The organism is Treponema porcinum (assembly GCF_900167145.1).
GTDB lineage: Bacteria > Spirochaetota > Spirochaetia > Treponematales > Treponemataceae > Treponema_D > Treponema_D porcinum.
This window is the reverse complement of sequence record NZ_FUWG01000017.1, coordinates 1-57671: the sequence shown is the minus strand read 5'-3', so window position 1 is coordinate 57671 and position 57671 is coordinate 1. Positions and strand designations below refer to the sequence as shown.

The following is a 57671-nucleotide window of genomic DNA, read 5'->3' as shown; positions in this document are numbered from 1 at the left end:
AACAGGAGGATTTTCCACGATTATTTCATCGTCGGTAATTTCATCAGGAAGATCAAAATCAGGTTCTTCCTCAAGAATAACGTCTTCCGCAGAAAACTTTTCTTCCGGAAGGTCAAACTGCGTGTCGTCTTCCGTAATTTCCGGTTCAGTACCTCCGCCTACAACTTCGTAATTCGTAGGCTCAAGGCGTTCTTCCATCGTCCTTGAAACAAGCGTTACGTCTGCCGTACTTGAAGCACCAGTTTCCGGGTCATTCATAGAAGCAGAAAGCTTATTGTTCTCATCAAGACCGATATTCAGCGAAAGTTCCACGCTTCCGTTAGGATGCTGAACAAGATTATCAATCTGCAAGGAATCTATATACTCGGCATCTTCCATAGTGCCGGTTTTAGACCGGTACAAATCAACAAGAACGCGGGTCTGATTGTCTTTTACCGTTGTAAGAACCAGTTTTTTATTGCAGGGAGTTCCGTCTTCCATAATCGGATAGAACGAACCGTCCGCCAGTTTTATTCCAATCTCTTTCATAATACCCTCAGTTTCTTAAAAGAATCAGATGCCTGTGTCATAAATTATCAGTATTCGTAGGCAAATTCCGACATATCGACCATTTCGTTGACCGTCGTACCGAATTTACGTGCAACGTTGTACACGGTGATTTTTGCAAGATTTCCTTTTGCATCATATTTTGCAATCGTACGGCAAATAACCTTATTGTCTGCATTATATTCAGTTACTTCCGTCAAAGTTGACTTGTCGTCATAACGGAACACTTCTTTTGAAGTAAGTGCACCTGTTTGGTCAAAATAAGTAATAGAGTCAATTTTTCCTGCCGGTGTATATGCATACTGCATTTCACTGTCAAGCGAACCGTCTGCAAAATAACCGTCTACTGTTTCAAGCTGATTTGTGCTGTTGTATTTTGAAACATTTTTCCACATAATTGCGCCGTCGCCGTCATAGTAGCTTTCGTCCGTAAGATTATCGCCTGTATAGGAATAAATTGTACGTCCTTTAAGAACACCGCCTTTTGCGTATTCAGAACTGTCTGCTTTCTTACCGTTCTTGTACGTAATTACCGTATTCCAGATCTGAACGTTATCTGAATCAAAACACGTTTCAGCCGTAAGATTTCCATCCGCATCATAAGTATTGATTATTTTATTTACAAGTCCGTCGCGCGAATTCAATTCAGAGGATTCAATTACCTGTCCTGCTCCGTTGAATTTATACAAAGTTTTTGCACCCGGAGTCCTGAAATATTCCCCGAACTTTGAAACGATTGCAAAATCCGTTCTTGTAACGCTCTTTACGCCGCCTTTAAGTTCCGCAGCCGCTGCAATATCATACGCAAAAAGAGAAGCACCGAGCAAAACTGCCGCTACAGTCAATATCATTTTTTTCATAATTAAATGCCTCCTGAAAAACTGCAAATCAAATCTTACCTTAATTATAAAGGTACATTGTTTGATTTGTCAAAATACATCAGATTATGTTACTATTATCGGCAGAAACGCTATGAATTTTTATGAATTAAAAGCATTTATTTCACTTTCAGAGCAGCTTCATTTTGCAAAAACAGCGGCGGAAACAAATATGAGCCCGTCCGCGCTGAGCAGGATAATTACGCGCCTTGAAGAAGAAACCGGTACGATTCTCATAAACCGCTCCAACAGGCAGGTGGAACTTACACAGAACGGAAAACTGTTTGCAGACTTTGCGCGGGAAACGCTTGAAAAGAAGAACGAACTTCAGGAACTGTTCTCCGGAGAAAAAAACGCTGTTTCCGGCACGCTTCACGTATACGCATCCGTTACGGCGTGCTACACAATTCTTCCCCATTTCATAAAAAAACTTACGGAAAAATATCCGGGAATTCAGCTTTCCGTAGAAACAGGCGATCCGGCAGGTGCAATTCAGGCAGTCCGCGAAGGAAGGGCATCTCTTGCAGTAGCCGCAATCCCGGAAGACGGACTTTCCTATATGGAAACAATAAACTGCAAGTGCACGCCTCTTATATACGCTGCCTCATCAAGCGGACCTTTTACAACCGTAAGCGGCTCTCCGCAGGACATAATTTCTTCCGTGCCGCTCATCCTTCCAAAAACAGGACTTGCGCGAAGGCGCTTTGACCAGTGGACAAAATCACGGAACGTAAAGCCGATAATTGCCGCAGAAACAGAAGGAAACGAGGCAATCCTTGCGCTTGCACAGCTGGGACTTGGAATCGGACTGGTTCCGCAGATTGTCCTTGAAACAGGACCTTATAAAAACGGATTTGTAATCCATACGGCAGGAAACACGCTTGGCTATTACGAAATCGGCTTTATCCGCCGGTCAGAAATATACGGCACGCAGACAAGCCGGAAAATACAGCAGGCGGTGAACGACATTCTGCATTCAAACGACTGGCAGAAAGAAATCTAAGGGTTTAAAACAAACCCTTAAAACGGCTGAGTCAAGACCTTGAATGAGCCGAAAGGCGAATGTGCCTTGACCAGACGTATTCAAGGTTAACACTGAAAAATCCTCAATAGGATTTATTCAGTGTTAACCCTAAGAAAATTTAATGGTTTATGGAAAACGTATGACAGAAACTCAATGGAATTCATTTTGCACTTTCAGGGACTCATTCAGAAAAAAGGTTGAAGAATGGAGCGCATTCTCCCAGACGCTTATGCCTCTTCAAAAAGCCGCCGCTCAGGACAAGACGCCGCCGTATCCGATTGAAACGCCCATAGTATACAACCGCGCACTTGACGAAATAACGCAGGACGATGACATAAAGCTCATTGTCATCGGCGACAATCCGGGCAAGGACGAGCAGCTTTTGAAAAATAACAAGTATCTTGTGGGGCAGGCAGGAAAAATTGCGGCGGGATTTTTTGCGCGCAATCCTGAGTTTAGCGTTGACTTCAGGAAAAACGCAATTATATTGAACAAAACGCCGGTTCATTCTGCAAAAACGGCGCAGCTTAAATACATTCAGAAAAATGGTGGCGAAGAAATCCGTATGCTGATTGAAGAAAGCCAGATATGGATGGCAGAAAAAACAGCCGCGCTCTTAAAATCGCTTGAAACGACTGAACTGTGGCTCGTAGGATATTCAGAACTCAAGGAAAAAGGTCTTTTCACCCTTTACAAAAACGCTCTTGAAGCCGCCTGCCGGAATGACCGCGCCTGGAACCGCATTTTCGTATTCCAGCATTTTTCAATGAACCGCTTTTCCATCGACCTTGCAGGCTTTCAGAAAAACCACGCGGATTTTTCCCTTCAGCAGGCAGTCCACGCGCTGGGAACGCTTCACAAGGCGGAAATCTTCACCCAAAACTAGTCGTTCGGGCGGCGGAAAAATTTTCCGTACAAGTCTTTCGTGCTAAGGACATTGATGAATGCGCTTTCGTCAACTGTATGAATACGGCGGCAGAGTTTACGCGCTTCCTCCGCAGATACAACGGTATAAAGCATTTTCCGCTCTGCGCCCTTGTAGCAGCCTTTTCCGGTAAAAAGCGTGGCATCGTGGTTCGTAAGTTCCTTTATCTGTTCGTAAACTTCGTCGGTTTTCTCCGTAACAATCAGAAGTGTTGTTTTTCCGTACCGTTTGTACAGCGTATTTAAAATCTGCGTAGAAACAAACTGAAAGATAATCGAATAAAGCGCCTTATCCCAGCCAAAAAGAATCCCGGCAGAAGCAAGGACAAGACAGTTTCCGGCAAAAATATAGTTCCAGACGCTTCGCCCTGTTTTTTCTGCGGCATAAATTGCAATGAAATCGGTGCCGCCGCTTGTTGCGTCTGCAAAAAGGCAAAGACTTACTGCACAGCCGTTTACAATTCCGCCGAACACGGAGCAAAGCAGAACGTCGTTCGTAACGTCAAGCCCCGGAATAACGTCAGTCAGAATGCCGGAAAGAACGACCATTACGCACGAATAGACGGTAAATTTTCTTCCGACGACTTTATAGCATACGGCGGCAGGAACAAGATTGAATATAAGGTAGAAAACGCTGAAAGGAACTTTGATTCCTGCATAAGTATCAATGATTTCCTGAAGAAGAAGCGTTACGCCAGTAAAGCCGCCGGGAAGAAGCCCTGCCATGTGGACGAACGTATTTATGTTCACCGACATAAGAACTGCCCCGGAAACAACAAGAAGAATTCTCTTTATGTCGCGCAGAATGCCGTTTTTAATCTGTTTCATAGCGCAATGTCATTCCCTCGGAAGATCAAGAGGTTCTATATCTGCAAGAATTGAACGAGAAATATTCAGGACGGAACGGATTTCCGCCATTTTGTCGCGAAATTCACGGTTCTCCCTGCCCTTTATTGTCATAAGATTTTGGAGCGACTCATAATCGCCTGTCTTCCCGTCATCAAGAATTCCGTGAAAGATCTTCTCAATCGTTCTTGTTGCAGAGCAGAACAGCTGTCCGCAAAAACGAACGGAAGATTCCGAATTGATGATAATTGAATCTACGTTCTGCTGTCCTTTCAGCGTACGGACATGTTCGTTTATAAGTTTTTCAAATACGCTGCCGATTGAGCCGTTTTCTGAAAGAGAATCTGCAAGCGAAAGAATCTGCTGGTTTGCATCAACAAAATCATTTACCGCCTCGGAAAGTTCAGTCCTGTTTTCCTTATTCAAGAATACGCCCTCAAGGACAATCGTATTTAAAACATACATCGCGTCGTTGAATTTATTTGCCGCAAACCACCACAAGAAACCTGCCGTCATCTCGCAGTTAAACGGAAGTCCGCCCCACAGCCTTGTCCACGGACGGTCAGGAAGTTCCGGGAACGAGTCAATACCGAACGTCCGCTGAAGCACTGCGGCAAGCTGACTTTTCTTTCTGTCGCGAAGCCAGCTGTTCCACCGGGAATCAAAAATACACTTCCATTCTTCCTTATATTTTACAAACCAGTCCTCGCCGCCGCCCTGAGAATCGCACTGCCAGTCATAATCACCGAAAACAACTTTTCCAAGCGCGTAAAACGGCACTGTCGTAATGAACATCTGAATCATTGAAATGCAGGACGCAGATTTTATTGAAAATTCATTAAGCGCTTTTTCAGATTCAGTATCAAGTCCGCCGGAGCGAAGGCTGTTCCTGTGCGGATACAAAAACATTGCCTGAAGTGCCTCTTTTGAAATTGACGATGCGCTTTGAAGAACTTTTGCAAACGCCGGAAAATCAGGCTGTGCATTTAAATACGGACAGGTATAGCTGTTGGAAATAAGCGAAGTAAACTGCGCAATAAAATGAAGGTACGGAAGTTCTGAAAACTGCCGGAGCCATTCAATGCTGCGCACTGCGGCATAAAGTTTTGCGCGTGAATTCTGTCCGATGTTTTTTAAAATGCCGTCAAGCCGTTTTAAAAGCGACGTGCGCAACTCGGAAGTTGCCTCACGCTCAAACGGAATGGTATACGGATCTGCATCTTTTGCAATCTGTTCCGAAATTTCCGGTGCAATAAATGAACTTAAAAAGACGTAGAATTTTCCGGAATTTTCATTTACAGCAGTAAAATACGGCTTGAAAAAATCCGCACAGTTTTTCAGTTCTTTCAGTTTTTCATAGAAAAGCGAAAGAATAAGGTTATTCCTGTGGTCTATAAGTCCTGGATGATTTTTATTTATTTTCCGCGCAAGGTCTGCAACAAGATCCACATTATACAAATCATTGACATTTTTTTTCGTGATGAGCGAACGAATCCACAGAAACAGTTTGTACAGCAAAGGCTCTGTCTTATATTTTGCATCAAGATAGCCGGCATCTTCAATTTCGCGCGAACTTTGCAGAATAAGAATATCTTGTTCCTTGCTTTTATTTATCTTTGCAAGAAGAAAATTTCTCTCCTCCGCGCTTATGCCTGAAACAAGCTCATCAAATGTAGTTTTATTCTGCGTGCTATCCATACTCAACTCGATTATATTCTATACAATATGTTTTTGGCAATCAAGACAAATCGATGCAAATGAAATCACCTGACAGAGAAAGCTGACTGTGCAGACTTTATTCTGCCGGAACAAAACCGTTCTTCCAGTGCCATACAGGTTTGGCAAGCCTGTTACTGAACGGCTGAGGACGCGTAAAATCCGGAAGCCAGCTTGTGTCGTCAGAAAGTTCCTGATAGAAAAGACAGTCAAAATCGTATGCTTCTATTAAATCCCTCAAATCAACATCTTCTTCGCGCGACACAAGCCTGTTTTCAATTACAGAAAGCGATTTTTGCCGTGCCTCAAGCCGCTCTTTCTTTTCGAAAAAAGGTACCGGCGTATACTGATTCATAAGCGAAATATATGCTTTTCCGTCCGCATGTTCCTTAAGCCACGCAAGAGTTTCTGCCGTTTCTTCAAAGCGGCCGGGTAAAAAAAGATGCCGGATAATAACACCTTCAACCATCTTGTCCTTGCATTCGCCGGCACGATACGCATTTCCGTCTGCGGAAACGTAATCTGCCTTTGCACGCTCCGGCACTATTTTCATCGGAAAATTATCCAGCATCCACAGAACGGCTTTTTCTGCCACGAATGGATAATCTTCTGCAGCGAACAGTTTCTTTGAAAGAGGCGCGCTCAAAGTCTTTAAATCAGGAAGCCAGATTTTGACAAGCGGCTTTAAAAGTTCAAGGCTTTCCACAGACTCATACGCAGAACTGTTCCAGCAGAACGGAACGGAACAGCCGGCAGCCTGTGCCATAGAAATGTATTCTGCAAGGCGCGGGATAAAATGACTTCCGGTAACGAGATTGATGTTTTCTGCACCGGCATCTTGAAGCCGAAGGCACATTTCGACAAATTCCTTCGCAGAAACGGCACGTCCTGTTCCGCCCTGAGAAATCTGATAGTTCTGGCAAAAGGCACATCGCAGCGTACAGCCGGTAAAAAAAATCGTGCCGCTTCCGCTATGTACCGTAACAAGAGGTTCTTCGCCAAAGTGAAGGCACGCAAGCGCAATGCGGATTTCGTCCGTCTCGCCGCAAAAGCCTGTTTTCCCGGAAGAACGGTCTGTTCCGCACCGGCGCGGACACTGGGTGCAGGCAGCGTAATCTCCAGACGTACAGCGGTTCATCAAAGCGCGCCTTTCTGCACGATAACGCCCATAAGCGCCTGCAAAATATCAAGAGGCAGATCTTCTGCCTCATAGTTCACCAGTTCACCGAGCATCCGCCAGTCATCATCCGTAAGCAGTTCTTCGTCCTCGCCGCTGTTTTCCAGAAACGAAAGGATTGCTCCCAGCCGGTCAACATTTTCCGCAGTCGGCTCATTCTCCGGCGAAGCAGATTCGTCTATATAAGTGCGCTTCCAGTATTCTGCGCAGGATTGCGGCAACGCACCGGGAACAGTCGTTTCCCTCAAAAAAAGCTCAATTATGTCGTTACAAGTTTTTTCCGCATTATATCTGCCGTTGTTATCCGCACGGTTATGCTTTACAAGGCGCTGAACGTCAGCCCTGAATTTCTGAATGTCTGTCATAGAAAAAATTATACCACAAACCGGCAGGGATTTAAATGCACGGAACAGAAGGAAACTAAAGAAATTCCTTGCCTTATCTTACCGGTCGGTATATAATGCACCTATGGAACAGGATTCTACAAAGCAGACGATTTTGCAGACGGCGGAGCGGCTTTTTGCGTATAAAGGCTACGATGCCGTAGGCGTGCAGGAAATTGTAACTGACGCCGGAATCACCAAGCCTACGCTCTACTACTACTTTAGAAGCAAGCGCGGACTTCTGGAAGCCCTTGTCAGCACAAAAGGTCAGAAACTTACAGATACAATTGCGCAGGCTGCCACGTACAACGGCGATTTTTTCAATTCGTTATCCTGCACTCTAAAGGCGTTCATTCAGTTTGCGCTTGAAAACCCGGATTTTTTCCGCCTTCACTGCACTCTGCTGAAAGCCCCCAAGGAATCCGAGCCGTTCTGCATATACAAACCGGTGCAGGAACAGCTGTCCAAAATCATTTTAAATCTTTTTATCGAGGCAACAACCATTTTTGGAAATATGAAAGGAAAGGAGGAACTTTATAGTACGCTCTTTCACAACAACGCAACGTCAATCGCAATGTCATCCGTGGCAAACGGCACTGCGGAAGTAGACGACAAAACTATCTATATAATAACACATTCTTTTATTTACGGATTTGCAGACTAGAATTGATTTTTACGTCTGCTCCGCAAGTAAAAAAAGAATGTGCTGTTGTATGAATTTTGGCGACATTTAGAAAAACCGTGCTATAATAACTGCTATGAAAAACACAAAGACTGTTGAATCAAAGAACCGGCTTTCACCGGAACGGACTACGGGAATTTCAATCCCGCTCGGTGCGCTCTGCACCAAAAAAAATACTGTTATCGGAGAATACACTGTTCTTCCGGAACTTGCAAAATTCTGCAAGAAAGCCGGAATAGGTCTTATACAGCTTCTTCCTGTCAATGACACGGGAACGCAGTCTTCACCATACAGCGGACTTTCCGCATTTGCGCTTCATCCGATTTACATTGACCTTACCGCACTGCCGGAATTCGAGGCGCTCTATGCCGAAGACAAAAAATTTAAAAAGGACTATGACGCATTCGTAAAGGATAATCCATACGACGGAAAAAAACGCTACAACTACAGCGCAATCCTTAACAAAAAGGACGAACTTCTGCGCGCACTCTACCAGACGACTGACATTGCAAAAACAGAAAAACCGTCTGACGAACTTACAAAATGGATAAAAAACAATCCCTGGATTGTAAACTACGCAGTTTATAAAAACTTGAAATTCAAATATATGCAGGCTTCCTGGAAAGAATGGAAAAAGGAAGATCAGAATCCCGGCGAAAAAGACATTGAAAAACGCTGGACAGACAGCAAAAACCAGAAGGAAAATCTTTTCTACGCCTGGACGCAGATGCGCGCAAACCAGCAGTTTAAGACAGCCTGCGATGCCGTAAAAAAAGCCGGCATTATCATAAAAGGTGATATGCCTATACTTATGAATGAAGATTCCTGCGATGCGTGGGCACTGCCTGGAATTTTCAACCAAAACCTGCGCGCCGGCTCTCCGGTAGACAACGAAAATCCTAGCGGACAGAACTGGGGCTTCCCTACATACAACTGGAAATACCTTAAGGAACACGACTACAACTGGTGGAAAGACCGTCTTAAAAATGCAGAACAGTACTACGGTGCATACCGCCTTGACCATATACTCGGTTTTTTCCGCATCTGGGCAATTCCTACGCGTGATACAACGGCAATTCTTGGACACACAGACCCGTACGTATCAATTTCACGCAGTACGCTGAACAATGCCGGTTTTGACAATGCGCGCATACGATGGCTGAGCCAGCCGCACGTTCCGACTGGCGCAATTGAAGACATTACCTGGAATCACGAGTCTGCCGTAAAAATACTTGAACAGTTTGCAAACCGTCTTGGAAACGAAGAACTCTGGCTTTTCAAGAATACGGTTCAGGGAGACAAGGATTTCTACGAAGCAGATTTAAGCGCATTGTGCGGACAGGAAGCACAGCCGCGCGTAAAAAACGTACTCAGCAAATGGTGGAACGACCGCTGCCTTATTGAAATTGAGCCGGATCAGTTCGTTCCTGTATGGACGTACAGTCACACTACAAGCTGGAAATCCCTGAACGGCGGCGAACAGAATACACTTCGCGGACTTTTCAATAATGCAGAAAACGAGCAGAACAGGCTGTGGGAAACACAGTCAGACGAAATTCTTTCTGCACTTACAAATTCCGTAAATATGATTCCGTGCGGTGAAGATCTCGGTGCAAACCTTCCGTGCCTTCCGGGCGTAATGTCGAAAAACGGCATTCTTTCCCTGCGCGTATACCGCTGGTGCAGAAACTGGGACAACCAGCCTGTTCAGCCATTCATTCCGTTCCAGAACCTGCCGGAACTTTCCGTTGCAACAACGTCCGTCCACGACTCTACGACGCTCCGCCAGTGGTGGAACGAAGACAAAGGTGCAGTTCGCCTTTTCGTACATACATATCCGCAGTTCTTCGGCGTTGAAAGCTGGGACAATAACCGTGCAGAAAGCATTGCAAATGCACCGTACTCGCCGGAAGCCGGAAACGGCTATATGAAAGCGCTTGCTACGGCAAACAGCCTGTGGTGCATTCATCCGCTGCAGGATTTCCTTTCTCTTGAAACAAAATACTGGCTTGAAAATCCGGACGAAGAACGAATCAACATTCCGGGAACGGTAACGGATTTCAACTGGACGTACCGTCTGCCGGTAACGCTTGAAGTCCTTTCAAAAGATGACGCGTTAATAGAAAAAATAAAATCAATAGTCGCAGTGCATAATGGAGGCACAAAATGAACGTTTCGTACAACGAATTTCACGTCGGAAGAAAAATAAGGGATTTATGTAACTTTGACCAGCAGCTGTACGCTTCCAGCGGCAATGTTGTTCTTGCAAATATCCAGAGCGTAAGAAAATTTGCAGAAAAAATGAACAAACTGTTCGACCAGCGCAATCAGAAGGACAAGCGTATTTCCGCCGGTTCTTTGAACGCAATGGGACTTATCGATGAAATTTTCCATTATGTATGTATGCTTTACCGCCGCGACAAGCTTGCGGACGCTTTCAAGAACGTTCTTTCAGAACTTGACGAACATCTGGGCGCAAAGAACGTAGACAAGCTGCTTCTGGAATTTTCAGAGGCATTTCCGCCGGTAGAAGTCTATCAGGGAAAAATAACGGCGGAACAGTATCTTGCAAAAACTGCGCTTGATGCCGGAACAGGAAAAATGCGCTCGAACAGGGAGCAGACGCTAGAAGAACTGATTTTGCTCCGTCTTGCAAACGAAAACCCTGCATTCAAGCCGTTTGCCATTCTGTTTGACGATACGGAACTTTCCGAAAACCCTGATTACAGCAAAATGTGGGCAGCAATTCAAAAATCATTCCAGGAAATGCCGGTATTCGGTCCGTTCAACCACGATTTGATTACGATGCTGCGCGAACCAGTTGTATTCAGTCCGACAAGCCTTAAAGGTCAGCTTGACTATATCCGCCAGTACTGGATGGATCTGCTCGGTGACTTCCTGCGCCGCCTGCTTTCCGGAATGGACACGCTTTCTGAAGAAGAAAAAATGTTCTGGCATCCGACAAACGGCGGTGACGTGAATATGGAGCCGTACAACTACGACGGACTTATGAAAGAATACGAACGGTTCAGTCCTGACCGCGAATGGATGCCGTGCGTCATTCTTATGGCAAAAACCGTACTTGTCTGGCTTGACCAGCTTACAAAAAAATACAACCGCCCGATTACGCGCCTTGACCAGATTCCTGACGAAGAACTTGATGCGCTCCGTGACGAAGGATTTACCGGTCTCTGGCTTATCGGTTTGTGGGAACGTTCAACTGCATCCAGACGGATTAAGCAAATCTGCGGAAATCCAGAAGCTGCCGCCAGCGCGTACAGTCTGTATGATTACAATATCGCCGGAAACATTGGCGGCTGGGATGCGCTTGCAAACCTGAGGACACGCTTGTGGCAGCGCGGAATACGCCTTGCCTCAGATATGGTTCCTAATCACACAGGAATGGACTCAAGCTGGGTAGTAAACCGGCCAGACTTATTCGTCCAGCGAAGAGATTGTCCTTCTCCGTCATACACGTTTAACGGAGAAAACCTAAGTCCTGACCCGCGCGTAGGTGTCTATCTGGAAGACCACTATTACTCAAAAAGCGACTGTTCAGTTGTTTTCAAGCGCGTTGACAACCAGACTGGCGATACGCGCTACATCTACCACGGAAACGACGGAACAGGAATGCCGTGGAACGATACTGCGCAGATAGACTTCCTGAACCCGGAAGCGCGCGAAGCTGTTATGCAGGACATTCTGCACGTTGCGCGGAACTTCCCAATTATTCGCTTTGATGCGGCAATGGTTCTTGCAAAAAAATCAATCCGCCGCCTGTGGTATCCGCAGCCGGGTCACGGAGGAGACATTTATTCCCGTTCTGAGTATGCACTTTCTGACCAGGAATTCGAAGCGAAAATTCCAAACGAATTCTGGCGCGAAGTCGTTGACCGGGTAGCAAAAGAAGTTCCGGACACTCTGCTTCTGGCAGAAGCATTCTGGATGATGGAAGGCTACTTCGTCCGCACGTTAGGAATGCACCGCGTTTACAACTCTGCGTTTATGAATATGCTCAAAAAAGAGGAAAACCAGAAATACCGTGATTCCGTAAAGAACACGATTAAATTTGATCCGCAGATTCTCAAACGCTACGTAAACTTTATGAACAATCCTGACGAAGACACTGCCGTTGCGCAGTTCGGCAAGGACGACAAATACTTCGGCGTCTGTACGCTTATGGTTACAATGCCTGGACTTCCGATGTTCGGTCACGGACAGATTGAAGGCTTTACCGAAAAATACGGTATGGAATTCACCAAGGCGTATAAAAACGAAACTCCTGACCAGAACCTCATAAACAGGCACTGGCACGACATATTCCCGCTGATGAAAAAGCGCTATATCTTTGCAAACGTAGAAAATTTCCTTTTCTACGATGTGTGGGATAACGGCAGCGTGAACGAAAACATCTTTGCCTACTCAAATTCCTGCGGCAACGAATATTCAGTTGTCTTCTACAATAACAAATACGACCGCGCACAGGGATGGATAAAGCAGTCCTGTGAATATGCCGTAAAAGCAGGTGAAGGAGAAAACCAGCACGTTGAAATGCGTTCAAAATCCATCGCTGAAGGTCTTGGACTTACTGCAGGAAATGACAAATACTGTCTTTTCCGCGAACACAGAACCGGCTTGTGGTATGTACGCCGCAGCAGGGAAATCTGCGAACGCGGTATGTTCATCGGACTGAACGGTTTTGAATACCAGGTTTATATGGACATTCACGAAGTTGCTGACCTTCCTGACCATCGCTACCAGATTTTGTGCGATTCTTTGCAGGGACGCGGCTGCTACGACCTTGAAACGGAATGGCAGGAAATCTGCTACCACGACTTGTACAAATCATTTGCAGCGTTTGCAAATGCAGTCATTCCTGAACTTCACCTGATTTTCAATCCGGCAACGGCAGAAAAACAGACGGAAGCAAAACTCAAGAAACAGATTAAGGCGCTGTTTGAATCAGCAAAGGCTGCAGGAACTGCATTCTATGAAACGGCAAACAGGTTTGCAGGAAACGAATACAAGCTTTCCGCACCAGAAAAACAGTTCGCTTCGTTTGTAAAAACAGCAGAGCACATTGCACTGATTTCAGCTGCTAAGAAAGGGAAGAAATCAGAAAACCTCACGACAGCCCTTAAAAAGGCAAAATCAGCCGGTTCGTTCCTTGAAACTGCATTCGCAAACAGCGAAAATCTTGCAGAACTGCTTTGCGCATATGCAATGGTAAAAGAATATGCGCAGAACGGACTTGCGGAACGATGGGCGCTTGCACGAAAACTGTATGAATATTTCCAGAGCGCAGGTGCCTGCACCTTTGATATAAAGCAGGAACTGCACAAGCTGTTTGCGCTTTCCCGCGTATCTTCACCTAAAGACATTGCAAAAGACGCAAAAAAAGCGGCATATCTGCTTGTAAGCCTTATGACGCAGGGTGAATACGCAGCATCATTGTCAGGAGTAAACGTATTCAACGGAATTGCCTGGTTCAATAAGGAACTTTCTGATGCAAGCCTTATAAACGCAACGCTGGCTGCGCTTATCGAAGACAAGGAAGAAGAGGCTGTTCTTGCACAATACGCCGCGCTTCTTTCTGCAAAAGAAAAGGCTGAATATAGATGCCAGGAATTCATAAAGCCGTTTGCACCTAAAGCTGAAAAACCGAAAGCAAAGGCAAAATCCTCTGCAAAATCATCGGCAAAAACTGCAAAAACAGCAAAAACTCCGGAAAAAGAAAAACCGGCTGAAAAGGGCAAAAAAGCAAAAACTAAAAAATAGCAGGGCAAACAGCCCCGGCGCCGGCATCGGGGTTATTTGCAGGGCGGAGAAGTAAAAAACTCCGCACAAATAAAAACTTACGAAAAAAAATTCCCCTGAAAAACAAATTGCTTTTCAGGGGGATTTTTTTAAAGCGTTTCTATTATGCGTTTCAATTCTTCCGGCGAAGAAACGCATTCACGGTTCAAATCAACGGCTTTAAGCGAATTGCGGACGCTTTCCCGCATTTCAGGAACTTCTCCTACGGTGTGGCGCACAAATTCCTCCGAAAGTGACGGAGAATCCCTTGCAACAAGCACAGTTGCATACGGTTCACCGCTATTTGCTTTTCCGTGAAGAACAGACGCAGCATAGGCACGAGCCGTATGTCTGTCCGCATATACTTTATATTTCAAAAATAGTTCTTTCGCCGCATCATTTACATCATCATCGCTTATTGCGTATGGATAAAGAAAATGCTTCATCATCAGGCTGTTTGCGCTGAAAATATCTTCAAGTCGTTCTATATTCGACGGCTCTGACGGATCGGCTGCAATCCGCTTTGCAAGCGGAACAACAGAATCAAGCAGGATCGGATTTCCAACAGGGTCAATGGTAAGAGAATCCGTTGCAGGAAGAATAAATCCGTTCAAAGGAAGCGCAAACTGCCAGGCGTACAATCCGGCCGCCACATTACTGTAGTTTCCTGGTGCAAGCGCATAGAAAATTGATGAATTTACCTTATTCTTAATCCTGGAGAACGCAAACGGATAGAAAAAAGCCTGCGGCAAAAGCCGTCCGATGTTCGCCGTATTCGCAACTGTCAGCGCATTTTTCAGAACAAACTGCTTTTCCGCAAAAACAGCCCTTACAATATCGTGGCATTCCTTCTCCGTACCATCCACTTCCACCGGATATATATTTCCGCCGTTCCAGTAAAAATCCTCGTCAGAAAGACCCGTAACCGTTCCCTTAGGATACACCAGAACCGCACGGATATTCTTTTTTCCGCGCAGTGCATACGCAAGGCTTGCCCCCAATTCGCCAGTAGAAACATCAAGGAAAGTCGCCTTTTCTCCTTTTAATTGAAGTATTGTTTCCAGACAGGAAACTAAAAACGAAATGCCGAAATCCCGGTGAATTCCCGTAGGTCCGTGGAACAGTTCAAGCAGAAAAAGATTTTCGTCAAGCTGCTTTATTTCCGGAGAAAAAGGAAATGCCCGCGTTGCAATCGTTTCGCAGATAATCGGACTGAATTCATCTTTTATAAATGCCGAAGTCAAAGAGCCTGCCAGCGAAGAAAATGACGTATTCTCATCCGTATACAAAATCCAGCGGCGTAAATCTTCCGTTTCAAAAGGAACGTAAAGCCCTCCGTCATCAGGCATACAATTCAAAACAGCCTGTGAAAATCCCACGGACAAAGATTTGTTTCGTGTGCTCGTAAATTTCATATTAAAAGTATACCATATTCACAAAAGCGTATCAATTTTAAGATACAGACAAAAAAACCGCCCGCGCATTTTTTTGCGGAGCGGTCTTACTGCTGAATGCCGTTTCAAAAACGGCAGACATTTCTATTCATTGTGCCATTTTTTGAAAATCAATGACGTATTTATTCCGGCAAACGCAAAATTATTGGACATAACGTATTCCGCATCAATTTTGCGTCCTTCACCCTTGATGTAGTCCAAATCACCGCATTCCGGGTCAATATTGTTCAGATTAAGAGTCGGATGGAACCATCCCTCGTTCATCATATTGATTGTAAGCCACGCCTCAACGGCACCGCAAGCACCGAGCGTATGACCGATATACGATTTTGTAGAAGAAATCGGAACGCGTCTTCCAAAAACACGCGCAGTTGCCGTTGTTTCAGCAATATCTCCGTGATGAGTAGACGTTCCGTGTGCATTTACATACGCAATTTCACTTCCGTTCAGACCGGCACTGTCAAGTGCAAGCTGCATACAAATTCCCATCGTTTCGCTGTTCGGCGAAGTAATGTGAGTACCGTCAGTGTTCGTTCCAAATCCAACGATTTCTGCGTATATTTTTGCGCCGCGTTTTATAGCGTGTTCCAAATCCTCAAGGATGAGCGTCCCGGCGCCTTCACCAATAACAAGACCATCGCGGTCTTTGTCAAACGGACTCGGCGCATTTTCCGGGTGGTCATTGCGGATGGAAGTAGAACCAAGCTGGTCAAAAATTGCTGCATCAGGAGGACAAAGTTCCTCAGCTCCGCCTGCAATCATCATATCCTGAAGTCCGTTTTCTATCGTTTCATACGCATAGCCGATTGACTGGCTGCCGGAAGTACATGCCTCAGACGTTACTATCATACGACCTTTCAGCTGATATGTAACTTCGATATTTGCAGCGCACGTATGCGGCATACATTTTATGTAGGTAGAAGAATTGACTTTTGCAGTACAGCGGTCTTCCATAACGCTGGTCAGTTCCTGAATGGAATCAAACGAACCCATTGAAGAACCGTATGCAACGCCGGTACGTCCGTTCTTGCATTCATCAACAATGTCTTTTGTTTCAGGATTTAAAAGTCCTGCCATTTCAAGTGCCATCTGCGACGTATGATAAGAAAGAAGTGCAACGCGTCCCATTCCGCGGATAAGCTTGCGCGGATATTTTGGAATATCACCCTTTGCAGGGCAGGCAAGATGCGTATTCATTCCCTGAATGTCGTGCCATTCTTCCATATCTTTTATGCAGTTTTTATATGACTTAAGCTGAGTATATGCTTCGTCCCAGCTCTGTCCCAGACCGCTCATCATTCCTGCGCCCGTAATAACGACGCGGCGCTTTCCGTTTGGTTTTGTAAAATTCATTATTGCATACCGCCATTAACTGTAATGACCTGCCGCGTAATATATCCGGCAGCCTCGCTCAGAAGGAACACAGCCAGCGCTCCAATCTCCTCAGGCTTTCCTGCGCGTTTCATAGGAATTGTTCCCATAATCATATCATAAATCTGCGGATCAATCGCCTTTGTCATATCAGTTTCGATAACGCCAGGCGCAATGCAGTTTACCGTAATGTTACGTCCTGCAAGTTCTACTGCAAGAGCCTTTGTAGCACCGATGATGCCCGCTTTTGAAGCAGAATAGTTTGTCTGACCACGGTTACCGTACAGTCCGCTTACGGAAGCCATCGTAATGATACGTCCGCCGCGCTTGTTCTTGCGGCTTGCCATTCCCATAACAAGAGGACTAAGAACGTTGTAGAAACTGTCAAGGTTTGTGTGAATGACAGCATCCCAATCATCGCCTGTAAGTCCTACGAATGTATTATCGCGCGTAATTCCGGCGTTGTTTATTATTCCCCACAAGACACCGTGCTTTGCAGTCATTTCGTCAAGTTTTACCTTGCAATCTTCTCTGTCTGAAATATTAAACTGAATGAGCTCGCCTTTTCCGCCGGCAGCTTCAATTTGGGCAAGAGTTTCTTCAGCCTTGCCTTTGCTTCCGTTATAATGGCAGATTACATAGTAGCCCGCTTTTGCAGCTTCTACAGCGCACGCACGTCCGATTCCGCCAGAAGCACCTGTAACCAAAACTTTTTTGTCTTCATTCATATAAAGATTCCCCATTTTGAAATTTTTATAAAAACTGTTAATTCATTTTAAACGCTATAAAGGTGAATGTCAATGTCAGAAGAAAATCACGCACAATGACAGGAAAAACAGAAATTTTCCTGCTTATTTACTGAACATTCCTTTCATATCTTCCGTTTCCATTACCGTAATTTTTGCAGTTGCAGCCGGTTCCTTATCTCCCGGTGCGGCATACAGTTCGCAAAGATAGCGGTAAGTGTACGTTTCTTCGTCGCGGAAGTCTTCTGCAATTTTCATCTGAACGGTTGTTCTGTCCTTTAAAAATCCTACAGATGCTTTAAAATCAACTACGCTCAAAATCATTCCCGGAAGAGGCTCGCGTCCCTTGATTTTGTTTGTAATTCCGGTAAGCGCAGAGATTCCCTGTGCCATAAGCTCAAATCCTGCCCATGTAGGAACTCCGCCGAATTCTTCCTCGTAAAAAATGCAGTTTTTGGTAATATCGTACTCGCTTGTAATCGTATGCAGATTTACGTCGTGCTGGGTCACCCTGCTCAAAAGGAACATTTTTCCCTTGTGAGGAAGATAATCAATCAGCTCGTCATGGTCAATAAACTGCCCGACAGCTTTTGGTTCTACAGCCATAAAAACACCTCGTTTCTTAGTTTCTTTCTTTATATATACTGCTTCTGCCGTTTTTTTGCTAAAGCCCTAAAATCAGGCTGGAATTCGCGCCGCCGAACGCAAACGAGTTCGACATACAGACGCGCACTTTTCCGGCGGCACAGTTTTTGCCTTTGCTTACGATATTCAGAAAAGGAAGTTGCTCGTCCTGAACACCGTCCCACACCTGCACCGGAAGCTTAATCTCCCCTGCCGCTTTTCCGATGTTATTTACAATGGAAAGAAAGCACACCGCCGCTTCAAGCGCACCTGCCGCACCAAGCGTATGCCCGGTAAGCGGCTTTGTCGTACTGCACAAAACAGGAGTTTCCCTCGCACCGAACAGCGCATCTACCGCCTTTGCTTCCATAGAATCGTTGAATTTTGTGCCGGTACCGTGAAGATTTATATAGTCAACGTCAGCTGCATTCAGACCGGCACTTGCAAGCGCACTTTTCATTGCACGAAACGCACCGTCGCCGCCCGGTTCAGGCGACGTCATATGATACGCATCTGCGCTTTCACCCCAGCCCAAAAGCCTTGCAAAAGGAGCGTTTCCTTCCGGCATATCACGCGTCATCACAAAAAATGCGGCGGCTTCCCCCAACGTAATTCCGTGACGGTTTTTGCTGAACGGATTTGTTATTTCACTGGAAACGGCTTCAAGCGAATCAAATCCCATAAGAACTGTGTCGCTTGCAATATCAACGCCGCCTGCAATAACTGCATCGCAAATGCCGCTTTTCAAAAGTTCCGCCGCCTTTACAATAGCACCGGCACTTGAAGAACACGCCGTACTGAACGTAAGGCACGGACCTGAAAGCAAATATTTTTCGCGGATAAACGCAGCAACATAGTCTGCACCCTGAATTTCAAGAGAATAATCAGAAGGGAAAGAGCCGCTTTTAAAATAAGTGCGGTGTCCGGCAAGGGAAAATTCCGTACCATTATCGCACGAACCGACGCATACGCCGATTTTTTCTGCTCCGTACAGAGTTTTTACGCGCTCAATATCAGATTCAATCTGGCGCAGGCACAATTCTTCAATGCGCATAATCCGCATATCGTAACGCGCAGAAGACGGCTTGCAGAGAACGTCATCGGCTATTCTCCCTGCAAAAAACGTTTTTCCGTTCAGCGCAGTAACTTTCCGTATTCCGTCCTGTTTTCCGTCCGTTACGGAATTCCAAAGTTCGTCTGCGTTACTGCCGGCGGCGCATAAAACGCCAGGTTTTGAAAGATACACAGAAGCGCCCATTATTCAGCCGCCTCCTGCAGATTGTAGCGGTAGCCGCGCAAAAAATTTTCAATGTCAACAACGCCGTCAGACTTTGAAATCTGCTCAATACATTTTGTTCCGTTCATAATGCGGCGGATTTCCTTACCGTCCTCATTCGTCAGGGTAAAAACAAGATTAAGTTCGGAAAGGCTTTTTTTAATCGCAGACGGCTTGTAATAGGCAAACTGAAGGTCGGAAGCAATATATTCCGGCTTCAGGCTTTTAGGAAAAACAGCGGAATCAAAGGTGATTTTTGTGCCGTCATACACCAGATTTCCCATTCCCGTTCCAAAATCGTTAAGGAGGGAAAGAAAAAAGCCGTTTTCGTCTGCCTGCAAAAATGCCTGAAGCACGAACGAACTGTCCCCGAACGAGCCTGTTAAAAGCTGAAGGCTGTCTACCGGCTTTTCAATGTTATCCGGCGAAAGGAGATAGAATTTTTTGGTGTTAGTAATGTACACCGGCGATATATCAGCACCGATTTCGTTTTTGGTAGAGGCACAGCTTAAAAAAAACTGCATACACAGAACGAAAAGCGGCACTGTTATTACAGCAAAAAACGGCGAATGACAATTTTTCATAATATGAAGATATTGTAAATTTTATATGAAACCTTGTCAAACGCCGGAAAACGCTGCGATTTTCTGCCGGCTAGAATTCCGCACGCGTATAGAAGAACGTACTTACGTACGCCACCGCAAGTCCGATGAAAATCGAAAGTCCTATCATATGAACAGGGATGAACTTACTGAGCGCAAGCGAACCGAACGAAACAGCCGTTGTAACAAAAGAAAGTGCAATGGCAAACGGTTCAAGCTTTGCGTTTTCAGACTCATCCTTACGCTTTTCGTTTTCCATCATATAGATGACGTAATCAAGTCCCAGACCGAACACCAAAATCATTCCAACAATAGAGAAGAATTCCAGATGAATGTTCGCAAGGGAGAAAATTGCAACTATAAACAGCACGATAAGAAGCGGCACGGAAATAATCTTGAAAGACTGTTTCCAGGTATAGAAAAAACGCAGAACGACAAAAATCACAATGTACACGATGACAAACAGTGTAAGAATCATTTTTGAAAGGCGATCCAAATCACTGTTCATATTGCGCACTTTGCTTATAAAAAACACATCGTCTGACTCATCGGCTATTTTCACATAGGCATCATAGTCCGTAACTGACGTAGGAAGAACGACGGAATAATATTTTCCGTCAATTTCGCCTATCCAGGCAGAAGAAACGGCTCTTTCAAGATACTCAGGAACATTTTTTCCCATCTGAATAAAATCGTCTTTTCCGGCATAGAATTCTTTACGGAGTGACGATGCAAGCGACGCGTCATAGCCAAGATATTCATACTGTTCTGCCGCAAGAGGCAAAAGCCGTTCCGACGCCGCCCGCGATTCCTGCTGCTTTTTTATGGAAGGAATAAACGCAGACGTACAGATATAGCCGCCTTTTGCCTTTCCTTCGTTCACGACTTTAAGTTTTGCAGTAACGGCTTCTTCATTCTGAAGCACATCTTCAACAGTCCTGCCGCTTACGATAAACCATCCGCTCGGACTGTAATTCAAAACCTGAGATGCCTCTGTCTCGTCCTGAAATTCCCTGCCTTCCATTTTGTAAAGCGAAGCAACGTTGTTTTCTATCTTGAAATTCTTGTGGCAGACAAGCAGCGTTCCGATTGAAACAACGAACATCAACGTAACTACGACGCGTCCCACAAACTTTTTGTTGTACCAGGACGGCGTTTTCATAAGTTTGATAAGATAAACGTCCTTGCCAGTTTCCGGCACAGGAATGTACGGATAAATTGCAATCGCAGTAAGGAACGTACTTACAATTCCTGCCATAGAAAAGACCGACATCTGCTTTAAAAGATTGAACGGCGCAAACACAAGCACAAAATAGCACAGGACAGTTGAGATAAGTGAAAGCCCCAGACCTTTTAAAAGATGGGCACGAATTTCGCTTCCCGAATGAAAGTCCGTATTCGCTTTCCAGGAAATAAAATAATGAAGGCTGTAGTCAATGCACGAACCAATAAGCGACGTTCCGAATACAAGCGTAAGAATGTGCATTTTTCCGAACAGTGCAAACGTAGCCGCCATCGCCGTAACAGTTGAAATGAAAATAGAAAGCAGTGAAAAAACAATCGGATGCGGACGCTTAAAAATAAGCAGCAATATAGTAAGAACCACAAGCATAGAAACAGTTGTGATTATAGAAATTTCCTTTGTTGCATTGGAAGAACTTTTATAGCTGTGAAAAGGCGTTCCCGAATACACAAAATGAGTTCCGTCCTTTTCAAGGGGGTCGCAGACTTCGTGAATTTGTACGACGGCGTTTTCCTTGCTTGCAAGAGCCGCTCCCTGCTTGCTTAAAACGGCGCGTATCATCACATACCATTTATCTTTCACGAACGAAGCCATCACTCCGTCCTTAAGCGACATAGAAGTTCCTGCGTTCTGAAGGTAAGAAAGATAATTCTGAAGGTTATGCTCGCCCAAAAGGAAAGGGTCTGTTTCAAGATTTTCAAGCGACGTCATCGTAAACGCACCGTATGCCGAAGCAAGGGCGTTCTGCGCAAAAATTTCTGCACCGCCGGGCGCATTCAGTTCAGCGCAAGTCTTTTCATCAAGAAGATTCCAGCGGAAATCCTGAATAAACTCAAGAACTCCGCCAAAATTCGACGTATCCTGATACAATGAAATCGACTTAAAGCGCGGACTTCCTTTCAGTTGTGCATACACCGTTTCTGCGGCTGCCTTCGCCTCGGCAAAAGACTCATTTGAAACAAGAATAAAAACGTTCTGCCCAGTCATCTCTGTAAGTTTTTCATCTGCAGAACTGAGCGCCTTTTCCATAACAGGTTTAGGAAGCATATTGAATAAATCTGCATCAACCTTTACCGCTCCGTGCTTTGCAAAAAGCATAAACACAAACGCAGCAGCAACCAGCAGATGATATGCAATCCAGATGCGAAGATATGTTTTATTTTGCAGTGAAGCAAGCTTTCTCATCAGCAGTCAACTCCTTTGGATATTTCTGATCCGTGAATGAATAGGTAATCGTATCTCCTGAAGCTTCCGTCATAACTATTGAATCAAGTTCCGCAAAAGAAGCCGTTGCAGTTCCAGAAACAGAAAGAGAAGTAAGGACTGCGGCAACCACGCTGTCTTTAGGAGTAAGAACCGCCGTCCACAAATTTCCGGAAGAAGAAAAAGACACGTTGAAGTTTTCGGAAAGACCTTCTGCATTTCCGCTGAACATTGAACTTAACGTCGTCGAAATGCTCGTAAAAATCTGGTTTGACGAAGCGTCAATCACCGTCTGAGTACCGTCCGCCTTTGTCTGAATGACGGTCGTCATTCCTACTGCCAGCGAGGACGGAAACGGCTTTTCCGTCTTCCACATAATTCCTTCAAGGCTGAATATAAAAGTTCCGTTCGACTTGAGCGAGCGGTTGACCGCCTTTATTGTTTTTACCTGCGTAAAATTTCCGGTCATATTCGGATGTTTTGCAAGATTTTCACACACCAAATCAAACGTAACAGACTGAGCAGCTGCATACACTGCCATAAAAACCGCACACACTCCGACAAAAAACTTCCGTTTCATCAATTTTCCCCCAGCAAAAAACCAGAACTGCCCGGCAGTCCTAGCGTGCTTTATTTCCTATAGTTTCTTCTACTCTCTGAACAAACAGTTCAGGACTCTCAAACTGAGTTTCTTTTGTGTTCCAGTCAACCGCAATCTGGACAGTTTCTCCTTTTGTCGCAACCATTCCGGCAGAATTGAGCACTTCATATTTTATCCGCAGCCTGTCCTTGTATTCCAGAAGATATGCCTTTATGACAGCATTTTCACCGAAAACAAGCGACCGCACATATTTTAAATTAATAGTAATAACAGGAAAAGCAAAGCCTTCCTTCATCATTTCTGAATAGCCGTAGCCGATTTTATCAAGCAGGACGCAGCGCACTGCCTCCATATACTTTATGTAATTTCCGTGCCAGACAACGCCCATCGTATCTACATCGTAGAATTCCACTTTGAACGGCATTTCCGCTTCAAGAAGCACTTTTTCCATAGTTACGCCCCTTTATTGTCTGACAGAAGCCAGAAATTATAGAAATTGTACCACTGGTAAGGGAACTCCCGACAGTATTTTTCAAGTTTTTCAACGAATTCGCGGCAAAGGCTGCGTATGCATCCGTCACGCTCGCTTCTTGTGCAGGAAAGAGAAGTCCGGGCACGTTCTACAAAAATATTATAGCGCGGATTTAAGGTAGAAGTTTTTGTACGGAGCGCAAACACAAAATACGTAGGAGCATTCAACAGGACTGTAAGAAGAAACACGCCGTACGGAAAATCAGCTTCTTTTCCCAAAAAAGGCAGGCGGACGGAGCGAGTCCGGACATTTGCGCTTGTCCTGTCAGCAGTAAAGACTACAAGACCGCCGTTTTTCACCTGTTCGTCAAGCGCAATCATCGTATCAGGCCCGATGGACTTAGGGTCAATTACATTAAATCCTGCTTTAGGATTTACTTCCCTGATAGTTTTGTTGAACTGCTCGGTAGACTTAAGTTCCATAATCACCGAAATCGGAACTTCCCTGCTTACGCCCGTCCGGTTAAAACTGAACAGACTGCGCAAAAGTTCTATGTTCCCAAGGTGCGACCCGATAAGAACCGCACCCTGCTTTTTTTCCAGCATCTGAATAAGCTCCTGTAAATCGTCATCGTGGCAGACAAGCTTGTCATACGTAACTTTACCGAGCCATCCTACAATTTTTTCAAGCACGCAAAGGGAAAACGAAAGAATTTGAAGGAACGGACTGATTACACGCGGACTTTTTCCGTGCGTAAATTCCTTAAGCTGCTTCTGGTAAAGCCGCGCTTCAGTACGCGCCCTTTTTGAACATATAAGATAGAAAAAACTTACCGGGTATATCAAAAGCAGCACAAGGCACGTAGGAACGTGCACCAGCAGAAGCAGGAGAAATTTTACCGGTCTGTTACTGGAGATTACTTCTTTTTCATCAGCCCAATGAAGGAACTTTTCTTCATTCTTCATCGCCGTCTGCCCCGGATATTCCTGAAAATCAGTTTCGGCAGACGGAAAATCATACCGATGCAAAGGCGCGTATACACAAGCGAAATGCGTATATTGTCGCGCACAAGATGAAAATTTGAAATGCCGTCAGCCGGGTAGTTGATTTTTACCGATTCGGAAACAACCGGCACTCCTGCCCAGAAAAGCCGGACAAGCACTTCAATATCGCAGCCCATACGCCCGTCAATAAAAGCGTGACGCCGTATAAGCGCATAATACGGTTCAACTGGATAAATCCTGAAGCCAATCATTCCGTCCTTAATGTCGTCGGAAAGCGTCACTATATGAATCCACTTGTTTGCAATGTTCCTTCCCTTTACGCGGCTTAACGGGGCATCTTCCTCATATTCAGGAAAACCGCATATCACCGCGTCAGGATTTTTCCGGGACATTTCAAGAAAATGAGAAATCCGTTCTGTATCGTGCTGACCGTCGGAATCAATCTGAAAAATATGAGTAAGTCCCAGTTCATACGCTTTTTTTACGCCGTCACGAAGCGCCTTTCCCTTTCCGCCGTTTTTACGCCGCGTTACAAGCACCACCTGAGGATAAGCAGCGGCAACGGCAGAAATATACGCACGGTTCTCGCTGTCATTACCGTCATCAACGACAATAACCGGAAAACCGTACGGAACAAGCTGCCGCACGACAAAATCAAGAGTAGAACCGTGATTATAGACTGGAACAATAAACCCGTATGTCATAATTTATTCATCAATCACGCAGAAAGAACCCGAAGAATAGACTTTTTCAGAGATGTCAAAATCAGCCATCGTAAAGGAAACAGTACCTTTTTCCACATTATGCGTCAAATCAAGGCGGATTACTGAATCAGGTCTTATCGGCGCGGAAAATTTTATCCTTTTTATAGAAGGAACATAACGCTGCGTTCCAAAATATTTTCTGGAAAAACGCGTAATTATCTCAAACTGCGCAACGGCAGGAAGCAGCTTGAACTCCGGAAAATGACCGTCAAAAAAGTCACTTGACGACGGAATTACAAATTTCAGCGAAACTTTATTATCTGCTTTTTCAAGCACCGTTTCATTCACTATATCGTGCAAATTTTCTGGCATATACACCTCTATAAAAATAACTCCGGGAAACTTGAAGGACTCCCTGCAATTTCCCGATTTCCGTGCTACTGTTTTTCGAACAGCGCCTCTATTTCAAGCTTATGCTTTTTTCCCTGCGCGTCAACCGGCAGAGCATCAAGAAAACGCCATTTTTTTGGCAGAACGACATTTTCAAAATACTGCATAAGAAAGTCGTGAAAATACCGGTTTACAAGATATTTCTCGGTATTCTCAAACTGCTTTTTTCCCTTGTCATTAAGGACGACTGCCGCCGCAAGATACTGCCGGACGTCATTCTGAAGCGCAACAACCTTTACGTCAGAAACAAGCCCTGTCTGCATAATGCGGTTTTCAACTTCCGTCATAGAAATCCGCTTTTCTTCAATCTTTACGATTGAATCAGAACGTCCTTTCAGAATGAACCTTCCGTCGTCAAAAATTTCTGCCAAATCTGCGGTAGCAAATCCCTGCGGATCTTTTATGTACGGAGAAACAATGCGGAGGCATCCGTCATCGCCAAGCCAGATTTTTGCATTGTCAAACGGAGTGAACTTAAGACCGTCTTTATTCTGCTGGCGGTAAGCAATGCCGCTGGTTTCCGTACTTCCGTAAACTTCAAGCGGACAGAAACCGAACACTTTTTCCGTAGATAACGCAAGTTCTGCAGAACAGGCGCCGCCGCTTGTAAAAATAAACGGATTTTTTAGCGGAAGTTTCTCCTCAATTTCAACCGTCCTCTTAAGGAACGCAGGAGTTGCAATAATCATATATTCAGTATCATAAAGTTTTTCAAATTCTTCCGGGAAAGTAATACGAGTCCGGCGGAACGAAACTCCAAGCGTAAACGGAAGGGATGAACCGAACAGAAATCCGTAGATATGATGCTGGCTTACCGTAGTAACAAGTTTTCTGGAAGTAAATTCCTTTGCCCATTTTGAAATTATAAACGCGTTGTCAAGTTCAAACTCAGTCATCCTCTGCGGAACAGCCTTAGGCTTTCCCGTAGAGCCGGAAGTAAACATCAGAATGCGCGTTTTGTCAGAATCAACCTGCGGAACGCTGCGGATATACTGTTCGTCCGGCAAGTCACTTTTTTCTATTATATCTTGAATTGATGCAGAACCGGCGGCGTTCTGGTCAGTAAGGAATTCCACGCCGGGCTTTTTTACTTCATCAATGAACGCCTCAGAAATGTTCTGGGTAAGGAGAATGCGTTTTCCGCACTGCAAAAGAGCCGTAAACGTACAGAGAAAGTACCAGTAATCCTCGCAGTGCAAAATCCAGTCGTCCGCCGGATTTTGTGAGATAAATGCACGCATTTTTGCGGAATCAGTCAGAAAATCCTTCCAGGTCTTATATACACCGTCAGACCAGCTGCCTTCAAAACAGACAATATGACCGTCCGGGCGAGAATCAGCATTGAATTTGGTAAACGAAAATGCCTTTATCATTTTTTTATCCACCATTTTACGAACAAGCAGCTCCACAGAAAACAGCAGCCCCATAAGAATATAAGAAATGCCGCCGTTATAAACAGACCAGATTTTATTATTCAAATCTTCAGAGCCAAAATCGTGCAATGCAGTATACGCCGCAATACTACCGTTTATTATAAAAAAGCAGCACCACACAACAGTAACTTTCCTGCAATAGGCGCACACCTGCGCTTCGTATGAAGAACCGGCAATCGACTTATCCGACATCACAGCAAAACGAAAGCATATATTCGGCTCAAAAAACAACGTAGAACCAAACACGCTAAGCAAAACAACACTTATGACAACGGAATACAGCTTTAAGAAAACCGACTGGTTTGTAACAAAGCAGACAATACCCGCAATTAAAAAAAGCGCAGAACTGACCATAGGCCGCCAATCCAGCGCTTTTTTTTCTTTTTTTACGTCAGTTCTGTTCCTGCCGGTAAAACCAAGGAAGAAAGAACAGGCAAGAACCATAACGCACAGCGACAGAATCCGTACAGGCAGCTTCAAGACGACAAGAAGCGTAAATACAACCACCGGATATACCGCCGCCATAACATAAAAAAGAACCGTAAGAAATTTTTTCATCAGCCCATATACGGAACAAGCGCGTCAACAACATCCTGAACTGTTTTTACAGTCTTGAAAATTGCAGGATCGAACTTTGTACCGGCAGGCATAAATTCCTTCATCTTCTGAATAAGATCAATAGAGTCAATGGAATCAAGATCCAAATCATCAAAAAGCGTTGCATCCGGAGTGATGGAATCTTCTTCAATCTCAAATTCAGAAACAAGGATGTCCTTTAATTTTGTAAAAATTTCGTCTTTTGACATAAAACTAACCTCTCGTTTGAGAAATATATTCAGCTAAAGCATCTACTGATGCAAAATGCTTCTTGTTATCAGCACTCTCTGATGAAAACTTAACGCCGAACTTCTTTTTAAGACCGACACCAAGTTCAAGAGCGTCTATAGAATCAAGCCCAAGTCCTTCACCAAAAAGCGGCTCAGAATCGACGATGTTTTCTGGAGTAATGTCTTCTAATTGCAAAGTAGAAATAATAGTCTCTTTGATTTCTTTTTTCAATTCATCCAAATTTTCCATACCGATTCCTTTTTATCAATAAGTTTATCTATTCTATTGTAGACAGAAAAAAAAATCAACAACCTGTCAAAAATAACGGCAAATTCCATAAGATTAAGTAAAAAACCACCTTGTTTTTTGCATAAATCACCTTGACTTTTAATAATACTTTCTATATCATAACAGGAAATACGACGCGGGGTAGAGCAGTTGGCAGCTCGTCGGGCTCATAACCCGGAGGCCGCAGGTTCGAGTCCTGCCCCCGCTATAGCAGACCACTCAAAAATGAGTGGTTTTTTGTTTTTAACTGAAGCTTACTGAACCTAAATAGACAAATAAGACCAAAAATAGTGGTATTCAGCCCTTGGATACCTACAAAATAACACTAGATTTTAAAATTAGCAATTCAATTAAATCCATCTGAATTCACTGAAATTCAACTTTTACTTATATGATAAAATGGAATCAGGAGTAAACGCTGGTAGTGGTATACCGTGCTCCTATCCGAGGTCGTGGGGAATGCCCCCACGCCTCATTATGGCGTACGGCGGTCGGCTTTGATTAATCTTAAACCCGAAGTAAGCGGCTGCCATTCACGCAGTGGCTTCTTCACCAGTAGTTAGAACCTTCCGCCGGCTCTCTGATTCCGTCAAACCAGAGTACCACTTTTTCCCAGCCTTTTATATCATGCCATCTTAAACTCCTTACTTTAAGTTCGTAGGCGGTAGGTTTTTGGCCTACGGCCTACTTTTTAAAACTAATTTTTGAATAAATAAAAAATGCGTTATACTTCGGCGATAAGTGTCAAAAAATAGGAGTTATAGCCGAAGTATACAGTATCTTTCTATACAACTAAAGTAAAATGATATTTACATTGAAACTGATACTTCAATATATGTTGGAGAAGCTAAGCGTACAGAACCTTCTTTAACAACTTCTACAGAATGGTTAAATCCTCGAGATCAATTAATTCGACACGTTGATAGTATTATCGATAACACTAAACAAGTTTTTTTCTTTTATGTTTTTGCAGAAGACAAAATAAAGGATTATGAATTAACTTGCTATGAAGATATTCTCTATTACAAGAAAAACTTGCCACACAGAAAGGATATAAATGAAATTCAAAAGTTTAAGGATTCTTATTGTGGCTTTACTACATGGGAAAGAATTTCAGAATTATTGGGGATAACGTTTCCAGATACAGTTGCTGATGTAGGTTTGTAAATATTTCATTTTCAGTTCCTATAATATAAATAAGAGGTGCATATGACTTTTGATGAAAGAATACAAAAATCAATTTTGGAAACAAAGAAAGATTGCCATTATAATCCAACCGCTTTTATAAAAATGATTGAAGATTGTGGCGGTGCTGAGAATGCAGTTAAGAAATTATTGGTTTCCAAAAATAAGATAACTGACGGTTTAACAAAACTCTACATGGCTGGCAGACTTGATTTATGTTTTGAGCGTATTATTTTTGAGCCGGAATGGCATGATATGTTCTCCAAAGAAGAACTGACAGAAGCTAAAAAACGCTTAAAAGATTTGAATTATGATGTATCTAATCTAAGTGTAGAGCCATTCAATAATTCAAGCATCGAGAACAAAGAGGCAAAATTAACTTATTGGCTTTTACCTTGTAACGAGAAAAATTATGATGTTGAAAAAGCTTTCTTGAAATATCACACAATTGATTGGAATCAAACAAATTCGTTAATAAAAGTAAACGATGTGGTTTATATTTACGAAACAAAGCCAAAACAAATTGTACGTTTTAGATGCCTTGTAAAAGCGGTAAATAAAAAAACGACAAACAAGAAAGACAGAGATCCGAAAAAAGTCGGAATGTAATGAGTCATGATGATGTCTGGCTTTTGGGAAACCACGTAATCCAGCTTTTTCATTTGTGAAGCAAGAATATCCTTATGAACATTTCCCATATATTCCCAGTGTCGGTAATCAAACCAGTCTCTCCAATAACAGAAAAACTTTGCCATGTTTCCGTCTGGCTCAGGATCAATTTCATAAGCCCAGCTAAAATCATTAAAAGCCATCGTTCCACCAAACTTCACACCTTCAAACTCTTCGACTGTCCCATCAAGAATCGAAACATTTCCGAACCTTGAAACTTCTGCTTTCAGAAAGTCCAGTTTTGCCTGTGTTTCAGTAAAGAGATTGTTTCGAAAGTATGATTCGTTATGCACAGTTAAATCATGATTTCCAAAGACTACAAAAATCTTTTTGTAACGGGGTGAAACTACCTTGTAAAATTCCACAAAAAGATGCGGATCATCGCAGGTGTCTCCTGCCACGCAAAGGACATCCGCTGGTTTGAGTGCATTGTTTATGTAGTTTTCTAGACTTACACGATGATTTATGTAATGGTCAACGTGCAGGTCGCTTGTCATATAGATTGTCATTTTTATTTCTCCAAAGTTTTTCTGATGATTTAGCAAACTAAATATGTTAAAATGCAAGTATAGGATTCGATATGTATACAAAAGATGGAATCTGTTATGCAGGTGAATTAGTTCCTGATATTGAAGTCTCTTCTATAAAAATTCTCGATGATGGAATGCTCCTTGTAGAATTTTCTACTGGTGAAACCCGTCTTTTTGACGTAACTTCATTACTTGATAAAGGTTCTGCTTTTGCTCCCTTGAGTAAAGAAGAAAATCGCAGAACTGCTAAAGTCATACATAGTTTTGTATCATGGCTCGATGGAGAAATTGATATTGCTCCTGAAACTCTATATTCGGAAAGTTATAAATATTCCAAAGAAGACTACGCGTTTTGAACTCTGGAAGTTAGTGGTGAACATTTTGAAAAAAATCCACCACTAAAATAATCTCCTTTAATTACTTCCCATAATTCAACTTTTTCCAGACTTGAATAAGCCATTTCTGATTTTCCTTAAACCAGAAAACCAGTTCTTTACAAGTCAGGAACTGTTTTTTAGGTAAGTTCTTTGAAACAATCATATCAACAAAATCATAAGAATAATGCGGTTTATTCTTGATTGCTGACTGATAACGCTGCCAGATATTTTGAGGTTCATGTCTCCAGTTACTTTCCAATCCAAAGACTTCTGAATTGAATTTAGTTCGCAAACTAGATTCTGTTTCCATCAAAAAACTTCCACCATCACTAGCCCATGACCATTTATCAGCATATCTACAAGAGTAATCTACTCCTGCCACAATTTTATCTGTTGGTAAATCATCTATAGTTTGATATGGACAATAAACCCAATCACCAGAACACAGTTCTTCGATGTAAAGCATGCATTCTAAACAAAAATTGGATTGTCTTTCGAAAATCTGTTTTATCTCATACTTTTTACAAAGTTCGTAACAATACTTCTTGTCTGATCGTCTTTTGCTTCGATGATAAACAGATCGAGAATACTTATCAGAACCTCCACAGTAAGAACCGCCCATGTGCTTTTTGTAACTTCTACTCATTTAATCCTCCACGCAGATTAGTTATCTACATGAAGTCAAATAAGAATCTTTCGTAATCCATTTTTTATTCTCCATATTTATATAAATCAGCTGTCCGAAAAAATCGGACAGCTGATTTTCTTTTATTTCTGCTTCAAAAGGTAATCGTTATTGATAACCTTCATAGAAAGCGGACCTTCAAGGATTTTGCTGTAAACCGGCTCAATCGGCCTGATAACAATTCCTTCCTTGTGATTTCCGCTTGCATACTTTCCTTTTGCCCTTTCAATAAATTCCTCCACAGTCTTATATGGAAGCTGGTCTCCGGTTTCTTCTACAGGAACCATGTTCAAACCGGCAGCTTCGCAGAAAGTCTGCATCTTTTGAAGACCCAGTCTCTTTCCCTGATCCATATCCCGCAGAGTAAACACGTACCATTCGGCAGTCACAAGCTTAAGCGGATTTTTCTGAATTCCTTCTCCACAGAACTCGCCCTGAACCACAACGTTCTTCAACCCAAGAGCCTCAGCGCCCTTTTTGATTTTTTCCTGAACATTGTGCTTGTGAACGAACTTCCAGGCAGGACTTGTTTCGTCATCGCCAATTTCGTAATTCCTTGAGCAGACTCCAAATTCACCGTCAATCAGATACATAGTCACACTGGTTCCATCCATCTTGGTTGAGATGTAATAAGGAAGTCCCTTAAACTCATCAATCAAGCCAGGTTCTGCCTGAACTCGGATCTCATCTGTCTTTGGAATGCCGTGTGGAAAATCCCCGATAACCCGTCCGCTTCCGGTAGCGATTTCTGCAACTTCCCATTTCTTTACGCCAAGCTGCTCGCTAACAATATCACCTGTTTTCCATGCAACTCCATCAAGCGGCTCGATTCCATCCAGAATTGAAAGCGGCAAAACAAGTCCCTGTGAAACCTGTCCTCGAAAATTTCTTGTTTTCATCAAAAAGCCTTCGCCATTCAAGTCGTTGCTTCTGTAACATCCGTCTCGCAGAAACTCAAACTCTGGCTTTACCGGCAAAAATGCATCTACTTCAAAATAAACGCATAAATCGTATTTCTTAAATTCGCCCTTTTTGACAACGCATTTCCATCCCAAAACGGAAACGACTTCTATCCTGTCAGCCCCTTCTATCGGCTGCACGTCCCAGATAGTCTGAACACTTGCTAATTTTCTCATGATATTTTCCTCTGATTACAATAAGGGCGTAACGGAACCCTTTCTATTTGGTAGCGATGATTTAATTGTATGATTGGAAGTTCAGTCTGTCTGTAAACCATTAATTTAAAACTTTGGCTTACAGACAGAAAAAGACTAGGCACTCAGGCGCAATTTGCAATCGTTACAATTCTTGTTGCAGAGCTTTTCAATCTTGTTTGAAACGCATGAAACTTCGACTTCAATCATGCGCTGAATTACAATCTCTTCGACTGCTGCATCAAACAAGTGAGCAAGCACCAGCAAGTTGTCGATTGTTGGAATTGACTTTCCACTTTCCCAGGCATAAACAGCCTGCGGATATTCAAAACCGAATACAGCCTGAATATCGTGGACAGTGTATCCACTTTTGATTCTGAGTGATTTGATTTGTGCACCGGTTGCTTTCAGATCAACAACCGGCCTTTGAATAGTTACGGTCCTCATATGATTTTTCTCCATTAACAAAAACTCCATTATCTTTTATGCCTGTACGAAGCAAGCCATAAATCCAAGGTGTGCGTAGAATTGTCGAATAGCATCTCTTTTTGCAAATCATCGCAGCAGATAATTTTGTAATGTCAAATGTGTCTGTGCTCATTACGCACTCCTTTCATAAAAGATATTTTTACGCCAACGGCGCAGCGGGTTTTTGTCTCAGGCCTGTAAAACCAATGAGACACGGCGCTCGGCTTCTTATGGCCAGCGACTTTAATTTGTGATTTGTAGATTCAGTGTAATATATTGTCAAATAAAATTCATTAAACTGTTAGTTTAAAAAGAAAGATTTATAAGAAGATGATAAAGCTCTTTTCAGAGCTCTTTCTTATTCGGGGTTTATATTGGTATAAACACCTCATATTTGTAAGATTCCTACAAATATGGCAATTTCAGACGGATAAAATTCTGTAAAAGTTGTCAATTATCCTGTTTTCGGAAAATTTTTAACACCTGTTAACACCAAACTAAAAGTGGTAAATTGCATATTTTAATCTTATCAAATAATTATTACTGTATTTTAATAAACTTCACTACCTAATAAGGAAACAGAGAAGCAAAGTGAAGTTTACTTTGAAGTGACTTTGAACTAGACTTTGAAGTACTTCAAAGTCTCATTGAAGTACTCTGAAGTTGACAAATAATTGAATACGATTCGATGGATTTATAAGAACTCTGGATAATCCTCTTTCGCTATTTCGAATTCTCTTTCTCCAAACAGCACCAGCGTAATTTCATCAAAATCATTCTGATGCAATTTCATTGTCTCAATAGCAACTTTTATTGCATCGCTCTGCGGATATCCGTATACGCCGGCAGATATCAGAGGAAAAGCTATAGTCTTAAGCCCCTTTTCTTTTGCAAGATTCAAAGAGTTTTCATAGCAGGAAGTAAGAAGTGCTTCAGCGTCGGATGGAGTATGTTCAAAATAAACAGGTCCGACAGTGTGAATCACAAACCGAGACGGCAGATTATAGCTCTTTGTGATTTTAGTCTGGCCAGTTCTGCAGCCGCCAAGCGTTCGGCACTCGGCAAGAAGCAAAGGTCCGGCCCCTCTGTGAATCGCACCATCAACACCACCGCCTCCAAGAAGCGAAGAATTAGCCGCATTTACAATTGCATCGCAGCTCAGCTTTGTTATGTCACCTTTGATAATTTTGATTTTTCCCATATTGGAGCTGATGGGACTTGAACCCACTACCTCTACAATGCCATTGTAGCGCTCTAGCCAGGTGAGCTACAGCCCCGATTCTTTTATTATATCACTAAAAATCCCATAAATCTCCATAAGAAATTCTTGTCTTAATATTATTAGCATAATGCCACATAGCAAAGTCTCTATTTTTTATTTCTTTACATTGTTGTAACCAGTCCTTTTGCCATTTTCGTTCTTTCTTTTTTGTCCAGTCATTACCGGAAATTTCCTTCCTAAAACAATCTTTACAATATGGACAAATCCAACCTGTAGTTCTCCAAATAATATGTTGGCCTTTAGAATTCTTAGGTTGTTTTCCACATCTAATACAAGTCCATTCAGAAATCATTTCAAGTTTATTTTCTAATTCAAATATCTTTTCATTCCCAAAACTAGTATAACATCTAAAGGAACCGAACTTTTCTTTTGTATCTAATATCATAAAATCTTGTTTTGCTTTTTCATTTAATTTGTCATATTCAATAAATAGATAAGTAAGATAACGTTTCCATATGTGTTCCCACCCAGAACCATCCCAAGAAGTCCATTGATTATATTCTATATCTTCATCTAAAGTATCATGACTCTTTTCACCAGAAAAAACGTTTCTATATACAAGAAATGGATATTTTTTTAACAAGTCTATCATTTCTTCTCTAGATAAAGAATATTTTATTTCTTTTGTATTTCCATTCATAAAACCTCCAAGAGTATTACTCTAATTCTAGTAATCCCAATTACACATCAAAACTTACCAATCACTGAAGTCAATTTCGTAATCCCATTTCTTTCGTAGTTCAGACAATTTTTTTTCTTTTTCTTCATACGAATACTTGGGTGATTTTAGTCTAAGAACTTCTTCCATAGTTATAGTTGTGTATGGCTTAGATTCCTCATCATATTTTTCCTTACATGATTTACAAAAGCAATTTTTTATCATCCCTAACGAAGTTCCTAAAAGAGTATATTCAAATCTTTCAACACCTACTGCTCCTTGATATGTTTCTCCTTCTGGATGATTTTTTGCTCTATGTTGTTTTTGCCATTTTTTTATTTTTGTCATTTCTTCTACTGTAAATGAATGGCCTGGATCATATTCTGTTTCTTTTTCTGCTTTTATAATTGGAACAAACGAAAGATTATCCTGTAAGTCAGAAATGAAATCTTTCATATAAATTTCTTCACCACTTTTTTTGTCTTCATACAGTTGCTTCTTAGCCTTTTCAATATCTTCAAAATATAAATCATTTGAAATTGAAATTTCAGGTACACTGAAGTCTTTAAAGGCTTCTTTGAAAGATTTTGTATTCTTGAAATGATTCTTATAAGCAATTTTCAGTTGTGATTTAAATTCTTTTATATTGTTTTCTGCTATTTCAAAAAATTGTATTACCATACTATTCACCTAAGTTTCAAGAATACAAAAGGTTTACACAAAAATCATTAAACTAATAATTTAAAAAATGTCCCCACCGTGGCGACCACTAAACAAACAAAGTTTGTTATAGTTCAGACAACACAGCGGGTTGGAGCACTGGTTGTGGCTCACGAGCCTCATACGTCGCTTCGCTCCGTTTGCATGAGAGGAAATTATTTTACCCGCCGCTCTCGCGGCTTTCGCATAAGCTCGACGTCGGGGAAGTTCGATTCTTCCACCCGCTTTAGATTTTTTTATTTCAAAATGATACTTTCATTTTCATAAGGAGATTAGGTATTCACAAATTGCATCATCTCAACCCAAAGAAATCTTATTGATAACTATCCTTCATTACAAAGCCTTCTGACAAGAAAAAAAGAAACTTTCCAGGAACGGCTTATGCATTTAATCTGGGGCAAGGGCTTTTCTGAAATCCAGATTTACAAAACTGCAAACATCGACCGCAGATTATTTTCCAAAATCCGTTCCGATGCTGATTATCATCCTCAAAAACAGACTATTCTGTCTTTGATTATTGCATTGCATCTTAATATGGAAGAGTCTTCAGATTTGCTTGCAAGAGCAGGCTTTGCACTTTCACCAGTAAATCCCATAGATACCATTTATCAATTCTGTATAGAAAATGCTATCTACGATTTTGGAATAATCGATGAACTGATTTACGAACAAACCGAAACAATTAATCCTTATAAAGCTGATACTTCTTACTGATGCTATGTGCCACGTCATCCTGTAATGGCTTGAACCAGATTCCAACTGTGCAGCGACCTTCACCATTTTCATCCACCCATTCTGGAGTAAGCTCTGTAAGACAGGCATCGTTTATCATGCCAAAATCCTGATTTTCGACTAATCCAAGTTCCAAAGCCATATCGCGTGCTTGCAGCAGTTTATTCAGATTTTTCGCTTCACAGATTGTTTTGGTAATTCTTCCATTCAAATAGTCGTCATAGATTTCCCGATCAAGGTCAAAAGATGCGTGAACACGACCATTTTCTTCTGTAAGATTTTTGCGAATCAACCAGATCCAGTATCCTTCAGCGCAATGAGCAACCATTGCACCAAGCTTTCCTGCAGAGAGATGTAAATCTTTTCTGATAATAAATAATCTTCGCATTCCCATAGTTATATTGTAATATCTTTTTCCAATCAGATTAAGATTTTAGATGTTATAAAAAGAATTAATTCATTTGTAAATCTGTAAGACTTTTTAGCAAATATGAATCAAGTATTTCTGAACTTGGCAGCCCTATTTCTTCAACCTCTTTTCCAAGTAAATCTGGAATTACATATTCTATTCTTATCTGTTTTTTATTTATGATAAACATCATTCCAATAGCATCATTTTCATGTGCATATTTATCTTGAGTATTATAAAAAATTATTTGCTCTTTAAACTTTTCAAGTTCTGTCAGATTCAGTTTCTTACGACAAATCTTTAATAAAATAAGCCTTCTTGTTGGAATATGATAATAAATCTGGTCTATTATAAAATAGGAATTTTGGTAATAAACTCGCTTTGCTTCATTGCAAAATCCGAATTGTAATCCAGTACCTAAAATGAAATTTCTTACAGGCCTATAAAGTTCACTTTTCTTAATTTTTCTTTGGTCTAAGAAATAATCTTTTGCATTTAAAGGAGAAATAACACTTTTCCCTAACTCTTTTTCAAGGCTCCGTCTGGCAACAGCAGCTACGCTGCCTCCATCCTGAGCACACTGCACATTTTCTTCATAAGTCTGAGGATTTTTTGACTCTGTAATGCTTGATGCTGAGATTTCTGCCAACATATTCAATACTATCTCTATATTTGTCATATTGTCTTGTAATGATTCCTTTTTTAAGCCTTTAAACTTTTTGTATTCCTTTACACTTTTTCCAGACCAGGTTTTACAAATAACATCTAGAAGGTCTGCGTGTTGAAAAGAACTTTCGACTTTATGTAATTTCCATTGATCAGTAAGCTCATTTTTTATTTCTATCGACTTTAACCGCATGTTAATCCAGTCTTCTGAATATCCAAGACGAAGATAGTCTTGTAACCCCTGCTTTATAGATAATTCAGGATTCTGTATTTGATTAAATCTTTCTGCCCCCAATTCAGCTAATTTTTTTTTTAATGGTTCTGCTTTTTTCGACGGAATCGATTGAATTATACGAAACAAGCCATATATATTTACTGTTTGAATTTCTTGCTTCTTTCCATCTGCCCCTGTCATTAAAACCGACACACCATTTGAATCCCATATAGATTTTAGGCTTTCATCATTAGCAATTAGTTCGCTTATATAAACATCAGGATTAGTACAATCAGTAAAAATAGAAATTAAATCGATAACGGAAAAATACCAGTCTTCTTTTTCATCATCCCAAACATATCGTATATTTTTGAGATCAAAAAAAGTAATCGGATTACTATTATTCAAATTATTCTCCTCGCCAATTTTCATAATAAAACAAAAAGAGAATAAAAGAAGTTAACTGTTAGTTTAAACTCCAAGCTCTTCCCGAATCTCTTTCATTGCCTTTTCAAAATCCTGTACTCGGCCTTCTTCAATATCTGCAAGACCTTCAAGCAGGCGATTAACAAGAGTTCTGTAAGTTCCATATTCGGGGGTATTTTCGCGCACCTGCAAATCTGACAAATCAACCTGCTTCAAAACATACAAATCTTCAACATGACAATTATAAAGTTTAGATAAAATATCAAAGTTTTCGATGCACGGGATATTCTTGCACTTTTCATTTTCCCAGGCATAAATAGCAACAGGTGTCTCAAATCCGAAAATCTCCTGCAGCTGTTTTACGCTAAATCCATTTTTATTGCGCAAATCTTTTAAGAGTCGTGATGTTGCCGGTATATCAACAACAGTCCTTTTTGCCGTTTGAAGTGAATATGAATATCCCATAACTTGATTATAATGGAATCTGCAGAAAGAAACAGTAAACTGTTAGTTTAAAAACATTATCTTTCCTAACTGTCAGAAAACCCGGAGGCCACATTTTTTTTGACCTCCGGGTTATCACTCGGAGGAAAAACTATTGCAGAGAGACTGTCAGAAAAACGGATTTTTTTTTCTGTAAAAAACTGAAGCAAACCGATGTTGACAGAAGGAATTTTACGCTATAAACTGCAAAAAGTAACGAAAATGGCTCATTTTATGAGTTTTTTGAAGTTAACCGAATGTGTTTGATAGAAACTGCTATACAGATGTACTGCTCATAACCCGGAGGCCGCAGGGGTTCAAGTTCTGCCCCCGCTATAACAGAAAAACTTCAGCATTGACGCTGAAGTTTTCTTATTTTAAACAAATTGTATTTTAGACAACGCAGGACTCGAAGCGGAGCGAACGCCGACCGAATAGGGAGGAAAAGGCGGCAAGGAGGTCGCCGTCAGTGAACGTAGACGCCGTGGAAGGAGCAGACAGGACGGCTGCGACTGTAACGACGAGTCCTGCCCCCCCCGCTAAAAAAAATCACTTCAGTAATGAAGTGATTTTTTTTGTACAAATGATGTTTGTAAACAATTAGGAAAGTGCTGATTAACACTTGAAGCGATTACTCAGCACTTCCCGTCAAATTGACGTAAGTCATTCACTTACGGACAATTAGCTACATTCAAGGTTAACACTGAAAAATCCTCAATAGGATTTATTCAGTGTTAACCTTGAATGCTATCCGTATTTAGCATAAACAAACTTCCGTGTTTATCTTAGACAAACTTTCGCGTCTAGTTTAAACAGACTTCCGTGTATAATTTAGACAGCCTTTTGTGTTTTACCTAGACACGCAACTGTGTTCTAGCCTGTGTTACTAGGAGTGGATTACAGGGAAACGGAAAATTATTCTTCTCCACGCATAAGTTCTTCTGCCTGTTCGCGCGTAAGGGGTTCGTTTCTGGCATAGGCGCGTTCGTTTTCCCGTATTTCATCTAGCGTCCAAAGCCTTCCCTTGTTCATTCCGGGACACTCTTTTGCACAGTCATCCCAGGTGTGCCTGTCTTTAATCATCCACGTCCAGAAAGGATAGGTAGAACACTGTACCGGGCGCGCCTGATAGGCGGAACATCCGTTTTTCCATAATATACAGTCGTAATTTTTCTGTTCTTTTAGTGCAAGAACCTGCGTTCCGTAGTAATAATCTGCCCAGCGGCAGTATTTTTGTATGAATTCGCCGGCTGAAAGGTTAAAAAATGCGCAGAGGCTGTCAAGGTCGGCGCGGGAAAGATACACGAATCCCGGAGAATGTCCGCAGCAGAAAGAACAGCGCTGGCAGGAAAAATGCACGCCGTCTTCGTAAAAGGGTTTGTTTTCCATAGGTGAAAGTATAGCACGGTATAAAAAATAACAAAAGCAGTTACATTCAAGGTTATCACTGTAAAAAGAAGAAACGGAATGGTTGTAAAAACTGCGCCTTTCTGCTACTGGAAAAAGTGAAATTTAAGGGCAACACCGGCTTTAACGCCACTTACTATGTACTTGTCAAAGTTATCCCAGACGGATTCGCTTTCGTCTGTAAAAATATGCTTGTATCCGCAGAAAATGTCGGTACTCAGCCATTTACAGATGCGCAGTTTGTAGCCGGCAAGCGGATAAATTGAAAGATAAGTTGATTTTGTATCTTCAGTAATTCCGTCGGAATCAGGAAGTTCTATAAAGTCAAAATAGCCGCCGAATGCAATGTACAGTCCGTCAAGTCCTTTCTGAAACGGATAACATTCTGCAAACATTCCGAACGACACTGTAGGACACCAGTCGCCGTCTATGCAGAATGTTGAATGTCCAAAGCAGATTTTTGAAGCAAGATGATTCCAGATATACTGTTCGTAGTAAATGCCAAGTCCCCATCCGCTGTTTTTTAGTCCCATAAACAGATAGTCAAGATCAACGGAAATTATACGCGTGCGGATTTCATCTTTTGAACTAAAGTAAAGCCTTTTCTTTTTTTCTTGCTGTTCGTTTTCAACCGAAATATCAGCCTGTTCTTGCGGCGGTTCTTCCGCTTGAACTTCCAAAGAAGGTGCGTTTTTGCCGTCTGCTTCCTGTGAGTAACAGGAAAGAGTAAAAAGCAGGGCGGCAAAAACAAAAGACACCAATTTTTTATTCATAGGGCGAATTATATCATTAAAGAAGCCTGATTCTCAATGATTAAAATAAATACACTTCTTTACAAAACATCATTTTTTCAGAAAAAAGGCGGATTGTAACAAAGGAATATGCTTTACTTTGCAAAAACTGTTTTTATAAGGCTGCGGATGTCTTTTACACAGGTGATGCCCGCGCCGTTTTCTGGTGCAAGAATATTCGTAAAGCCAAGACCTTCTGCCGTTTTTGCACGCTGTTTTATTTTCGGAACGGTGCGGATTTCTCCGGCAAGGCTAAGTTCACCAAACAAAGCCGTTCCCACAGGAACAGGAACGTCTGTCCGTGCAGAATACATTGCGGCGGCAAGGGCTGCATCTACGGCACTTTCGCTAAGCCGGATTCCGCCGGCAACGTTTATGTAAATGTCTTCATCTAAAAAACGAATGCCTGCGCGTTTTTCAAGGATGGCTGCAATCCGGCTTACCCGTGCAGAATCAATTTTATCGCTGTATACGCGTGAAACTGCCGCTTTTGCCGGTGCTGTAAGTGCCTGTATTTCTACAAGAAAAACGCGGTTTCCTTCAAAAACAGCGGCGCAGGCTACTCCTGCCGGCTGAACATCCCTTCGTTCAGAAAGAAACATTGTTGCCGGATTAAGTACAGGCTCAAGTCCGTTTTCTGTCATCGTAAAAATACCAAGTTCATCTACTGAACCAAAACGGTTTTTCTGCGCATGCAAAAAGCGTACGTCATCGTTATTCCTTTCAAACGAAATGACTGTATCAACCAGATGTTCAAGCGTTTTAGGACCTGCAATTGCGCCGTCCTTCGTAACGTGCGCCGTCATCACAAGAACGCTGTCTCGTTCCTTTACCCAGCCCACAAGCTCATTTGCGCAGTATTTAAGCTGGTTCACAGTGCCGGGAACAATTCCGGCTTCGGCAGAATACACCGTCTGGATAGAGTCTATTATTGTAAAAACAGGATTAAGAGAATCAAGTGCATCAAGAATATCCTCAAGGCGCATAGTGCAAAGAACTTCTATTCCGTGTGAAGAAAGGTGCAGACGTTCGGCGCGTTCCTTTATCTGCGCCGCGGACTCTTCTCCAGAAACGTACAGAATGCGCTGTGAAGAACCGCTTTTTTTTACGGAAAATGCAAGGCTTGCTGCCGTTTGCACAAGAAGCGTTGATTTTCCGATTCCAGGCTCACCGCCGATTAAAATAGCAGAACGTTTTTCAGCACCTCCGCCAAGAACGCGGTCAAATTCATCTATGCCGGTAAGAATTCGGGAAGTATCTTTTGCTTCCACAGAAGAAAGCGGAACAGGCTTTACTTTTACGGAAACATCTGAGCCGCGCCCTGCAGGACTTACAGCATTTGAATCTACAATACATTCTTCAAATGTGTTCCATTCTCCGCATTCAGGGCATCTTCCAAGCCAGCGCGGCTGTGAATATCCGCAGCCGGAACATTTATAGACAACAGAACCGTTTTTTTTCGCCATTTTTTCTCCCTTAAAAAGTCAAGAAAATAAGTTTTTCAAAATGCCTTATCTTTTTTCTGCATTCCGCCTTATTTTTTCCAATACGACGGAAAAAAGAAGAAAAGCATTGTGTAAAGTTCAAGACGGCCGGCAAGCATTGCAAAGCTGTACCACCATTTTAATGCTGCCGGAAGAAAGCTGTAGTTGAACGAAGGTCCTAATTTTCCGAACGCAGGACCTATATTTCCGACCATTGAAAGGGATGCGGAAAATGACGTAAAAACATCAAGGTTTGCAGCGCATCCGGCAAGGGTCGTTGCAAAAACAAGCGCAAGATACACGGTGATAAAAGCTGCTACATTGAATACGATATCATTCCGCCCCGGACGGTTGTTCAGCCGGATATTAAAAATTCCGTGCGGATGAAGCATTCTTTTTGTTTCGTTGTTCACCTGTTTGAAAAGCACTACCCAGCGGATTATTTTTATTCCGCCGCCCGTAGAACCGGAACACGCACCTGTAAAGAACAAAAGAAAAATAATAAGCTGAGCCGCCGAGGGCCACAGCGTATAGTCCGCAGTTGCAAATCCGGTTGTCGTTATAATGGAAACTACCTGAAACGCCGCATAACGCAGTGCCGTTCCAAAAGAATGGTACACAGGAATAAGGAAAAGCGTAACTGATGCAATGCTTACTCCAACAACAGCAGAATATGCCTTAAGTTCAGAATTCTCCCTTATTTCCGCAAGTTTTCCGGTTACTGCAAAATAGAACAGGCTGAAGTTTATTCCGGCAAGGAACATAAACACCGTGCATATAATATCCACCGGAACGGAGTCATAGCTTCCTATACTTGCATTTCTGGTAGAAAAACCGCCTGTTCCAAGGGTTGCAAATGCGTGGCACAGTGCATCAATAAAATCCATTCCGCAGAGCATAAGAAGTATTGTCTGCAAAACTGTAAGTACAAAGTAAATGAGCCACAGCACTTTTGCCGTAGTAGTAATTTTTGACGTAATCTTACTTTTTTCAGGACCAGTCGTTTCCGCCTTTATAAGTTGAAATCCGCCCACGCCCAAAAGCGGAAGAAGCGCAACTGTAAGCGCAACAATTCCCATTCCGCCAAGCCAGTGCGTCATGCACCGCCACAAATTCATACTGCGCGGCAATATTTCTATTTCAGAAAGAATTGTTGCTCCTGTTGTGGTAAAGCCGGAAACGCTTTCAAAAAATGCGTTTGTAAAAGAAGGAATGCAGCCGCTTATGCAAAACGGTACTGCGCCAAAAAGGCTTGTAAAAAACCATGATGATGCAACAATGACGAACGTTGAACGTATTGAAAGATTGATTTTCTTTTTGCGGAAAAATACGAGGTTTACAAGAACGTATAAAATTCCGCTTGCCACCATAGGAATTAAAAATGAAGGAATTACGCTGTATTCCGAACAGGCAATAGCCGTAATAACAGGAACGACAAGCGTTGAACCTACAATGCCCAAAAGCGCCGTAACAATCTGAAACAAACCGGAAGCCATTATTTTTCCCTGCCGCTTTCAAACAGCTCAAGAACACGGCGCGTTTCGTCTGCCTGCGCAATAAGCACAAGATGGTCGCCTGTAGACACGCACGTTTCACCGTTTGCAATTTCGTATTCATCAGTTCCCGGATGCTTGTCCAAAAGCACAAGATATTTTCCAGGTTCTGCCAGTTCCTTTACCTTTTTACCGCTGACTTTTGAGTCCGCCGGTAAAATACATTCTATAATTTCAAGATTGCCGTTTGTAATCGTGTGGACTTCTTTTACTGCTTTTCCGCGCATGTGGCTCATAATTGAATCAACTACTACGTCGCGCAGGGAAACGGTTACATCAACTCCCAGTTTCTGCGCAATTGTGGCAAACGCGGCGCTTGTAACAAGACTTACAGTCTGCTTTACGCCAAGCGATTCAAGATATGCAGAAAGAACCATATTCAGTTCGTGGTTGTGCGTTGCGCAGATAGCCAGATCGAACGACGGAATTCCCTCTTCCGCAAGGAAACTTTCGTCAGTTGCATCGCCGCGGCATACAGAAGCTTCCGGAAAACGTTCTGCGGCGGCTTTTGCAAGCTGTTCGTCTGAATCAATTATTACGATTTTCTGCGAAGACTTTCTGGATTTTTCTGCAAACATTTTTATAAAAGAGCTTTTTTTAGGCTCAACGATTTTGCTTGCAACAAGCGTTCCTATTCTTCCTGCACCGATAATTGCAATTTTTTTCAAATCCTGCTGGCGGGAGCCGCACAGTTCAAGGACTTTGCTCAAGTCGTTTTTGGAAACAAGGACTCCAAGACTGCATCCGGGTTCCATTACGGTGTTTCCGTTAGGCAAAGTCGTATTTCCGTCAATTTCAACGTATGCAACAAGAAGCGGAACCGGACAAAGCGTACGCATTTCCATAAGCTTGTGACCGGCAAAAACGCTTCCGGCACAAACAGAAACGCATGAAATCTGCATTTCTGAATTATCAAACGAAACTACGCTGCTTAATGCACCGTTTTCCACAGCCTGAACAATTGCTTCTGCCGCCTCTACGTCCGGGTGAACCATATAGTCAATTCCGTATAGCGGACGGTGCTTGCCCGTAAAGGTTGTTGCATGGGTTTTCTGCGCGGCGGTAGTATTTACGTAATACGCATAGTTCCGTACGCGTGCAATTTTTAAGATTTCTGGATAAACGGCATCAACAAGCGAACAGGTTATCATATTCACCTCATCGCTTCCAGTAAGGCAGACAAGCGCATCTGACCGTGCAATGCCGGCTTCTTCAAGCGTTTCTATATTATTTCCGTCGGCAACCATTACGGTGCAGTCAAGACGGTTTGCCGCGTGGCGCATAATTTCTTCGTCATTATCAATAAGAACGACGTTGTTCTTTTCGTTTATGAGAAGTTTTGCAAGCTGAATGCCGGTAAAACCAGCGCCTACTATTACTATCCGCATTTAGTCCTTGTTTTCTTCAGAAAAGATTTTTGCCTTTTTGCTTGATGCCGCAGACATTGCCGCCGTAACTGCCGCACAGACGAACGTTGCTGCAACTGCTTCAAGAAGCGCACCGGGAAGAATAACTCCCATCACCATAACAAAACCCATCCCGCCCATCGTTTCGCTCATCTGCGAATTAAGAAAAACGTACATAGAGCCGATTACCATAACTGTATGGAGAAGCGTCGTAAGAAAAGACGTAACTGCCGCGCACAATGCTTTTGGAAAAACAGAAACCATAGAAAGAAGGCGGAAAACGCCCCAAGCGGCCGCACCAAAAAGCATGCGCGGCAGGACAGAACAGAACGGATTTACAAAAAGCGGATCAAGAAGTCCGGAAGGATTTGCCGCCGCATTTACAAGACTTGTAAGCCCGAAAACAAGACCGGTAACAATTCCGCCGGGAAGTCCTGCAAGAACAGCCGCAAGAATTACCGGAATGTGCATTATCGTTAAAGAAGCGGCAGGACTAAGCTGTATATATCCAAGGTGAAGACCAGGAATTCCCATAAGAATGATGAGCGCACTGAATGCGCCTGTAATTGCAATGCGCCTGTTTTTTGACGCAACAAGTGAAATAGAATTCAATTTTATTTCCCCCATAGATATGTACAATATCATATTTACGCCGTTACTTCAAATTGAACAGGGAAAAAATATCCTAAAACACTGTTATTCCGCAGATGGAGGCGGAATAGTGGTTCTGGTCAGGATCCGGGTGCTGGCGGTATAAAAACTGCGCTTTAAGTTCAAAGCGGAACGCAGGGCGGGAAAGTCCGCCGATGTTTGGTGTAAGCATAAACGAGGCGGAAAGACAGGCTTCGTCATAATAGAAAAAATCGCCTTCGCAAAGGTAACGCATATAATCTGCTGCATCAAAAACAGCCCAGGAGTCCATATAACTGCGCCAGTCGTGCGTGAATTTTCCCATATAATAGCCACTAAGGGTAAAGCGGTTTACGTACAAAAACGGCATTTTTACAGTCGATTTCTGAATTTCTTTTGTAAAGAACACACATTCTGCAAGTGCGCCAAGAAAATAACTTTTTGACGGAAAAAGGAACACTTCTGCAGAAAGCGGAAGAAGCGCGCTGTTTTTTGCGGTAAAATCAAGTCCGATGTTCTGGTAGCCGTCATATTCATACGACGGTTCTGAAACACAGGCGCACCAGTTCTGCATATAGACTGCGCTGAGTTCTACGCCTGAATAATCATAAAATCCTTTGCCGGATCTTTTAATCGTTCCAAGTCCGGCAGAAGTAATGTCTGCAAAAAGAATGCGGTGCGTATCATCATCTGATTTTAGCGCGCCAAAAAATTCTTCCGAATCCAAAGGTATTTCCGTAAGTCCCTGCCGTCCTTCAAAAATCTGCGCATTCTGCAAAAACGAAAGATAAGTTCTTCTGCCAAGCGCAATTTTTGAAGAAAAGTTTAATGCTCCGTACGCCTGTTTATAGCCGTCTAAATCAAATTCCACCTGTAAAAGCGCATAATATGAAAGAAGCTGCGTTTCGGAAGTTCCGCCGTATATTCCTGCAAGAAGCGCGGCAGATTCCGTAAGCGGATTAAATCCTGCGGAAAAACCGAAAAGCGGATATGTCCAGGGCGTTCCTGTTATATAGGAAATGCCGAACGGAACAAGAACTGCCTCAAGCGCGTCAGCAGATTTTTTTATTACATACGACTGCGTAAGGGCAAACGGCACGAATGTTCCGTGAGGCCCAGAGAATGCGTATTTTGCAGGAGAAAACGGTTTTGATGCGGAAGAAAATTCCGGGAATGGAGAATCGGCCTGCGTTCCTGAAGAAACTGCTTGCGGCAGGGGCGAAACGGCGGAAAGGGCGGCGGCATTTTGCAAACCGGGCGCAAATTCCGAAATCCGTACAGAATACGTTTCAAACGTCATTTTTTGCAAATCGGCAGTAAAAATGGCGTTTGACTCAAAAAAATGCGCAGAATAAACGTACTTTTTGCCCGATACGCAGGACGGAGAAAATATGCCGCCGGAAGAATCGCGCGTACTAAGGGAGAAGTCAGCTTTTCTGCCGGAAATGTCAGCGGAAAGAAGGGCAAGACGCGGCATTGTTCCGGGACGCGTAAAGGAAAACGCAAGGCGTTCCGTTCCGTCTGCTCCGGCGCGCACATTTACTGTCTGTATGACCATATCTTTTTCCGGAAGCGGAACAGTCCATTCCGTTTCGTACTGTAAGGCAGAAAATGCGCGGATTGTGTATTCCATTCCGTCTTTTAGAATGTAGAATACGCGCCCAGAACTGCTCCCCGAAGGAGAAAAAACTCCCTTCCCGAAGCCAAACTTTTTCTGCCTTACCAAAACGGCTTTTTTCACAGAACCGTTTTTCCCTTCCGTAAGGCTGTACAAATTCAACGTACAATACTGCGAATGAGTTTTTACCGCCGCAAGATACCATTTTCCGTCTGCAAGGAAAACTGTACCGTCGCGGATGCCGCTTTCCGGGAGGGTAAACGAACGGCGCGTTTTTGTATTTATGATGCGTATTTTGTTTTTAGGAACGCGCCCTGAAAGCGACGTATAGGAAACCGCAAGAAGTTCTCCACCGGAAGAAATGTTCAGGCGCGAAACGTCATCCTGCGTACACAAAGTTTTTGCGCGAGACAATGCACCTTCTTCAAACGAACCGCCTGTTTTTCCGCGCCCGAAACATGCATATTTTACGGAGGCGGAATCTGCATCATAAAACGCGGCACCTTCTTTCGATGCGCAAACGAGGCTTACGTTTTTAAGATTTCCGTTTTTTCCGCCGGCAGTAAGTGCCGCGCACCAGTCTTCTTCCGCAGGGTCGCAAGAAACGTCCGGCACTTCCACCGAATCATAAAATTCTTCCCATGCATCTTGAATCGGAAAACCGTAAACTTTCTTAAAGCAGCCAAAATACGTAAGCGTCTGAAAATTGACGCATTTGTACCAGAATCGTGCGTATTTTTCCATTCCGTACTTCTGCTGAAGAAAAGCGCTGAATGCTCCGCCAAAATAATAGCTTAGCTGTCCGGACGGATATACGTCACGCGCGCCCTGCACTTCCGAAAAACGCGGAAATTTACCTTCAATTTTTGCCTGACGCACAAGCTGTTTGTGATATTCGCTGTTCAGCCGCCCTTCTCCGCCGCTGCTTTCTACAGAAACGGATGCACCTTCTGCCCATCCTGACGTTATCGTAAGAAGCGCAGGATTATACGTATCGCCGCCGATTTTTTTTACTTTTGTCCAGAAATTATTGTGAAGGTTGTATGTAACTGCGTGAATAAGCTCGTGGCGGAACGTACTTAAAAGCGTTTCGGAAAAAACAGCAAACGATTCCGGTGGAACGGTATCGTACATAACAATGTGACTGAACGGCGCGCTTGAATAATACGCATTAAATTCGTCCTGAGCCGGAGAAATGACTACAGGAAGGCGGAACGTATGCAAAAGACCAAACAGATTTGAAAGTTCGGTGAAAATTCCGTCTGCATTTTCATAAAGGACTTCAGCACTTTTTTCCGAACCGGGCGCATAGATAATGTCAAAATATTCTGTCCGGACAATTTTTATGTTATTCTGACCGGCCATCACCCCATCGTAGCAGAATAAAGCCTGGCAGAAAAAAATCAGCATAAAAAAGCCAAAAAACACCCTTCGCTTGTTCATATTATTCCACACTGTCTTTTACGTAAATGCACCAGCCAGTGCCTGAATACGCAGGCGAAAATCCGTCCGGGCACGAATATGTGGTGTTTCCAAGCGAAACGACAGCCTCTCCGGCAGAACCAGTAATTTTTGCCGCATACAGCGATGAAGTTTTAGAAAGAGTTTCACGCGCACTTGTATTTGTAATTCCAAGAGTTTTCCGCAAATCTATTAAATATTTTATGTGGTCGTGAAGGGTCTGCGTAGTTCCGGGAACTTTTTCATCGCATACAGAATCAGAAACTCCGCCAAAATAATGCTGCCATGCAACGCACGGCGTTCCGGGATGAGTAAGAATAAGAACATAAGCTGCACCAACGTCAGCCGGATCTGTATACCAGTGTTTCTGCGTAGAACCGGTATCGTGATTGTCAACGAACGTAACGGCGGCTTCCGGATTACTTATCATAAGGTTAGACTCGTCTGCAAGCAGATTGTAGTGCGAATTTACCGCGTTCGTCGTTTTGTTTCCAAAAACAGTATTAATTGCGCCTTTAAGTGCAAAGTCGAACGCACAGGAATACTGCCCGCCGTCCGAAGCAGTTTCTGCCACCCAGCTTTTTATAGCGTTTCCCCAGGCATTTGGATTTAAATAACTGTAGCCAGCAGTCGGCCAGTATTCACCAACCGAAAAAACAGGTTCTGTTTTCTTGTTGTACATTCCTACGTATTTTCCGGCATAGCCCTTTACAAAATCGTACCGCCAGCCGCAAAATCCCAAATCTTTTAACTTTCCAAGAAACTCTATAATTCCGTTCTGAACGTCTGAATTCGTATGATCAAGGTCGCGCCCTGGCTCATAGCTTTTGCCGGTGTCTTCTGCACCGCGCATTGAAGCTGGAACTTTTCCCATACAATCCGGCTCTTTTTCAAAACCTTCATCGTCAGAGCAGATTGCCTTATAATTGACTCCTTTTTCAGTACCAAACGACGGTTCCGTAAAATCGCCCCAGCTTGTAGTTCCGCAGCGGTGATTTATAACAACATCTGCGATTGCCTTTGCAGGACTTATTGCAGTTATTGCAGACTTAAGCTGTTCTTCCGTGCCGTATTTTGCATCAAAATCATACAGTTTGCGCGGAAGATAGCCCTGGTCGCTGTTTGAATCAGAGCATGGCGGAAACCATACGTATTCAAAGTCATTTCCGATTTCTTCTGCATTGCTTTCTATAACGTTCCACCATGAAGAAGATTTGCAGCTTTCCCAGGAAAATCCCTGAAGCATAACAGTATTATCCTCTGATGAAATATTGTTTGAAATAACCGTTTTGTCCGGCGTTCCGAATTCCGTAATTCCATCTCCGCTTCCTGAACTTCCGTTACTGCAACCTGCAAAAAACGCCGCCGCACAGAACAAAGCAAATACACCCTTTTTCATAAAAAATCCTCGCAAAAAAAAATAGTTTCCTCGGTCATTTCGATATAAATTGAAAATCTGCCTGTTTGCTGATACTATTATAGAATGATTGAAATAACTAGTAAACAGAGAAAAGTTCTTGAAAAGGCAGCCCATTCGCTTGAGCCTGTCGTTATTGTAGGGCAGAACGGCGTAACGGACTCGCTTACGGAAAAAGTTGCGCAGTCACTTGAGGCGCACGAACTCATAAAAGTAAAATTCAACGATTTTAAGGATGACAAGCGGGAACTCACGGAAAATCTTTGTAACTCCTGCGGTGCCCTGCTTGTTAGAATAATAGGCAACATTGCAATTCTGTACAAAGAACAGGAAAATCCTGAAAAAAGAAAAATCAAAATTTAAACAACCAGAAAATAACGGCTGGCGGCAGTTCCTGCGCAAAATACGGGGAAGGCCGCCAGTCTTGCACAGGAGGTGTAATAAAAACTTTGCCTGAAATAGCGTCAAAGTTTTTATTCACAAGTTCGCGTTGCGAACTTCCTTATCAACTGCCGCTTCTCATTTCATTGCGAAGCGGCATAAAAAGTCAATCGATTGCTGAAACAATCTTCTTGACTTTTTATGGGAGTGTATAAATGATAGAAGTCAGTAACGTTTCCCGCGTTTTCGGAACGTTCAGGGCAGTTAACGACGTCAGTTTTTCAATTCCTACAGGACAGATTGTCGGTCTGCTAGGTCCGAACGGTGCCGGAAAGACAACGACAATGCGTATGATTACAGGATTTTTAAAGCCAACGTCAGGAACAATCAAAATTGACGGAACGGACATTACGGAAAATCCCGTTGAATCAAAGCGGAAAATCGGCTATATGCCGGAAAGTGCGCCATTGTACGGCGATATGATTGTAGATGATTACCTGCGATACATTGCACGGATGCAGCAGCAGGATGAAAACGTAAAAGTTCCTCTTTTATGCAAAGAATGCGGACTTGAAGAAGTAATGCATAAAAATATCGGCGAACTTTCGCGCGGATACAGACAGCGTGTCGGTCTTGCGCACGCCCTTATGAATGACCCGGAAATCCTTATCCTGGACGAACCTACAAGCGGTCTTGACCCTAATCAGGTTGAAGACGTGCGTGCGCTTATAAAAGAAATCGGAAAAACAAGAACCGTAATCATTTCCACGCACATATTGAGCGAAGTAGAAATGCTTTGTAGCCGCGTAATAATAATCTCCGGCGGAAAACTTGTTGCAGACAGCCCGACAGACCAGCTGCGCACGCGCTACGGAAATGCGGCTGTTGTCCGCGTAAACGCAAACGCCACGGAAGCGCAGCTTTCTGACTCGCTCAAAGGCATTGATGGAATTCAGAGCCTTTCGTTTGAAAAGTCAGAAACAGGCGCAACTGCACTTATTGCAATTCAGGGAGACTTGGAAATCCGGCCTGCAGTTGCAAAAGCCGTTCTTTCTTCCGGCTATGATTTGTATGAACTTAGCCTTCAGCGCAACAGCCTTGAGGACGTATTCCACATTCTTACTACAGGAGCGTAAAAATGACAAACAATAATAAATCTGCTCATCCCTCAATAATTATTATGAAGCGGGAGCTTGGTGCATATTTTTCAAGCCCTATTGCATATATTGTCATCTGCATAAACATCATTCTGCTTAGCCTTGCCTTTTTTAAAGGTCTGTTTCTTGGCTACAACTTCTTTCTATATAAAAGCGCCGATATGAGGATACTGTTTTTATTCCAGTCAATCCTGCTGACGCTTTTTATACCGATTCTTACAATGAAACTGTACTCGGATGAAAAACGTTCCGGCTCGCTTGAAACGCTGATGACGCTTCCTGTTACAGAAACAGCAGTCGTTACGGGAAAAACACTTGCTGCATTCATTACATCTCTTGCCGTAATTGCGCCCAGCATTTTCTTCCCAATTTTAATTTCGTTCTGCGGAAAACTTGACGTAAACCAGATTGTTGCCGGCTATCTGGGACTTGTCCTTGTATGTGCGCTTTTTTCTACAATCGGAGTATTTGCTTCGTCGGTAACAAAGCACCAGATTGTGTCGCTTTTCGTGTCACTTCCTGCATGCGCCGTACTTATGAGCATTTACGTGCCGTTCTCCATTCCAAAGAGCGTTCCGCGTTTTATAGACGAATTCTTCAAGTTTCTTTCGACATTTGAACATTTTACGTCAATTTCGCACGGAATTATAGACATACGCGACATTCTGTATTTTGTAACTGTAACGGCATTCTTTTTCTGCCTTACAGTCGTTACGCAGCAGAATGAAAGAAAATAAAGTAATAAGATGGGAGAAACTATGAAAAAATTTTTACAATGGATAAAAAGCCCGGCAAGCGATTTTGCGCTGTTCGTCATTCTTCTTGTACTCGCAAACATCGCGTTCAAAAATGCGCACCTTCGCTTTGACATTACGCAACAGGGCGCATATTCGCTTTCAGAAGCAAGCAAAAGGACGGTAAAGACGCTTACAGAACCGCTTTCCGTAAAGGTGTTCTTTTCAGATAACCTTCCGACCGGCTACAGCAAGGTATACCAGTACGTAAAGGACATTCTCGTTGAATACAAAGGTGCTGCCAACAGGAATTTCAGCTACACGTTCTTTGATATGAACAAGCCTGAAAATCAGAAAATTGCCGCCGGCTACGGTCTGCGCCAAATTCAAATTCAGGAAGTAAAGAACAACGAAGTCGGTTTCAAGCAGGTTTGGATGGGGCTTGCAATTACTTACGGTGATTCAATCGAAGTAATCGACGGAATTCAGTCCGAATCTGGCTTTGAATACAACCTTACCACCAAAATTGCAAAAATCATTTCTACAACAGATGCTCTTGCAGGTCTTGGAGAAAACGACAGGATTACAGTTTCACTGTATGCATCCGATGACTTAAAGCAGTTCAGAATAAACGGATTTGACAAGATTGACGCAACAGTGCAGACAGCATTCAACAAAGTAAACAAAAAAACGTTAAACCGGTTGAACTATGTACGCCAGTATATAATGCAGGAAGACATCGATGCAATTTCCGAAAAATACGGTCTTCAGACATTCAGCTGGCAGAACAAGGACGGAAGTCAGGGACTTGGAATATTCGGTCTTGTCATTGAGCACGGCGAAAATTTCCGCGTACTGCCTCTTTCAATTCAGCGTTCTCTGTTCGGTTACGTAATCTCCGGCACAGATACGCTTGAAGAAAGCATGAACGAGGGAATTCAGGGACTTCTTGCAAAAGTAAAGCAGGTTGGCTACATCACAGGTCACGATGAAGCAGAACTTTCTGACGAAAACGGCACGAGCATTCACTTTGTAACTCTGCTTTCCGATATGTACGAACTTAAAAAAATCAACCTTGCCGACGAAGATATTCCTTCAAACCTTACTTCAATCATCGTAAACGGCCCGAAATCCGCATTCAGTGAGGAAGAACTTTACAAAATCGACCAGTTCGTTATGCGAGGAGGAAACGTAATGCTGTTCTGCGATCCGTTCAATATGGAACAGCAGAACTACTACCAGCCGGCAACGTTTACCCCGATAGCCACAGGACTGAACAGGCTGCTTTCTTCTTATGGAATTCAGCTTGAAAGTGCATACGTATTCGATGAAAACTGTTACAAGGCGCGCCAGCAAACAATGCAGGGAATACAAAGCTTTGACCTGTACTGGGCACCGATGATGTCAAACCGAGAACTTAATCAAAAAAACCCGATTACAAAAAATTTGGGCTACGTAATTTTCCTTCAGCCGGGAAAAATCAACACAGACATAGCAGTACCGGACGGAATAAAGCGTACCGTTCTTGCACACAGTTCCGAAAAATCATGGACTCAAAGCCAGAATATCCAGCTTACTCCGAACATCGGCGTTCCGTATGACAAATCTACGGAAAAATCAGAAGCGCTTGCCGTTCTTGCAGAAGGTAAATTCAAAAGTGCATTCGACAAAAACCCAGCGGAAACTGAGTCCGGCGCAGAAGACGAACTTTCAACAACAACGCATATTTCACAGGCGCGCCAGAGCGGAAAGATTTTTGTTGCCGGAACGTCATACATCACGAGCAATCAGCTTATTGATGAAAACTGTAGCGAACCGGTCGCACTTTTCGTACGGAATGCAGTTGATTATATGAACGGCAACGCAGACTTGTGTTCAATGCGGACAAAGGGAGTTTCGTTCCAGACAATTGACAGAACTACCGGCGTTTATGCACGCTTTGTAGAATATTTCTGTATGTTCGGACTTGCGCTGCTTATCATCGGAGCAGGACTTTTTGTATGGAGAAAGCGCACAATCAGACGGCGGAAAATCCACAACGTATACAACCCAAACGATTCGCGCGAAATCACAAAATAAAATCATCAGAAGGTGTAAAATATGAAAACACGAAAAATAGTTCTTCTTGCTTCCTGCGCTGTTCTTCTGTGCGTATGCATTATTCAGGCAATAATCGCAGGTCATAATCCGGTAAAAACGCTGGCAATACAAGAGTCACCGGATTTTATAGAAATTTCAGGTCCGTCATCAAATACAACGCTTTCTCTTGACGGCACTACTTGGTATGTAGGGAACGACTCGTTCCAGGCAGACAAGTCTTCCGTCGACATGATTTTAAATGCCGTAAAGGAAATCAAAGTGCTTGATACAGTCGGAAAACTTGGAAGCGATGATTTTAACGCACGCTACGACCTGAACGACGAAAAGGCATACTCAATCACCGCAAAAAAGGGCGATGCCGTTATCCGCACGATACTCCTTGGAAAAACTTCATCTACCGGCTCGCAGACATATCTTGCGGCAGACAAATCTAAGGATATCTACCTTGTTTCAGGAAACCTTCAGTCTGTGTTCAACAAGACGGAAGATTCTCTAAAAAGTAAAATTGTCTACAATGTAAGTGCCGCAAGCATAACGGCAGTAAACAGCACCGTAGGAAAAACAACATTCCGCATTGAACGCGATATGTCGGAAGAAAATGCAGTATGGAAGTTCACGGGAAATCAAGGAACGGAAATTGACAGCGAAAAAGCAGATGCCTGGGTGAACCAGCTTGCTTCATGCACAGCTTCCGGCTGGGAAGATGATGCAAAACGCCTTCCTGATGAAAAAACGGCTTCCGTAGAAATCATCACTACAGAAGGAACAATCACTGTTGATATTTTCAAGGAAGATGACTCATATATAGGCGCAAGCAGCAAAACTCCGCACCGCTTTACCCTTACAGAAACGTCGGCAGCAAAATTCAAAAAGACCGCCGGCGAACTGAAAAAATAGCCGGAGCGCAGACTGCTGCTTCAAGATTATTTTTATTAGTAAAAACATAAAAAACACGCCGAGAATTTTTGGAAAAACTCGGCGTGTTTTTTGAGATGTTCTGAATTTACAAATTTGAGTTTATGCCCGTTTCTTTTCGTCTGAAACAGAAGTATCCTGCATAAGCAAATTTGGAACATACAAATCTTCATCAAGGGAATCCCAATGAATACCAATTCCGTTTCCGCTTAGTTCATAATTTTGCAAATCCGATTGTGATGCATTTTCAAAACTTGGAAAATAAGATTTTGGAACAGAAAGCTGCCTTCCATCAATTAAAGAAATCCACATATTATAGTCATCAAACCAAACTGACTTTGCTTTAGCATTTTCCTTTGAAAAATTCATTCCATGCCTCCTTAACAATGTCGGTTTTTGAATTTAGGATTCTTTGAATAGTATTTAATTCCTGAGAAGAAAATCCTATGTTATCAGCAAGCTCTGATTTTTCTTTTACCCAAAATTTTGCAAGGTTTCCATTTTTTCGCACATGAATATGACAAGGCTCCAATGGATTTCCTTCATTTGAAAAAAAGAAAAATTTATAACCAGAAATTTCAAAAACGCTTGGCACGGATATATTATATCATAGATGAATGATTTTTCCAGCAAATCCACACAAAATCTAAAAATAAAAATGTCAAAGAACAACGTAAAATTCTTCAGCAATTTTACTTAGCGAAAAATGTAAATATTTCACCAAAAACAAGGGATAAGATGACAGAAAACTCATACAAAAACTTGCCCACAGACATTTCACCTGTAATTGATATAAGGAACTGCTGTCAGACACCATCAGTGAACTACGAAACCTACCGCCACCCACAACCTACACACTTTCAACGGAAAAACATTCTTTTCATGCAAAAGTAACAGAGAAGAAAAGAAGTCTGCCACGTCTATGAGAAAAACAGAATTAAACCCTCCGCACGAATAAAATATGGTTTCCCCTGTCAAATATTACGAGATTTCATGTAAATGGAAGGATTTCTCTTAATACAAGCAAAAGAATATTTACGCTGATTCTACGTGACAGCTATAAGTGGAAAAAAAATATATGCTATATACAGTTCATTAAAGCAAATAACATCCGAAAAAACTCATTTAATAACATAAAAAGAAGAACATGACGAATTGCAAGATTTTCTTATTAGGTGTACACTACAGAATAGAAAAATTTTAGTCAGTTACTATATTACAGGAGAAAAATTATGGCTCTGACAGCTGCAATATGTACTCAGTGTGGTGCACAAATTCAAGTTGACGAATCAAAAGAAGCCGGAATCTGTCCTAACTGCGGAACTGCATTTATTACAGAAAAAGTAATTCACAATTTTGTAACTAATAATAATTTTGCAGGGGCAACAATCAATGTGCAGGGCGGTGTTGATATTGAAAATTTATACACACTTGCTCGCCGTGCTGTAGATGCTAATAATAAAGATGATGTTTTAAAATATTATGGACAGATACGAGAATGTTCTGCCCAAAGTGAACTTGGACTTTTTTATAAAAGCTAATAAGGTGGTTTAAGCCTGTTGAGCTAACCAATAAGCTCTTCTTTTTATATCTGCATTATGAAGCTTATTTCTCCTGTCTGCAAGTCTTTCTTCTTTTCTTCCTGCAAAATAATCTTCCGGAGTCAGATAAAGAAGCGCGCCGTGCAG

Annotated in this window: 55 protein-coding genes and 2 tRNA genes (1 of these 57 running past the window's edge); 15 read left to right on the top strand and 42 right to left on the bottom strand. The window is 42.6% G+C overall.

The annotated features are described in order from the left end of the window. Together B5D55_RS11915 and B5D55_RS10635 are read right to left on the bottom strand one after the other, a co-directional pair. A protein-coding gene (locus tag B5D55_RS11915; protein WP_078933993.1) for an Hsp70 family protein crosses the window boundary here: on the bottom strand, positions 1 to 528 show its beginning. Its footprint begins 1608 nt before the window's first position; only the first 528 of its 2136 coding nucleotides appear in the window; it begins with the start codon at positions 526 to 528; its stop codon lies off the left edge, out of view. Between the two features lie 47 nt (positions 529 to 575). Beyond that, the gene (locus tag B5D55_RS10635; RefSeq protein ID WP_078933992.1) at positions 576 to 1406 is read right to left on the bottom strand and encodes a hypothetical protein; all 831 of its coding nucleotides are present in this window, start codon (positions 1404 to 1406) and stop codon (positions 576 to 578) included. 112 nt (positions 1407 to 1518) lie between these two features. Between B5D55_RS10635 and ilvY the strand changes: the two genes are divergently transcribed. Continuing rightward, complete coding sequence (gene ilvY, locus B5D55_RS10630) at positions 1519 to 2427, top strand: HTH-type transcriptional activator IlvY (RefSeq protein WP_078933991.1); 909 nt, start codon at positions 1519 to 1521, stop codon at positions 2425 to 2427. A gap of 160 nt (positions 2428 to 2587) precedes the next feature. Beyond that, on the top strand, positions 2588 to 3334 hold the full coding sequence (locus B5D55_RS10625) for a hypothetical protein (RefSeq protein ID WP_078934007.1): 747 nt from the start codon (positions 2588 to 2590) through the stop codon (positions 3332 to 3334). Here B5D55_RS10625 and B5D55_RS10620 read toward each other — a convergent pair. From B5D55_RS10620 to B5D55_RS10605, 4 genes are all read right to left on the bottom strand, one after another. After that, complete coding sequence (locus B5D55_RS10620; protein ID WP_078933990.1) at positions 3331 to 4200, bottom strand: YitT family protein; 870 nt, start codon at positions 4198 to 4200, stop codon at positions 3331 to 3333. The two genes, B5D55_RS10625 and B5D55_RS10620, sit on opposite strands and share 4 nt — an antisense overlap. A 9-nt stretch (positions 4201 to 4209) precedes the next feature. After that, on the bottom strand, positions 4210 to 5916 hold the full coding sequence (locus B5D55_RS10615) for a DUF5312 family protein (RefSeq protein ID WP_078933989.1): 1707 nt from the start codon (positions 5914 to 5916) through the stop codon (positions 4210 to 4212). 97 nt (positions 5917 to 6013) lie between these two features. After that, positions 6014 to 7072 (bottom strand): radical SAM protein, encoded by a 1059-nt coding sequence (locus B5D55_RS10610; RefSeq protein WP_078933988.1) that lies wholly within the window; start codon positions 7070 to 7072, stop codon positions 6014 to 6016. Then, positions 7072 to 7476 (bottom strand): hypothetical protein, encoded by a 405-nt coding sequence (locus tag B5D55_RS10605; protein WP_078933987.1) that lies wholly within the window; start codon positions 7474 to 7476, stop codon positions 7072 to 7074. Before B5D55_RS10605 ends, B5D55_RS10610 begins: the two co-directional genes overlap by 1 nt. 103 nt (positions 7477 to 7579) lie before the next feature. On the opposite strand from B5D55_RS10605, the gene B5D55_RS10600 reads away from it, so the two are divergent. From B5D55_RS10600 to B5D55_RS10590, 3 genes are all read left to right on the top strand, one after another. Next, the gene (locus tag B5D55_RS10600) at positions 7580 to 8158 is read left to right on the top strand and encodes a TetR/AcrR family transcriptional regulator (RefSeq protein ID WP_078933986.1); all 579 of its coding nucleotides are present in this window, start codon (positions 7580 to 7582) and stop codon (positions 8156 to 8158) included. Positions 8159 to 8252: 94 nt separating this feature from the next. Beyond that, on the top strand, positions 8253 to 10346 hold the full coding sequence (locus tag B5D55_RS10595) for a 4-alpha-glucanotransferase (protein WP_078933985.1): 2094 nt from the start codon (positions 8253 to 8255) through the stop codon (positions 10344 to 10346). Continuing rightward, on the top strand, positions 10343 to 13954 hold the full coding sequence (locus tag B5D55_RS10590) for an alpha-amylase family glycosyl hydrolase (RefSeq protein WP_078933984.1): 3612 nt from the start codon (positions 10343 to 10345) through the stop codon (positions 13952 to 13954). Before B5D55_RS10595 ends, B5D55_RS10590 begins: the two co-directional genes overlap by 4 nt. A 128-nt stretch (positions 13955 to 14082) precedes the next feature. Here the strand turns inward: B5D55_RS10590 and B5D55_RS10585 are convergent, their stop codons facing one another. From B5D55_RS10585 to B5D55_RS10515, 15 genes are all read right to left on the bottom strand, one after another. After that, positions 14083 to 15387: a pyridoxal-phosphate dependent enzyme gene (locus B5D55_RS10585; protein ID WP_078933983.1), complete on the bottom strand. Its 1305-nt coding sequence runs from the start codon at positions 15385 to 15387 to the stop codon at positions 14083 to 14085. 123 nt (positions 15388 to 15510) lie between these two features. Beyond that, positions 15511 to 16779 (bottom strand): beta-ketoacyl-ACP synthase, encoded by a 1269-nt coding sequence (locus tag B5D55_RS10580; protein WP_078933982.1) that lies wholly within the window; start codon positions 16777 to 16779, stop codon positions 15511 to 15513. Then, the gene (gene fabG / locus B5D55_RS10575; RefSeq protein ID WP_078933981.1) at positions 16779 to 17525 is read right to left on the bottom strand and encodes a 3-oxoacyl-ACP reductase FabG; all 747 of its coding nucleotides are present in this window, start codon (positions 17523 to 17525) and stop codon (positions 16779 to 16781) included. Before fabG ends, B5D55_RS10580 begins: the two co-directional genes overlap by 1 nt. Before the next feature lie 123 nt (positions 17526 to 17648). Continuing rightward, entirely contained in the window at positions 17649 to 18149 is a 501-nt protein-coding gene (locus tag B5D55_RS10570; RefSeq protein ID WP_078933980.1) for a hotdog family protein, read from the bottom strand. 58 nt (positions 18150 to 18207) lie between these two features. Further along, positions 18208 to 19425, bottom strand: coding sequence for a beta-ketoacyl synthase N-terminal-like domain-containing protein (locus tag B5D55_RS10565; protein ID WP_078933979.1), 1218 nt, complete (start codon positions 19423 to 19425; stop codon positions 18208 to 18210). Continuing rightward, entirely contained in the window at positions 19425 to 20027 is a 603-nt protein-coding gene (locus tag B5D55_RS10560; protein WP_078933978.1) for a DUF3261 domain-containing protein, read from the bottom strand. Before B5D55_RS10560 ends, B5D55_RS10565 begins: the two co-directional genes overlap by 1 nt. A gap of 70 nt (positions 20028 to 20097) precedes the next feature. Beyond that, positions 20098 to 22473 carry an MMPL family transporter gene (locus B5D55_RS10555; protein ID WP_078933977.1) on the bottom strand — a complete coding sequence of 792 codons (2376 nt, stop codon included), beginning with the start codon at positions 22471 to 22473 and terminating at the stop codon, positions 20098 to 20100. After that, positions 22445 to 23071, bottom strand: coding sequence for an outer membrane lipoprotein carrier protein LolA (locus B5D55_RS10550; RefSeq protein ID WP_078933976.1), 627 nt, complete (start codon positions 23069 to 23071; stop codon positions 22445 to 22447). The genes B5D55_RS10555 and B5D55_RS10550 overlap by 29 nt, the downstream gene beginning before the upstream one ends. A gap of 40 nt (positions 23072 to 23111) precedes the next feature. Then, positions 23112 to 23543 carry an acyl-CoA thioesterase gene (locus B5D55_RS10545; protein ID WP_078933975.1) on the bottom strand — a complete coding sequence of 144 codons (432 nt, stop codon included), beginning with the start codon at positions 23541 to 23543 and terminating at the stop codon, positions 23112 to 23114. 2 nt (positions 23544 to 23545) lie between these two features. Further along, positions 23546 to 24592 (bottom strand): LpxL/LpxP family acyltransferase, encoded by a 1047-nt coding sequence (locus B5D55_RS10540; protein WP_159446216.1) that lies wholly within the window; start codon positions 24590 to 24592, stop codon positions 23546 to 23548. Continuing rightward, the gene (locus tag B5D55_RS10535) at positions 24526 to 25272 is read right to left on the bottom strand and encodes a glycosyltransferase family 2 protein (RefSeq protein WP_078933973.1); all 747 of its coding nucleotides are present in this window, start codon (positions 25270 to 25272) and stop codon (positions 24526 to 24528) included. The genes B5D55_RS10540 and B5D55_RS10535 overlap by 67 nt, the downstream gene beginning before the upstream one ends. Before the next feature lie 3 nt (positions 25273 to 25275). Then, complete coding sequence (locus B5D55_RS10530; RefSeq protein WP_078933972.1) at positions 25276 to 25644, bottom strand: ApeI family dehydratase; 369 nt, start codon at positions 25642 to 25644, stop codon at positions 25276 to 25278. 65 nt (positions 25645 to 25709) lie between these two features. Next, positions 25710 to 27713, bottom strand: coding sequence for an AMP-binding protein (locus B5D55_RS10525; RefSeq protein WP_078933971.1), 2004 nt, complete (start codon positions 27711 to 27713; stop codon positions 25710 to 25712). Next, positions 27713 to 27961, bottom strand: coding sequence for an acyl carrier protein (locus tag B5D55_RS10520; RefSeq protein ID WP_078933970.1), 249 nt, complete (start codon positions 27959 to 27961; stop codon positions 27713 to 27715). Before B5D55_RS10520 ends, B5D55_RS10525 begins: the two co-directional genes overlap by 1 nt. 4 nt (positions 27962 to 27965) lie before the next feature. Beyond that, complete coding sequence (locus B5D55_RS10515) at positions 27966 to 28232, bottom strand: phosphopantetheine-binding protein (RefSeq protein WP_143593346.1); 267 nt, start codon at positions 28230 to 28232, stop codon at positions 27966 to 27968. 174 nt (positions 28233 to 28406) lie between these two features. Here B5D55_RS10515 and B5D55_RS10510 point away from each other — a divergent pair. Next, positions 28407 to 28479 (top strand) — tRNA-Met (locus B5D55_RS10510). 1001 nt (positions 28480 to 29480) lie between these two features. Next, a complete protein-coding gene (locus B5D55_RS11510) occupies positions 29481 to 30065 on the top strand; it encodes a hypothetical protein (RefSeq protein ID WP_143593345.1) in 585 nt (194 codons plus the stop codon). Here the strand turns inward: B5D55_RS11510 and B5D55_RS10505 are convergent. Then, entirely contained in the window at positions 29957 to 30634 is a 678-nt protein-coding gene (locus tag B5D55_RS10505) for a metallophosphoesterase (RefSeq protein ID WP_078933969.1), read from the bottom strand. The two genes, B5D55_RS11510 and B5D55_RS10505, sit on opposite strands and share 109 nt — an antisense overlap. A 71-nt stretch (positions 30635 to 30705) precedes the next feature. Between B5D55_RS10505 and B5D55_RS10500 the strand changes: the two genes are divergently transcribed. Next, positions 30706 to 31011 carry a DUF2442 domain-containing protein gene (locus B5D55_RS10500; RefSeq protein ID WP_078933968.1) on the top strand — a complete coding sequence of 102 codons (306 nt, stop codon included), beginning with the start codon at positions 30706 to 30708 and terminating at the stop codon, positions 31009 to 31011. Positions 31012 to 31072: 61 nt separating this feature from the next. Here B5D55_RS10500 and B5D55_RS10495 read toward each other — a convergent pair whose 3' ends face one another. From B5D55_RS10495 to B5D55_RS10465, 7 genes are all read right to left on the bottom strand, one after another. After that, entirely contained in the window at positions 31073 to 31678 is a 606-nt protein-coding gene (locus B5D55_RS10495) for a hypothetical protein (RefSeq protein ID WP_078933967.1), read from the bottom strand. Positions 31679 to 31800: 122 nt separating this feature from the next. Continuing rightward, a complete protein-coding gene (locus B5D55_RS10490) occupies positions 31801 to 32853 on the bottom strand; it encodes an RNA ligase family protein (RefSeq protein ID WP_078933966.1) in 1053 nt (350 codons plus the stop codon). 135 nt (positions 32854 to 32988) lie between these two features. Then, entirely contained in the window at positions 32989 to 33333 is a 345-nt protein-coding gene (locus B5D55_RS10485; RefSeq protein WP_234975426.1) for a helix-turn-helix domain-containing protein, read from the bottom strand. Between the two features lie 700 nt (positions 33334 to 34033). After that, complete coding sequence (locus tag B5D55_RS10480) at positions 34034 to 34552, bottom strand: O-acetyl-ADP-ribose deacetylase (protein WP_407701173.1); 519 nt, start codon at positions 34550 to 34552, stop codon at positions 34034 to 34036. Next, positions 34543 to 34616, bottom strand: a tRNA-Ala gene (locus tag B5D55_RS10475). Before B5D55_RS10475 ends, B5D55_RS10480 begins: the two co-directional genes overlap by 10 nt. A gap of 18 nt (positions 34617 to 34634) precedes the next feature. Then, positions 34635 to 35261, bottom strand: coding sequence for a hypothetical protein (locus B5D55_RS10470; RefSeq protein ID WP_078933964.1), 627 nt, complete (start codon positions 35259 to 35261; stop codon positions 34635 to 34637). A 54-nt stretch (positions 35262 to 35315) separates the two neighbouring features. After that, the gene (locus B5D55_RS10465; protein WP_078933963.1) at positions 35316 to 35960 is read right to left on the bottom strand and encodes a hypothetical protein; all 645 of its coding nucleotides are present in this window, start codon (positions 35958 to 35960) and stop codon (positions 35316 to 35318) included. Positions 35961 to 36380: 420 nt separating this feature from the next. On the opposite strand from B5D55_RS10465, the gene B5D55_RS10460 reads away from it, so the two are divergent. Beyond that, complete coding sequence (locus B5D55_RS10460; RefSeq protein WP_078933962.1) at positions 36381 to 36713, top strand: hypothetical protein; 333 nt, start codon at positions 36381 to 36383, stop codon at positions 36711 to 36713. On the opposite strand, the gene B5D55_RS10455 is transcribed toward B5D55_RS10460, so the two are convergent. From B5D55_RS10455 to B5D55_RS10405, 11 genes are all read right to left on the bottom strand, one after another. Continuing rightward, positions 36682 to 37125 carry a peptidyl-tRNA hydrolase gene (locus tag B5D55_RS10455; protein ID WP_078933961.1) on the bottom strand — a complete coding sequence of 148 codons (444 nt, stop codon included), beginning with the start codon at positions 37123 to 37125 and terminating at the stop codon, positions 36682 to 36684. The two genes, B5D55_RS10460 and B5D55_RS10455, sit on opposite strands and share 32 nt — an antisense overlap. A 58-nt stretch (positions 37126 to 37183) precedes the next feature. Continuing rightward, positions 37184 to 38428 (bottom strand): PDDEXK nuclease domain-containing protein, encoded by a 1245-nt coding sequence (locus B5D55_RS10450; RefSeq protein ID WP_200805320.1) that lies wholly within the window; start codon positions 38426 to 38428, stop codon positions 37184 to 37186. A gap of 63 nt (positions 38429 to 38491) precedes the next feature. Continuing rightward, entirely contained in the window at positions 38492 to 38911 is a 420-nt protein-coding gene (locus B5D55_RS10445) for a helix-turn-helix domain-containing protein (protein WP_078933960.1), read from the bottom strand. A gap of 933 nt (positions 38912 to 39844) precedes the next feature. Further along, entirely contained in the window at positions 39845 to 40318 is a 474-nt protein-coding gene (locus tag B5D55_RS10440; protein WP_078933959.1) for a YkgJ family cysteine cluster protein, read from the bottom strand. 104 nt (positions 40319 to 40422) lie between these two features. Continuing rightward, positions 40423 to 41109 (bottom strand): hypothetical protein, encoded by a 687-nt coding sequence (locus tag B5D55_RS10435; protein ID WP_078933958.1) that lies wholly within the window; start codon positions 41107 to 41109, stop codon positions 40423 to 40425. Positions 41110 to 41222: 113 nt separating this feature from the next. Continuing rightward, positions 41223 to 42593 carry a DNA repair protein RadA gene (gene radA / locus B5D55_RS10430; RefSeq protein ID WP_078933957.1) on the bottom strand — a complete coding sequence of 457 codons (1371 nt, stop codon included), beginning with the start codon at positions 42591 to 42593 and terminating at the stop codon, positions 41223 to 41225. Positions 42594 to 42661: 68 nt separating this feature from the next. Continuing rightward, positions 42662 to 44110, bottom strand: a complete 1449-nt coding sequence (locus tag B5D55_RS10425) for a TrkH family potassium uptake protein (RefSeq protein WP_407701172.1) — start codon at positions 44108 to 44110, stop codon at positions 42662 to 42664. Further along, the gene (locus B5D55_RS10420; protein ID WP_078933955.1) at positions 44107 to 45552 is read right to left on the bottom strand and encodes an NAD-binding protein; all 1446 of its coding nucleotides are present in this window, start codon (positions 45550 to 45552) and stop codon (positions 44107 to 44109) included. The genes B5D55_RS10425 and B5D55_RS10420 overlap by 4 nt, the downstream gene beginning before the upstream one ends. Next, positions 45553 to 46197, bottom strand: coding sequence for an ECF transporter S component (locus B5D55_RS10415; protein ID WP_159446214.1), 645 nt, complete (start codon positions 46195 to 46197; stop codon positions 45553 to 45555). It abuts the gene before it with no gap. Between the two features lie 58 nt (positions 46198 to 46255). Continuing rightward, complete coding sequence (locus B5D55_RS10410; RefSeq protein ID WP_078933953.1) at positions 46256 to 49261, bottom strand: hypothetical protein; 3006 nt, start codon at positions 49259 to 49261, stop codon at positions 46256 to 46258. A 1-nt stretch (position 49262) separates the two neighbouring features. Then, positions 49263 to 50678: an alpha-amylase family glycosyl hydrolase gene (locus B5D55_RS10405; protein WP_159446213.1), complete on the bottom strand. Its 1416-nt coding sequence runs from the start codon at positions 50676 to 50678 to the stop codon at positions 49263 to 49265. A gap of 84 nt (positions 50679 to 50762) precedes the next feature. On the opposite strand from B5D55_RS10405, the gene yhbY reads away from it, so the two are divergent. The 5 genes from yhbY (at position 50763) to B5D55_RS10380 (ending at position 55965) form a co-directional block, all read left to right on the top strand. Next, complete coding sequence (yhbY, locus tag B5D55_RS10400; RefSeq protein ID WP_078934005.1) at positions 50763 to 51059, top strand: ribosome assembly RNA-binding protein YhbY; 297 nt, start codon at positions 50763 to 50765, stop codon at positions 51057 to 51059. A 233-nt stretch (positions 51060 to 51292) separates the two neighbouring features. Beyond that, positions 51293 to 52213 carry an ABC transporter ATP-binding protein gene (locus tag B5D55_RS10395; RefSeq protein WP_078933951.1) on the top strand — a complete coding sequence of 307 codons (921 nt, stop codon included), beginning with the start codon at positions 51293 to 51295 and terminating at the stop codon, positions 52211 to 52213. 2 nt (positions 52214 to 52215) lie between these two features. Beyond that, entirely contained in the window at positions 52216 to 52971 is a 756-nt protein-coding gene (locus B5D55_RS10390) for an ABC transporter permease (protein WP_078933950.1), read from the top strand. Between the two features lie 21 nt (positions 52972 to 52992). Continuing rightward, entirely contained in the window at positions 52993 to 55047 is a 2055-nt protein-coding gene (locus B5D55_RS10385; RefSeq protein WP_078934004.1) for a GldG family protein, read from the top strand. Between the two features lie 21 nt (positions 55048 to 55068). Beyond that, a complete protein-coding gene (locus B5D55_RS10380; protein ID WP_078933949.1) occupies positions 55069 to 55965 on the top strand; it encodes a DUF4340 domain-containing protein in 897 nt (298 codons plus the stop codon). Positions 55966 to 56085: 120 nt separating this feature from the next. Here the strand turns inward: B5D55_RS10380 and B5D55_RS10375 are convergent, their stop codons facing one another. Beyond that, positions 56086 to 56352: a DUF2442 domain-containing protein gene (locus B5D55_RS10375; RefSeq protein WP_078933948.1), complete on the bottom strand. Its 267-nt coding sequence runs from the start codon at positions 56350 to 56352 to the stop codon at positions 56086 to 56088. Further along, on the bottom strand, positions 56327 to 56578 hold the full coding sequence (locus B5D55_RS10370; RefSeq protein ID WP_078933947.1) for a DUF4160 domain-containing protein: 252 nt from the start codon (positions 56576 to 56578) through the stop codon (positions 56327 to 56329). Before B5D55_RS10370 ends, B5D55_RS10375 begins: the two co-directional genes overlap by 26 nt. A gap of 637 nt (positions 56579 to 57215) precedes the next feature. Between B5D55_RS10370 and B5D55_RS10365 the strand changes: the two genes are divergently transcribed. Next, entirely contained in the window at positions 57216 to 57524 is a 309-nt protein-coding gene (locus tag B5D55_RS10365) for a hypothetical protein (RefSeq protein ID WP_078933946.1), read from the top strand. Positions 57525 to 57671 lie beyond the last annotated feature (147 nt).

Coding starts and splice junctions, on each gene's coding strand:
- fabG (WP_078933981.1), bottom strand. CDS start 17,525: ATGAATGAAGACAAAAAAGTTTTGGTTACAGGTGCTTCTGGCGGAATC.
- B5D55_RS10635 (WP_078933992.1), bottom strand. CDS start 1,406: ATGAAAAAAATGATATTGACTGTAGCGGCAGTTTTGCTCGGTGCTTCT.
- B5D55_RS10385 (WP_078934004.1), top strand. CDS start 52,993: ATGAAAAAATTTTTACAATGGATAAAAAGCCCGGCAAGCGATTTTGCG.
- B5D55_RS10610 (WP_078933988.1), bottom strand. CDS start 7,072: ATGAACCGCTGTACGTCTGGAGATTACGCTGCCTGCACCCAGTGTCCG.
- B5D55_RS10520 (WP_078933970.1), bottom strand. CDS start 27,961: ATGTCAAAAGACGAAATTTTTACAAAATTAAAGGACATCCTTGTTTCT.
- B5D55_RS10615 (WP_078933989.1), bottom strand. CDS start 5,916: ATGGATAGCACGCAGAATAAAACTACATTTGATGAGCTTGTTTCAGGC.
- radA (WP_078933957.1), bottom strand. CDS start 42,593: ATGGCGAAAAAAAACGGTTCTGTTGTCTATAAATGTTCCGGCTGCGGA.
- B5D55_RS10495 (WP_078933967.1), bottom strand. CDS start 31,678: ATGAGTAGAAGTTACAAAAAGCACATGGGCGGTTCTTACTGTGGAGGT.
- B5D55_RS10455 (WP_078933961.1), bottom strand. CDS start 37,125: ATGGGAATGCGAAGATTATTTATTATCAGAAAAGATTTACATCTCTCT.
- yhbY (WP_078934005.1), top strand. CDS start 50,763: ATGATTGAAATAACTAGTAAACAGAGAAAAGTTCTTGAAAAGGCAGCC.
- B5D55_RS10365 (WP_078933946.1), top strand. CDS start 57,216: ATGGCTCTGACAGCTGCAATATGTACTCAGTGTGGTGCACAAATTCAA.
- B5D55_RS10485 (WP_234975426.1), bottom strand. CDS start 33,333: ATGGAGAAAAATCATATGAGGACCGTAACTATTCAAAGGCCGGTTGTT.
- B5D55_RS10515 (WP_143593346.1), bottom strand. CDS start 28,232: ATGGAAAATTTGGATGAATTGAAAAAAGAAATCAAAGAGACTATTATT.
- B5D55_RS10470 (WP_078933964.1), bottom strand. CDS start 35,261: ATGAATGGAAATACAAAAGAAATAAAATATTCTTTATCTAGAGAAGAA.
- B5D55_RS10380 (WP_078933949.1), top strand. CDS start 55,069: ATGAAAACACGAAAAATAGTTCTTCTTGCTTCCTGCGCTGTTCTTCTG.
- B5D55_RS10490 (WP_078933966.1), bottom strand. CDS start 32,853: ATGAGAAAATTAGCAAGTGTTCAGACTATCTGGGACGTGCAGCCGATA.
- B5D55_RS10565 (WP_078933979.1), bottom strand. CDS start 19,425: ATGGGCGCTTCTGTGTATCTTTCAAAACCTGGCGTTTTATGCGCCGCC.
- ilvY (WP_078933991.1), top strand. CDS start 1,519: ATGAATTTTTATGAATTAAAAGCATTTATTTCACTTTCAGAGCAGCTT.
- B5D55_RS10525 (WP_078933971.1), bottom strand. CDS start 27,713: ATGAAAAAATTTCTTACGGTTCTTTTTTATGTTATGGCGGCGGTATAT.
- B5D55_RS10570 (WP_078933980.1), bottom strand. CDS start 18,149: ATGGCTGTAGAACCAAAAGCTGTCGGGCAGTTTATTGACCATGACGAG.
- B5D55_RS10605 (WP_078933987.1), bottom strand. CDS start 7,476: ATGACAGACATTCAGAAATTCAGGGCTGACGTTCAGCGCCTTGTAAAG.
- B5D55_RS10375 (WP_078933948.1), bottom strand. CDS start 56,352: ATGAATTTTTCAAAGGAAAATGCTAAAGCAAAGTCAGTTTGGTTTGAT.
- B5D55_RS10415 (WP_159446214.1), bottom strand. CDS start 46,197: ATGGGGGAAATAAAATTGAATTCTATTTCACTTGTTGCGTCAAAAAAC.
- B5D55_RS11510 (WP_143593345.1), top strand. CDS start 29,481: ATGACTTTTGATGAAAGAATACAAAAATCAATTTTGGAAACAAAGAAA.
- B5D55_RS10600 (WP_078933986.1), top strand. CDS start 7,580: ATGGAACAGGATTCTACAAAGCAGACGATTTTGCAGACGGCGGAGCGG.
- B5D55_RS10500 (WP_078933968.1), top strand. CDS start 30,706: ATGTATACAAAAGATGGAATCTGTTATGCAGGTGAATTAGTTCCTGAT.
- B5D55_RS10620 (WP_078933990.1), bottom strand. CDS start 4,200: ATGAAACAGATTAAAAACGGCATTCTGCGCGACATAAAGAGAATTCTT.
- B5D55_RS10530 (WP_078933972.1), bottom strand. CDS start 25,644: ATGCCAGAAAATTTGCACGATATAGTGAATGAAACGGTGCTTGAAAAA.
- B5D55_RS10550 (WP_078933976.1), bottom strand. CDS start 23,071: ATGAAACGGAAGTTTTTTGTCGGAGTGTGTGCGGTTTTTATGGCAGTG.
- B5D55_RS10585 (WP_078933983.1), bottom strand. CDS start 15,387: ATGAAATTTACGAGCACACGAAACAAATCTTTGTCCGTGGGATTTTCA.
- B5D55_RS10590 (WP_078933984.1), top strand. CDS start 10,343: ATGAACGTTTCGTACAACGAATTTCACGTCGGAAGAAAAATAAGGGAT.
- B5D55_RS10555 (WP_078933977.1), bottom strand. CDS start 22,473: ATGAGAAAGCTTGCTTCACTGCAAAATAAAACATATCTTCGCATCTGG.
- B5D55_RS10410 (WP_078933953.1), bottom strand. CDS start 49,261: ATGAACAAGCGAAGGGTGTTTTTTGGCTTTTTTATGCTGATTTTTTTC.
- B5D55_RS10545 (WP_078933975.1), bottom strand. CDS start 23,543: ATGGAAAAAGTGCTTCTTGAAGCGGAAATGCCGTTCAAAGTGGAATTC.
- B5D55_RS10390 (WP_078933950.1), top strand. CDS start 52,216: ATGACAAACAATAATAAATCTGCTCATCCCTCAATAATTATTATGAAG.
- B5D55_RS10465 (WP_078933963.1), bottom strand. CDS start 35,960: ATGGTAATACAATTTTTTGAAATAGCAGAAAACAATATAAAAGAATTT.
- B5D55_RS10405 (WP_159446213.1), bottom strand. CDS start 50,678: ATGAAAAAGGGTGTATTTGCTTTGTTCTGTGCGGCGGCGTTTTTTGCA.
- B5D55_RS10505 (WP_078933969.1), bottom strand. CDS start 30,634: ATGACAATCTATATGACAAGCGACCTGCACGTTGACCATTACATAAAT.
- B5D55_RS10625 (WP_078934007.1), top strand. CDS start 2,588: ATGACAGAAACTCAATGGAATTCATTTTGCACTTTCAGGGACTCATTC.
- B5D55_RS10460 (WP_078933962.1), top strand. CDS start 36,381: ATGCATTTAATCTGGGGCAAGGGCTTTTCTGAAATCCAGATTTACAAA.
- B5D55_RS10445 (WP_078933960.1), bottom strand. CDS start 38,911: ATGGGATATTCATATTCACTTCAAACGGCAAAAAGGACTGTTGTTGAT.
- B5D55_RS10440 (WP_078933959.1), bottom strand. CDS start 40,318: ATGGAAAACAAACCCTTTTACGAAGACGGCGTGCATTTTTCCTGCCAG.
- B5D55_RS10580 (WP_078933982.1), bottom strand. CDS start 16,779: ATGAATTTTACAAAACCAAACGGAAAGCGCCGCGTCGTTATTACGGGC.
- B5D55_RS10435 (WP_078933958.1), bottom strand. CDS start 41,109: ATGAATAAAAAATTGGTGTCTTTTGTTTTTGCCGCCCTGCTTTTTACT.
- B5D55_RS10595 (WP_078933985.1), top strand. CDS start 8,253: ATGAAAAACACAAAGACTGTTGAATCAAAGAACCGGCTTTCACCGGAA.
- B5D55_RS10535 (WP_078933973.1), bottom strand. CDS start 25,272: ATGACATACGGGTTTATTGTTCCAGTCTATAATCACGGTTCTACTCTT.
- B5D55_RS10560 (WP_078933978.1), bottom strand. CDS start 20,027: ATGAAAAATTGTCATTCGCCGTTTTTTGCTGTAATAACAGTGCCGCTT.
- B5D55_RS10395 (WP_078933951.1), top strand. CDS start 51,293: ATGATAGAAGTCAGTAACGTTTCCCGCGTTTTCGGAACGTTCAGGGCA.
- B5D55_RS10420 (WP_078933955.1), bottom strand. CDS start 45,552: ATGCGGATAGTAATAGTAGGCGCTGGTTTTACCGGCATTCAGCTTGCA.